Genomic DNA, 57,671 nt, shown 5'->3' with positions numbered 1-57,671 from the left:
GTTCCTGACTCACCTGCTGTCGCGGATCGCCGCCGCGGGCATCGAACACGTGATCCTCAGCACGTCCTATAAGCCCGAGGTCTTCGCCGAGGAGTTCGGCGACGGAGCCGCACTGGGTCTGCAGATCGACTACGTGACCGAGGAAGAGCCGCTGGGCACCGGCGGCGGCATCGCCAACGTCGCCGGAAAGCTGCGCCACGACACCGCGATGGTGTTCAACGGTGATGTGCTGTCCGGGGCCGATCTGACCGAGCTGCACGACTACCACCGCGAGCAGGGTGCCGAGGCGACCTTGCACCTGGTGCGCGTCGGCGACCCGCGGGCCTTCGGCTGCGTGCCCACCAGCGACGGGCGGGTCACCGCGTTCCTGGAGAAGACCGAGGATCCGCCGACCGACCAGATCAATGCCGGTTGTTACGTGTTGTCCCGGGAGGTCATCGACCGCATCCCGCGGGGGCGCCCGGTGTCGGTGGAACGCGAGGTGTTCCCGGCGCTGCTGGCCGACGGTGTAAAGGTCTGCGGCTACGTGGACACCAGTTATTGGCGCGACATGGGCACCCCGGAGGACTTCGTGCGGGGCTCGGCGGATCTGGTGCGCGGCATCGCGCCGTCACCTGCGCTGGGCGGGCAGCGCGGTGAGGCCCTGGTGCACGACGGCGCCTCGGTGGCGCCGGGCGCGGTCCTGATCGGCGGCACGGTGGTGGGGCGGGGCGCCGAGATCGGCCCGGGCGCCCGGCTGGACGGTGCGGTGATCTTTGACGGGGTGAAAGTGGAGGCCGGCAGCGTGATCGAACGCTCGATCATCGGGTTCGGCGCCCGAATCGGGCCGCGGGCGCTGATCCGCGACGGGGTGATCGGCGACGGCGCCGACATCGGGGCCCGCTGCGAGTTGCTGCGCGGGGCCCGGGTATGGCCCGGCGTGTCGATCCCGGACTGCGGGATCCGCTACTCGTCGGACGTGTGAGCCGGCTTTCCGCTGACTCTGCGCTCAGGGCGCACCGTTCTCGAACTTTTCCGCCGTAGGCGCAGAGTCAACGCCTGGATCAGGCGGCCGCGACGGCCCGCGCCACCAAATGCGCCAGCGCGTCGTCGGCGTCCGGCGGTAGCGCATCCACCGGCCACCAGCGCAGTGCCAGCGACTCGTCGCTGATCCCGATCTGCGCGCCCGCGGGCGCGTGCGCCACGAACTGAAGGTCCAGGTGCCGGGTCGGCAGACCCAGCGAGCAGGTCACCGGATGCACATGCACGGCGGCCAGCGCCGGATCGAGCCGCAGATCGGCGATGCCGGATTCCTCGGTGGCTTCGCGCAGGGCGGCGGCGACGATGTCGGCGTCGGTGTCCTCGCAGTGCCCGCCGAGCTGTAGCCAGCGGCCTACCCGCGGGTGCAGCGTCAGCAGCGCGTGCTCACCGGTGTGGTCGAGCACCAGTGTCGAGGCGGTGATGTGGCCGGGAACGCATTCACGCCGGCACGCATCGGGGCGGGCAGCCAGAAACGCCAGTACCGCATGCCGGAGCGAGTCCTGCGCGGGATCCGGTGCGGCCCAGGAGCTCAGTGCCGCGACCGCGGAGTCGTGCAGACTCATCGCCGCACCAGCAAGTCGCCGACGTCGGCAGGTGCGCGGGGTTCGGGCGGGTCGGTGGGGTAGCCGATCGCGATGGCGCCCAAGGGTTCCCAGTCGGGCGGCAGATCGAGCTCGGTGCGTACCAACTCGGGGGTGAAGATCGTCGAACCGATCCAGCAGCTGCCCACACCCCGTACCGCCAGTGCCACCAACAGCCCCTGGACGGCGGCGCCGACGGCAACCGTGAACATGGTGTGCTCGGCGGCGGTGCGGGCGGCGTCGGGGTAGTGGTGGGCGCCATCGGGCACCATCATCGGGATGACGACTTCAGGTGCTTCATAAAGGATCTGACCACGTGAGACCCGGGCGTCAATGGACTCGGGGGACTTGCCGTCACCGGTCAAGTCGGATCGCCACTGCTGCGCCATGGCATCGAGCAGCCGAGTGCGCACGCTCGGGGTCTGCAGCCAGACGAACCGGACCGGACGGGTGTGGTGTGGGGCCGGCGCGGTCAACGCCTCGGCCATGGCGTCGGTGATCAATTGCGCCGGAACGGGCTCGCCGGCGAAGCTGCGCACGGAACGGCGCAGCAGTTGCGCCTGGCCGCGTCCGACCTCGATAGCCTCGGCGGTACCGAGCCAGAACAGGTCCTCCGGGCCGGAACGCACCAGTGCGGCGGCGGTGGAACCGTTGTCGGGGCTGGTAACGCCGCGCACCACCGCCACTGGAACATCGGTGAGCTTGCCCTTGACCAGGTCGGCTGCCGCGGCGAGTTCGTCGGCGACGGCCACTTCGGTCACCACCAATTCGTTGCCATGCCGGTCGACGGACCCCGCATAGCCGTTGAGCACCGACAGGCCCGACGCCCCGATCGCGAGGTCGATCTGGCCGTGGCGCCAGGCGCGGCCCATGGTGTCGGTAATCAGCACTGCCACGCTGACCCCCAGACGCTCGGCCAGCCCGGAGCGCAACGCGGCGGCGCTGCCGTCGGGATCGACCGGCAGCAGTGCGAGTTCGTCGGAGCCGACGTTGGAGCCGTCCACACCCGCGGCGGCCTGCACCAGACCGAGGCGGTTCTCGGTGATCCAGGTGCGGCCTTTGCGGGCCAGCACGCGTACTGCCTCGGCCTCAACCAGCTGGCGGCGCAATGCATCACGTGCCTCGGCGTCGTGCGGCGCCGGCACGATGCGGCCCTCACACTTGGACACCACCTTGCTGGTGACGACCACGATGTCGCCGTCGGCCAGCCATGGGGCGGCCTCGGCCAGTGCGGTGGCCAGATCGTCGCCGGGGCGGAACTCGCCCAAGCCGGTCACCGGCAAGATCTCGATCTTGGCGGCGCTGCCGTGCTCGCCCTGCCCCTTTATGGTGACACCCCCGCTAGCTCCAGTCCGGTGCGGACCATTTCGGCCGTGGCGGCCGGATCGGTCATCAACAGCGGTGCGGCGCTTACGGTCATGCCGGCGATGTCGTCGCCATGGGCGGACTCGCCCTCATGCACCAGCCAGTAGTCCAGGATCCCGGTTCCGCTGCGGGCGCCGTAATGCTCGCCGACGGCTCGGGAGGTGGAGTCCAGGCCGATCACGCTCAGGCAGACATCGGCCATGCCGCGCAACGGCTTTCCGGCGATGATCGGGGAGTAGCCGACGATCGGTGCCGCGGTGGAGCGCAGCGCCGCGCGGACACCCGGAACGGCCAGGATGGCGCCGATGCTCACCACCGGATTGGAGGGTGCCAGCAGCACGATGTCGGCACCGGTGATGGCATCGACGACTTCCGGTGTGGCCGTGGCCTTCTCTGCACCCACGAAACCGAACCCGTGGGTGGAAACCTGCGCGCGGTAGCGCACCCACCATTCCTGGAAGTGGATCGCGCGCTGGGTGTCGTCGGCCGGGTCGGTGATGACGACGTGCGTTTCACAGCTGTCGTTGGTGACCGGCAGCAACCGCGCTCCCGGCTGCCAGCGCTCGCACAGCGCCGAAGTCACCTCTGTCAGCGGATAACCGGCGCGCAGCGACTGGGTACGGACCAGATGGGTGGCCAGGTCGCGGTCGCCGAGGCCGAACCAGTCCGGCTGCATCCCGTAGCGGGCCAACTCCTCCATGGCGTGCCAGGTTTCGTCGCGGTGACCCCAGCCGCGCTCGGGGTCGACGCCGCCGCCCAGGGTGTACATGCAGGTGTCCAGGTCGGGGCAGATGCGTACCCCGTGCATCCAGGCGTCGTCGCCGACGTTGACGACCGCGGTCAGTTCGTGCGCATCGGCCCCGGTGCCAGCTGGGGATTCGGCGAATTGGCCCAGACCCAGTAGTTTCTGGACGCCGAGCAGGAACCGGGCGCCGCCGACCCCCCCGACGAGAACGGTGACCTTCACAGCGCACGACAGTACCTTTGGCGCCGAGATGGCTGGCGTGGCGGATCGCCGTCGTCGCTTCATCGGGGACGCGGTAAGACACGCCGAGGGGCGGGTGTGGGGTAGATGACAGGGACTCGCCGGTCTCGGACACGTTGGAAATCGATCACGGGATGGTAAGGAATTTGGCCAATCGGCTTGACCGGGCTGATCAACCCGTGTCTAATCACACTAGTGTCATTTCCCGGTTGGCCAGCCGATTTCGGTGTCGCAGACCGAGATTCGATCACATGTTCGAATCAGGATGGTCAATATCTTCCGATTCGACCGACATATCAGGATCGCGCTACAGGTGAGGAGGCGGAGCATGTCCTATGAGCACCTTTGGGGCGTGATGGGGGGAGCACCGCACGCCGGTGCCGAAATGGCTACGCCGAGCGGGCTGGAGGCGCCGGAGGCGTTGGAGGCGATGCCCAGCCGGCCGCATCTGAGCCTGGTTCCCGAGCCCGAGGACTACGACGAATTCGAGCCGTTCGACCCTGCGTCGGCCACCAATGAGCAATGGCAGGACCGCGCTCTGTGCTCGCAGACCGACCCCGAGGCGTTCTTCCCGGAGAAGGGCGGCTCGACCCGAGAGGCCAAGAAGATCTGCCAGCGGTGCTCGGTTCGTAGCGAGTGCCTGGAATACGCCTTGGGGCACGACGAGCGTTTCGGTATCTGGGGTGGGCTTTCCGAGCGTGAGCGCCGCCGCCTCAAGCGCGGCATCGTCTGAGCCAGCGACTAGTCGTCGATCGTCGGGTCGATGACGCTGGGCTCGACATCTAAGTAGGTGGCGACTTGGGCCACCAGAATCTCGTGTAATAAATCACCGAGTTCTGTGCTGTCGTTTGCGCGCTGCTCGATCGGCTTGCGGAACAGCAAGATTCGGGCCCGCGTCGGATTTCCTCGAACGTCCACCCCGGCGGGAATCAACCGGGCCAGCGGAATCGGCCCGTCCGCGACCACTTCTGGCGGCCACTGCACGCTGTCGGGATCCTTGGCGGCGATCCGCGGGATCTCGTCGACCGCGACGTCAAGTGCCGTCAACCGTTGCTTCCAACGTTGTTCGATGGGCTCGTAGGCCTCCAACACCGCCATGTCGAACCGTTCCGCACGGGTGCGCCAGCCCGGCACGGTCGGTGGCAACAGCGGTCCGCGGGTTTCGCGGCCGCGCCTGCGGCGACGCGTGGCGATCACGCAGAAGATGGTAACGGTTGTGCATAGGGTGCCGGCTCATTGCGCGTGTCCGGCGCTGCGGGGGAGCGCCGCCACGATAGCCTCACGGGCGTGAACGTTCCCCGTCGTTGCTGCCGGCCAGGGTGTCCGCACTATGCGGTGGCGACGCTGACGTTCGTCTACTCGGACTCCACCGCGGTGGTCGGCCCGCTGGCGACTGCCGCTGAGCCGCATTCCTGGGACCTGTGCTTCAACCATGCAGGCCGGATCACAGCCCCGCGTGGTTGGGAACTGGTCCGCCACCCCGGCCCCTGGGTGTCTCCCGAAGAGGATGACCTGATCGCGCTTGCCGAGGCGGTTCGCGAGCGCGAATCCGGGCGAGCGGCCCCAGCCAACGGGTGGTATCCCCAGACCAATCCGGTCGACTCCGCGACCCGGGGAGCGCCCACCGCCGGACCGGGTGGCGGCGTGCTGGCACCGCCTGGTCCGCCCGGCAAGACCAATGGTCGGCGCCGTGGCCATTTGCGGGTGTTGCCAGACCCGTCGGACTGATCGCGGGTTCCGGGCTAGGCTTGAGCGTCAAGAGTCCACTGCGTCAGGAGCCCTGTCCATGTCTCGGCCCGCTGCGGCTGTCCACCGTGTGATCAAGGCGTACGACGTACGCGGCCTGGTCGGTTCGGAGATCGATGAATCCCTCGTCACCGAGGTCGGGTCCTCGTTTGCCCGGCTGATGGCCGAGGAAGGTGCCCGGCAGGTGGTGATCGGCCACGACATGCGGGACAGTTCGCCAGTGCTGTCGGCGGCGTTCGCCGAGGGCGTGGTCGCCCGCGGCCTGGACGTGGTCCGGATCGGGTTGGCATCGACCGACCAGCTCTATTTCGCCTCCGGGGCGCTGGACTGCCCGGGTGCGATGTTCACCGCCAGCCACAACCCGGCCGCCTACAACGGCATCAAGCTTTGCCGGGCGGGCGCCAAGCCGGTGGGCGCCGATACCGGCCTGGGCCGAATCCGCGATGAGCTGATCGCCGGCTTGGACTCCGACTGGGCCCCGGGCGGCGACGGCCACGGAACGCGCGGCACCCTCACCGACCGCGACGTGCTGGCCGACTATGCGACATTCCTGCACTCGCTGGTCGACATCTCCGGCCTGCGTCCGCTGCGCGTGGCCGTCGACGCCGGCAACGGAATGGCTGGCCACACCGCCCCGGCGGTGTTCGGATCGGTCGGCGCGATCACATTGCTGCCGCTGTATTTCGAGCTGGACGGCAACTTCCCCAACCACGAGGCCAACCCGCTGGATCCGGCCAACCTGGTCGATCTGCAGGCCTTCGTGCGCGAGCAGGGCGCGGATATCGGGTTGGCCTTCGACGGCGACGCCGACCGATGCTTCGTGGTCGACGAGCGCGGAGAGCCGGTTTCCCCGTCGGCGGTGACCGGCTTGGTGGCCGCCCGCGAATTGGCCCGCGAGCCCGGGGCGACGGTGATCCACAACCTGATCACCTCGCACGCCGTACCGGAACTGGTCGCCGAGCTCGGCGGCACACCGTTGCGGTCACGGGTCGGGCACTCCTACATCAAGGCGCTGATGGCCGAGACCGGGGCCATCTTCGGCGGGGAGCACTCGGCGCACTACTACTTCCGGGATTTCTGGGGTGCCGACTCGGGCATGCTGGCCGCCCTGCACGTCCTGGCCGCGCTCGGCGAACAACAGCGGCCGCTGTCGGAGCTGACCGCCGACTACCAGCGTTACGCGGCGTCGGGAGAGATCAATTTCACCGTCGCTGATGCACCGGCGTGCGTGGATGCGGTGGTCGGATCGTTCGGCGACCAGGTGTCCGTGGACCACCTGGATGGCGTGACCGTCGACCTGGGCGCGGGCAGCTGGTTCAACCTGCGCAGCTCCAACACCGAGCCGCTGCTGCGGCTCAATGTCGAGGCGCCCGACGCCGCCGCAGTGGACGCGGTGGTGGCCCAAGTGTCCGAAAAGATCGCCCAGCAAAGCCGAGCCGTCACCGCCGCGGAGAAGTCTCGTCCGTGACCGCTTTCTCCGGCTCCTTTTCCACCGTCGACCTCGATGACACCGAGGCCCTGTTGGCGGCTGACCGCGACGGCGCGTTGTGGGCCGCGTCGATGGCCGGGGCGCAGGTGCGCGCTACCGCCGCGGCGGTCGATGAGGGTGCCCTGGATGCGGTGCGCAGCGAAAGCCGTGACTACCCGCCGCGGGCGGTGATCTGGCTGGCCACTCGCGGTACCGCGGCCACGGCCGGGAGCCTGCTGGCCGCCACGCACGGCGATTCGGTGCGCGCACCGCTGGTGCTGGCCGCTGAGGCGCCGTCGTGGATCGGTTCGCTGGACGTAGTGGTGATCGCCGGTGATGACCCGGGCGACCCGGCGCTGGTCGCCGCAGCCGCAGCCGGGGTCCGTCGCGGGGCGCGGGTGGTGGTCGTCGCGCCCTATGAGGGGCCGCTGCGCGACGCGACCGCCGGTCGCGTCGCAGTGCTGGAACCGCGGATTGCCGTCGCGGCGGAGTTCGGCCTGCCGCGCTACCTGGCCGCCGGGTTGGCCATCATGGACGCCCTGGAGCTGGGCGGCGCGGGTGCGCCGAGTGACCTGGGCGCACTGGCCGACGAGCTCGACGCCGAGGCGTTGCGCAACAGTGCCGCGCGTGAGTTGTTCACCAACCCAGCGAAATTGCTGGCCGACCGCATTGTCGGCCGCGCCGTCGCGTTGGCCGGTGACTGCGCGGCGACCCTGGCGCTGGCGCGACACGGCAGCGCGGCGATGCTGCGGATCGGTCAGACCACGGTGGCGGCGACCGGTCTGGCCGACGCGGTGAGCGCCCTGCGGGCGCGGTCCGCCGGTGGCAACGATGACGCCGACATCTTCCACGACGAACAGATCGACGGCCCGGCCCTCGACCGGTTACGGGTGCTGGCCTTGACGCTGGCCGCCGAACGTACCGTGGTGGCGGCCCGAATCAACGGCTTGGGCGATGTCGACCTGGTCGCAGCCGGGGATGTACCGGTGGCGCCGGGTGCCTCGGCGGAAACCGCGAACCCGACCCAGGGGCCGCCCCCGAGCGGCCCAGGCCGGGCCGAACAACAGCTTGCGGTGTTGGCAGTGCGGTTGGAGATGGCCGCCGCCTATGTGCGACTTTTGCGGGGTTGACGGGAACAGTGGAACAACTACGCGGTGCGATACGGACCTACGCCTGGGGTTCGAGGACGGCTATCGCCGAATTCACCGGCCGGCCGGTTCCGGCGGCACATCCAGAGGCGGAGCTGTGGCTGGGCGCACACCCCGGGGATCCGGCCTGCCTGGAGACTGACACCGGCGAGGTGTCGTTGCTCCACGTCTTAGCCCAAGACCCGGAGGGCCAGTTGGGGCCGCTCGCCCAGACGCGCTTCGGTGATCGCCTGCCGTTTCTGGTCAAGGTGCTGGCCGCCGACGAGCCACTGTCGCTGCAGGCCCACCCGAGTGCCATGCAGGCGATCGAAGGCTACGAACGCGAGGAGCGGCTCGGGGTCCCGGTGTCGGCGCCGATCCGCAACTATCGCGACACCAGTCACAAACCGGAACTGCTGGTGGCGCTGCAGCCGTTCGAGGCGCTGGCCGGTTTCCGCCCGGTGGCGCGCACCATCGAGCTGCTGAGGGGGTTGGCGGTATCGGACCTGGACCCGTTCATCGACCTGCTCGGCGGCCAGTCCGGCAACGGTCAATCCGATGTGCAGTCCGACGCCGACGGCCTGCGGGCGCTGTTCACCACATGGATCACCGCACCCCAACCCGATTTGGACGTGTTGGTGCCCGCCGTGCTGGAAGGGGCCATCCAGTACCTCAGTTCTGAGGCCGGCGAATTCTCCGCCGAGGCCAAGACGGTCCTCGAACTGGGAGAGCGGTACCCGGGTGATGCCGGTGTCCTGGCCTCGCTGCTGCTCAACCGGGTCAGTCTGGCGCCGGGGGAGGCCATCTTCGTATCGGCCGGCAACCTGCACACCTACCTGCACGGCGTAGGTCTGGAGGTGATGGCCAACTCCGACAACGTGCTGCGTGGCGGACTGACGCCCAAACACGTCGACGTCCCCGAGTTGCTGCGGGTGCTGGATTTCACCCCCACCACCGAGGAGGCGCTGCGGCCGGCCACTTACACCGACGGACTCGAGGTGGTCTACCAGACCCCCGCCGAGGAATTCGCGCTGTCGCGACTGACCCTCGACGGCACCCACCTCGGCCACGAGGTCGACGCGCCGGCGCGCCACGACGGTCCGCAGATCCTGCTGTGCACCGAGGGCTCAATCACCGTGCACGCCAAGTCCAAGACGCTGACGCTGCACCGCGGCGAGTCGGCCTGGGTGCCCTGCGACGACGGGCCGATCCGGCTGCTCGCCCAAAAACCGGCCGCTCTGTTCCGGGCGACGATAGGTCTCTAGAGTGTCGTCCTCCGGTAGTACCAAGGCCATCATCGCGGCCCTGGCGGCCAACGCCGGTATCGCGGTGGCGAAGTTCACCGGCTACGTGATCACCGGTAGCGCCGCCATGCTCGCCGAGGCGGTGCACTCGGTGGTCGACACCTCCAACCAGACGCTGTTGCTGTTCGGACAGCGCGCCGCCACCAAGGCACCCGACGCGCTGCACCCTTTCGGGCATGGCCGCAGCCGCTACTTCTGGTCGTTCGTCGTGGCGCTGGTGCTGTTCAGCCTGGGCTCGATGTTTGCGCTCTACGAGGGCTACGAGAAGCTTCGCCACCCGGTCGAGTTGAGCTCGCCGCTGGTGGCGATCGCGATCCTGGTGGTAGCGATCGCGTTGGAGTCCTACAGTTTTCGGACTGCGATCGTCGAGTCGCGCCCGCTGAAGGGCCAGGGCAGCTGGTGGCGGTTCCTTCGCAACTCGCGCAATCCCGAGCTGCCGGTGGTTTTGTTGGAGGACACCGCCGCGCTGATCGGGTTGGTGCTGGCGCTGGCCGGCGTGGGACTGAGCGTGCTCACCGGAAACCCGGTGTGGGACAGCGTGAGCACCCTCGGGATCGGTGTGCTGCTCGGTGTGGTCGCCGTCTTCCTGATGGTGGAGATGCACAGCCTGCTGATCGGTGAGGGCGCCACTGCCGCCGAAGATCAGGCCATTCGCGCGGCGCTGGAGGGAACCGAGAACGTCACCCGCCTGATCCACATCCGCACCCAGTACCTGGGCCCGGACGAGATGCTGGTGGGGGCCAAGATCGCCGTGGTTCCCCGGCTGGACCTGGCCGGCGTCGCGGCCACCATCGACGCCGCCGAAGCCAATATCCGTGCGGCCGTGCCGGCGGCGCTGGTCATCTATCTCGAGCCGGACCTGGACCGGACGCCTGTGCCACACTCGGTGGACCAGAAAGGTTGATCGCTTTGTCCAAACTTTCCTTTCCACAGATGACCGCCGCCTGCCAGGCCGGTGGCGCCAGCACCCTGAGCCTGACCACCGAGCTGGCGCCCGCCGGGGGAGCCCACGCTGCAATCAGCCCGGTCCACCGCGCCGCGCGCTCAGCGTCGGCCGCTGAGACCCGATTGATCGACGGGGAACCGACGGCCACGGTGCTCATCGACGACAACCAGAGCCAGGTCCAGCGCGTCGAAGCCGCGATTCTGCAGGCCATCCGTGACCAGCATCCGCTGTTGAGCCGGGTGCCGCGGATGGAGGTTTCCTACGAGGGCGGACGGCTGGCGTACACCGATCTTGAACTGCCGCAACGTATTTTCGACGGGCACTTTCTCACCGGATCCATCGACGGCAAGCCCGCGATCGCACACCCCGCCTACCGAGTGGCCCGCGAGAGCACACCGGACAACGCTCGCGCGCTGTTGGAGTTGAGCCCCGGCAGCCTGGCCTTCGGCGCGATCGACGCGGCCCTGGGCACCGGCCAAAGCCGGTTCCGCGGAGTGCTGTCCGGCGAGATAATCGGCGTATTGGTCGACGGGGCATCGACGGATTCCCGTGCGGTGGCCGACACCGGCGTGTGCTGCACCCGGATCATCCGCACCCAGGTGCTCAGCTTCGCCGCACTACGGCAACTGCGGTTCGACTGCGGTCCGGCCGGCGATGAGGCATGCCGTGTCCTGCTGGCCGCCTATGCGCTGGCGGGGTTGGCGCGGTCCAACGCCGAACTGAGCATCCGGGCCAACTGCGACCTGGTGGAAACCGGCCCCACCACGCTCAAACTCGATGCCCGCGACGGGGAATTCGTCGCATTGACCGCGTTGTCGATCGCCGAGGCCGACAAGCTGCTGGAGCGGGCGCTGGTGGAGGCCTACCGGGAGGCCGACATCACCTGGCGCGGTCAGGTGCTGCACGTCACCGGAAATTCCGCGGCCTACACCGCCGCCCAGAACGGCGGGGCGCCGCAGGACACACCGGTCATGCATGCGCCTCGGCGATTCCGGTTGCCGCACTTCATCGAGAGTCGGCTGAGCGCGCCGAACTAAAGTCACCGAGCTTCGGCGACCGATGCCCAGAAGGATGTGAGAGCCGCCGCGCCGCGCCCCGGGTCCTGGGTCATCCACCAGTGGCCAAGCCCGTCTAGCACTTCGGTATGGGCGCCCGCTTGCTGCGCCGCGCGTCGCCGGATCTCCTCGGACCCCACGTAGGGGTCGCCGGTGGCCAACAGGGAAAGGCCCGGACGGGCACGCGCCCGCTCGAGCCCGCCGCCGGTCTGCGCCATGGCCCCGGGGCCTTCCACCGAGCGGTACAGCCGCAGGGTTGCCCGCCCCATCTCCGGGCCCTGCGCCTGCGCCATCGACCTGGCGATGTCGGTCGGCAGGGTGGCCGACCACAGCGCGGTCCGGTCTTCCACCGTGCCGCCGAGCATGTTCTCGACCAACCGCTCGCCCTTGCCTGGGGTCCGCCAGACCTGGGCCGTCTCGGGCCAGACGTAGTCCGGATCGAACACACCGATGATGTCGGTGGTCCAACTGCGTACGAGGTCGGGGCGATGCATCGCCAGGTTGACCACGTGGACCCCGCCCCAGTCGTGTCCGACGAGGTCGATCGGTTCGTCGGGGCCGCCGAGGGCCTCAAGCTCGCGTTCGAGCCAGTCGCGGTAGGCAACGTAAGTTGCCGAGAAGTGTTGCGGCAGTGGAGCGCCGAATCCAGGTGGCGACAACCGTACGACATCTCGACGGCCCAGGGCATCGACCAGCGGGTCCCAGATCGCATCAGATTCCGGGTTTCCGTGCACCAGCACTACCGACATGAGCAGATCTTGGCATGCCGCTACTGACGCGGTCCGCGAGACCGGCACTAGGACGGGCCGACCATAAAGCCGACGACAGCCGGCAACAACGGGAGGAAACGTAAAGCGCTCGACTGGGATACCCCAGCCGAGCGCTTTAGGTGTTCGCTACCGACCGCGTGACGTCCGCAGCGGCGATTTCGCGTTAGTGGTCGTGGTCGTGCGGGTGACCGATTCCGCCGTCGCCTCCAGCGCCACCGGTGATGCCGTCGCCGTCGGCGCTAGGCGTTCAGCCAGGTAGCTCTATGGCGGCGAAGTTCACCGTTGCGGTGGCGGCCAGCTGATCGTCGTCGCCTCGGTAGATGTCGACCTGGGCCACCACCGAACGCCGGCCGGTGCGCAGGATGGACGCGACGGCCCGGGCCGGCCCGACCTTGATCGGCCGCAGGTAGCGGATGAACAGATCCGTCGTGGCAATACCGTTGCCGAACTGCGTGCTACGCGCGGCGAGCTGGCCGGCCGCCACATCGGCCATGGTTGCGATCAATCCGCCCTGCAACCCGCCGGAGGTGTTGACCACCCGCTCGTCCACCGGCATCTGCAGAGTCAGGGTGCCGTCGGCCGACGGCACCTCCTCCAGACCGAGTTGGGCGAACAACTCCCGGATCGATTGCGGCGCGGTCATGACGTCGGCTCGACCGCCTCGTCCCAGGCCTGAAGCAAGGTGCACAGAATCTCTTCGGCGCGGCCCAATCCAGCCAGATGGCTCTCCCCGGGAATCGGGTAGAGCCGGGCGTCGGGAAGCAGTGCCACCGCATGTTTGCCGTGCGAGAACGGGACGATGTGGTCGGCATCGCCGTGCCACCAGTGCACGGGCACCTTGATGTCGGCGAGCCGGAAGCCCCAGGGGCGGGCGAACAGGATGGCATCGGCGATCGGTGCGGCGAGCTGCTTGCGGGAGCCGTTGAGCAGGTCATCGAGGAACATCGCCTTGAACTCCGGGCGCGACAGCATCTCGCGGTCGCCCTCGGGGGAGAGTCGCGCGTAGAGCTCCAGTGCCGGCGAGGCCACCGGCCGGATCATTCGGATCAGTCCGGCGGCCAGCACGCTGATCGGTCGCCCGGCGTGCTCGAGTACCGGCTCGGCGAGCCGGGCCAGCCGCATCAGATTGCTGTCGATGGCTTCGGGGCCCACCGCCGGGGCGACACCGCCCAGAACACCGGCCGCCACCACTCGTTTGGGCATGGCCGCCGCGCACGCCAGCGTGTAGGGGCCGCCACCGGACAGCCCGATGACCGCCATCTTGTCGATCCCGAGCGTGTCGGCGACGGTGCGCAGATCATCGGCGAACTGCGACACCGTCTCGTACTGGAACGGAGTCGAGGAACCGATCCCGGGTCGGTCCACCCCGATCAGACGGATGTTGGCTTCGGTGGCGTACAGCCGTGCCTCGACGGGAATCTGCCGGCGGGCACCGGGCGTGCCATGCAGCCAGAACATCGCCCGGCCCTGCGGCGCACCGAATTCGGCGAAACCCAGCTGACGGTCCTCGCCGACGGCGATGTTCCCCTCCATCTGAGGACGAGCGATGTCATAAGCCATGCTCGGAGTCTGGCATGAGCCTGGCAGCCAGGTCACCCCCGGTCGCGGGCTCGGTGATCGGCATCGACATCTGGGTGGGTTGCGCCCGGCCGCGCAACGTCGCCGAGCCGTAGTGCACCCAGTGCGCCCGCTCGGCGTCGTCGGCGCGTTCCAGTGCCGTTGCCGAACACAACACCCGGGCCGTGACGGCCTTGGCGCCGTCGGCCAGCCGCGCGGCCTCGTTGACGGCATCGCCGACCACGGTGTACTCGTAACGGTTTTCGCTGCCGATGTTGCCGGCGAACACCGGCCCCGCCGAGACGCCGATGCCGAAGTCCACCAGCGGCAGCCGGCGAAGCCGGGCGATCAGGGTGCGGGCCGTGGCCAGCGCCGCCGCGGCGGCCCCGTCGGACGGGACTGGAGCGCCGAACAGTGCCAGCGCCGCATCGCCCTGAAACTTGTTGATCGACCCGCGCTGTGCGTCGACGGCGTCCACCACGATGCGGAAGAAGTCGTTGAGCACCCCGGCGACCTCGTCCGGCGGGTGGGTGGCCGCCAGTTCGGTTGAGCCCACCAGGTCGATGAACAGGATCGCCGCCTCTTGTACCGAGCCGGACAGCGCGAGATCCTGCTCCACCGCCAGCCGGGCCACATCGGAGCCGACGTGGCGGCCGAACAGGTCCTGGAGCCGGTCGCGTTCGGCCAGACCGGCCACCATGCGATTGAATCCGGTTTGCAGCCGCCCGATCTCGGATTGTTCGTAGACGCCGACCGAGGTGGTCATCTCGCCGCGCTCGACCCGGGCCATCGCGTTGACGACTTCGCCGACCGGATCGGAGATCGATCGGGCAACCAGGATCATGGCGCGCACCCCGAGCAGCACCGCCACCACACACAGCACCAGCACCGGGATCTCCACCGACGAGTCCGGGTCGATGATCCAGCCCCGCTGACGGCAGACGATCAGCGCGATGATGGCCGCCGAAGGCATAGCGCAGGTGATGAACCACATGGTCACCAACCGGGCCAACACGCCGGGGGCGGTCGCGCGGACGTCGGTGCCTTGCCAGGCGGCGGCCACGATCGGCCGGAAGGTGCGCTGGGTGAACAACATGCTGGTGCTCAGCGATGCGGTGCCCCCGAACACGATGATCGCGCTGAGCAGCACGATCAGCCCCATGTTGTATGAGTGGAGCGCGGCCAGGCCAATGGCCCCGCCGATCAGCCAGGTTCCGAGCACGATCACCGATTGCCGGCGCAGGATGTTGATGGCCGAGCGGCGTTGCCCGGGATCGGGCGGTGCTCCGGCGGTGTACCAGCGCACCGACGGCGCGATGCTGGCACTTCCCGCGGCGACGACGGTCAGCGTGCCCAGCGTGACCAGCACCGCGACCAGCACCAGGTTGGGCACCGACAGCAAGGTGGTATCGGTGAGCGGGGTTTCGCCGTTGAGCGACACCACCACCGCGATCGCCTCGGCGCTGGTCAACAGGTGGGCGAAGGCCAGTCCTGTCGCGTAGTCGCGGACCCGGACGGCGGTACGCGGCCGCGCGCCTGCTGCCGAACCTGCAGTCGTCATTGCGGTCGTGCCCATCCCTGAGTGCGTTGTGCACTCAAGTTATACGGATCTGCCCGACGCGGCGCGGCATCTTTCGTGTACAAAATGCCATCAAATGTATAGACGGCATACGAACAAGGATGTAATGTCCAGACGCGACGGTGGTTGAACTCACAAGGAGGGCATGGATGAGCACCCAGACCGCGGAGGTGTGGCGGGACAAGAAGCGATACCTCTGGCTGATGGGCCTGATCGCCCCGACGGTGATGTTCACCATGCTGCCGTTCGTCTGGGCGATGAACCGGTTCGGTTGGCACCTGGCCGCACAGCTGCCGTTCTGGATCGGTCCGATTCTGGTCTACGTGTTGCTGCCGGCACTGGATCTGCGGTTCGGCGCCGACGGGCAGAACCCGCCCGACGAGGTGATGGTGCAGCTGGAGAACGACCGGTACTACCGCTACTGCACCTACGCCTACATTCCGTGCCAGTACGCCAGCCTGGTGCTGGGCGCCTATTTGTTCACCGCCACAGATCTGAGCTGGCTGGGAGTCGAGGGGTCTCTCAGCTGGTTCGCCAAGATCGGGCTGACGCTGTCGGTGGGCACCCTGGGCGGGGTCGGCATCAACACCGCGCATGAGTTGGGGCACAAGAAGGATCAGCTCGAACGCTGGCTGTCCAAGATCACCCTGGCGCAGGTCTGCTACGGGCACTTCTACATCGAGCACAACCGGGGCCACCACGTACGGGTGGCCACCCCCGAAGATCCGGCGTCGGGCCGGTTCGGCGAGACCTTCTGGGAGTTCCTGCCGCGCACCGTCTTCGGTGGGCTGCGTTCGGCCTGGCAGCTGGAAGCCGCGCGGTTGCGCCGGCTCGATAAGGGGCCCTGGCGACTGTCCAACGACGTTCTCAATGCCTGGTTGATGTCGGTGGTGCTCTGGGGGGTGTTGATCGCGGTGTTCGGCCCGGCGCTCATCCCGTTCGTGGTTGTCCAGGCCGTCTACGGCTTTTCCCTGCTGGAGTCGGTGAACTACATCGAGCACTACGGGCTGCTGCGCCAGACCCGTGCGAACGGCCGCTACGAACGCTGCACGGCCGAACACAGTTGGAACTCCGACCATCTGGTGACCAACCTGTTCCTCTACCACCTGCAGCGGCACAGTGACCACCACGCCAACCCCACCCGGCGCTACCAGACGTTGCGCAGCATGGCCGAGGCTCCGAACCTGCCCAGCGGGTACGCGTCGCTGATCGGGCTCACCTACATCCCGCCGCTGTGGCGCCGGCTGATGGACCATCGGGTGCTGGCGCACTACGACGGGGACATCACCCGGGTCAACATCGATCCGCGCCGGCGCGCCAAGATCCTGGCCCGCTATCGCGCGGCAGATGCGGCGGCAGCGTGATGGCGGCCACCGCGGCCTGGACTGCGGCGCGGAATGCGGCGCGGCCGGGGCCGAATTCGAGTTGGTAGAGGTTGCTCGGGCATGACACCCGCTAATCTCGCGGTGGTGAAACGCATCCCCTACGCCGAGGCATCCCGGGCGCTGTTGCGCGACTCGGTGCTGGATGCGATGCGGGAACTGCTGACTCGTCGAGACTGGTCGTCGATCACGCTGGCCGCAGTCGCCGAGGCGGCGGGGGTCAGCAGGCAGACCATCTACAACGAGTTCGGCTCGCGTCAGGGCTTGGCGCAGGGCTATGCCATCAGGCTGGCCGACCGCCTGGTCGATGCCGTCGAAAGCGCCATGTCCGACAACGTCGGCGACATCCACGCCGCGTTTCTGGAGGGGTTCCGGTCCTTCTTCTCCGATTCGGCCGCCGACCCGCTGGTGATCTCGCTGCTGACCGGTGCCGCCAAGCCCGACCTGCTGCAGATCATCACCACCGACAGCGGCCCGATCATCACCCGCAGCTCAGCGCGGCTCACGTCGTCGTTCATGCACAGCTGGGTCAAGGTCAGCGAAGATGACGCCGGAATCCTGGCCCGGGCCGTCGTGCGGCTGGCCATGAGCTATGTCTCGATGCCGCCGGAAGCCGACCACGATGTGGCCGCCGACCTGGCCCGACTGTTCACCCCGGCGGCCCAGACTTACGGTGTCGTCGACACCGAATGACCCGGCCGAGCAGACTTGGGCTTACGCCGGTAGCTTGTAGCGGAGCCAATTCACCGAACCTAACGGGGGCGTACTGATGAGTTTGACCGCGGACAGCCGCAACGGAATCGACTACAAGGTCGCTGACCTGTCGCTGGCCGAGTTCGGCCGCAAGGAGATCCGGCTGGCCGAGCACGAGATGCCGGGTCTGATGGCATTGCGTCACGAGTACCACGGGGTCAACCCGCTCAAGGGCGCCCGTATCACCGGTTCGCTGCACATGACCATCCAGACCGCGGTGCTCATCGAGACCCTGGTCGACCTCGGTGCCGAGGTCCGCTGGGCCTCCTGCAACATCTTCTCGACCCAGGACCACGCTGCCGCGGCGGTCGTCGTCGGGCCGCACGGCACCGTCGAGGAGCCCAAGGGCACCCCGGTCTTCGCCTGGAAGGGCGAGTCGCTGGAGGAGTACTGGTGGTGCGCTGAGCAGGCCCTGACCTGGGACGGCGAGCCGACCAACATGATCCTCGACGACGGCGGCGACGCGACCATGATGGTGCTGCGCGGCGCCCAATACGAGAAGGCCGGCGTGGTTCCGCCCGCCGAGGACGGCGACTCCCACGAGTGGAAGGTCTTCCTGGGTACGCTGCGCGACCGCTTCGAGACCGACAAGACCAAGTGGACCAAGATCGCCGAGTCGGTCAAGGGTGTCACCGAGGAGACCACCACCGGCGTGCTGCGCCTGTACCAGCTGGCCGCCGCGGGGGAGCTGGTGTTCCCGGCGATCAACGTCAATGACTCGGTCACCAAGTCCAAGTTCGACAACAAGTACGGCTGCCGGCACTCCCTGATCGACGGCATCAACCGTGGCACCGACGCACTGATCGGCGGCAAGAAGGCGCTGGTGTGCGGCTACGGCGACGTCGGCAAGGGCAGCGCGGAGTCCCTCAAGGGCCAGGGTGCGCGGGTGACCGTCACCGAGATCGACCCGATCAACGCGCTGCAGGCACTGATGGAGGGCTACGACGTCGCGACTGTCGAGCAGGCCATCGGCGATGCCGACATCGTCATCACCACGACCGGCAACAAGGACATCATCACCCTCGAGCACATGAAGGCGATGAAGAACCAGGCCATCCTGGGCAACATCGGCCACTTCGACAACGAGATCGACATGGCCGCGTTGGAGTCCTCCGGCGCGGTGCGCGACAACGTCAAGCCGCAGGTCGACGTGTGGACCTTCCCCGACACGGGCAAGTCCATCATCGTGCTGTCCGAGGGCCGGCTGCTCAACCTGGGCAACGCCACCGGGCACCCGTCGTTCGTGATGAGCAACAGCTTCTCCAACCAGGTGATCGCTCAGATCGAGCTGTGGACCAAGGGCGACGAGTACGACAACGAGGTCTACCGGCTGCCCAAGCACCTGGATGAGAAGGTGGCTCGCATCCACGTCGAGGCTCTGGGTGGCACGCTGACCAAGCTGACCAAGGACCAGGCCGAGTACATCGGCGTCGACGTCGAAGGCCCGTACAAGCCGGACCACTACCGGTACTGATCCGGCTCCATCGCCGAGCGTGAAGTTGGGTTCACCGTCGACCATCGAGCGTGAAGCCAACTTCACGCTCGCAGTGGCGGACTAGGGTCGGCGCCGTGCTGATCGCGATCGAAGGCGTTGACGGCGCCGGCAAGAACACCCTGGCCCAAGGGTTGCGCACGGCGTTCGAGAAGGCCGGTCGGTCGGTGGCCACGCTGGCGTTCCCGCGCTACGGCGTCTCGGTGACCGCCGATGTGGCCGCCGAGGCGCTGCGCGGCAATCACGGCGACCTGGCGGATTCGGTGTACGCGATGGCGATGCTGTTCGCGCTGGATCGCGCCGGGGCCAAGGACCAGATCGACGTTTTGCTCGGCGGCCACGACGTGGTGATCCTTGACCGGTATGTCGCCTCCAGTGCCGCCTACAGCGCCGCCCGGCTGTATCAGGACGCCGCCGGCGAGGTGGTGGACTGGGTGCGTCGGCTGGAATTCGAGCGGCTCGCGCTTCGGACCCCGGACTGGCAGGTGCTGCTGGATGTGCCCACCGAACTCGCCGCGCAGCGGGCCCGGCATCGCGAGGACCACGACGCGGCCCGCTCCCGGGACAGCTACGAGCGCGACGACGGTCTGCAGCGCCGCACCGGCGAGGTGTACCGCGGTTTGGCCCACGCCGGATTTGCTGGACGTTGGCGAGTAGTCGGCCCGACAGTCGACGCTGCCGCTCTGGCGGCCGATCTGACTGCCGAAATGCGCGGGTAACTCCGCGAAACGCGCGTGTGATAGCCGGGTTTTATCACGATCTGGTGACACCATGTACGCCATGAGGCAAAGGATTCTTGTCGTCGACGACGACGCGTCGCTGGCCGAGATGCTCACCATCGTGTTACGTGGGGAGGGTTTCGACACCGCGGTCGTCGGTGACGGCACCCAGGCGCTCACCGCGGTGCACGAGCTGCGGCCCGACCTGGTGCTGCTGGACCTGATGCTGCCCGGCATGAACGGCATCGACGTCTGTCGGGTGCTGCGCAAGGACTCAGGTGTGCCGATCGTGATGCTCACCGCCAAGACCGACACCGTCGATGTGGTGCTCGGGCTGGAGTCGGGCGCCGACGACTACATCATGAAGCCGTTCAAGCCCAAGGAGCTGGTGGCCCGGGTGCGGGCCCGGCTGCGCCGCAACGACGACGAGCCGGCCGAGATGCTCTCGATCGCCGACATCGACATCGACGTGCCGGCGCACAAGGTGAGCCGGGGCGGTGAGCAGATCTCCCTGACCCCGCTGGAGTTCGACCTGCTGGTGGCGCTGGCACGCAAACCGCGGCAGGTGTTTACTCGTGAGGTGCTTCTCGAACAGGTCTGGGGATACCGCCATCCGGCCGACACCCGACTGGTGAACGTGCACGTCCAGCGCTTGCGGGCCAAGGTGGAGCAAGACCCGGAGAACCCGACTGTGGTGCTGACCGTCCGAGGAGTGGGTTACAAGGCCGGACCTCCGTGATCCCCACCGGGGAGCGGCGCAAGTGATCTTCAGCTCCAAACGGCGCCCCCGGCGGTCGGGTCCACTGCTGCTCGGCGTGAACACCCTGCGCCGCGCGGTGCAGATCGCCTGGCGGCGATCACTGCAGCTACGGGTCGTGGTGCTGACGCTGGGGTTGTCGGCAGTGGTCATTCTGGCGTTGGGCTTCGTGCTGACCAGCCAGATCACCGACCGGGTCCTCGACGTCAAGGTCCGGGCGGCCACCGAGCAGATCGCGCGCGCCCGCGTCACGGCGGGCGGCATCGTCGGCGGTGAAGAGGCCCGCTCACTGACGTCGAGCCTGCAACTGGCCCGCAACACGCTGATGTCCAAGACCGACCCGGCGGCCGGCAGTGGAACCGCCGGCGCGTTCGACGCGGTGCTGGTCGTGCTCGGCGAGGGGCCGCGCGCGGCGACCACCGCCGGGCCGGTCGACCAGGTGCCTGCCACCCTGCGCGAATTCGTCAAGGCCGGCCAGGTCAGCTACCAGTACGCGACCGTGCACGTCGAAGGCTTTTCCGGGCCGGCACTGGTGATCGGTACGCCGACGACCTCGCGGATCACGAACCTGGAGCTCTACCTGATCTATCCGCTGGGCACCGAACGCAACACCATCAGCATGGTGCGCGGCACGATCGCCACCGGCGGCTTGGTGCTGTTGGTGCTGCTGGCCGGCATCGCTTTGCTGGTGTCGCGGCAGGTGGTGCTGCCGGTGCGGTCGGCTTCGCGGATCGCCGAGCGGTTCGCTGAGGGGCATCTGTCCGAACGGATGCCGGTGCGCGGTGAGGACGACATGGCGCGCCTTGCGGTGTCGTTCAACGACATGGCCGAGAGCCTCTCGCGTGAGATCACCCAGCTCGAGGAGTTCGGCAACCTGCAGCGCCGGTTCACCTCCGACGTCAGCCACGAACTGCGTACCCCGTTGACCACCGTGCGGATGGCCGCCGACCTGATCCACGACCACAGTGAAGACCTCGAGCCCTCGCTGCGGCGCTCCACCGAACTGCTGGTCAGTGAGCTGGACCGGTTCGAGTCCCTGCTCAACGACCTGTTGGAGATCTCCCGCCACGACGCCGGTGTGGCCGAGTTGTCCGTGGAGTCGGTGGACCTGCGCTCGACGGTCAACAGTGCGCTGGAGAACGTGGGTCACCTGGCCGCCGACGCCGACGTCCAACTCAAGGTGGACATGCCCGGCGATCCGGTGATCGCCGAAGTCGATCCGCGCCGGGTGGAACGAATCCTGCGCAACCTGATCGCCAACGCCATCGACCACGCCGAGCACAAGCCGGTGGTGATCCGGATGGCTGCCGATGAAGACACGTTGGCCGTCACGGTGCGCGACCACGGAGTGGGGCTGCGGCCGGGCGAGGAGAAGCTGGTGTTCAGCCGGTTCTGGCGCGCCGATCCGTCGCGGGTCCGGCGTTCCGGCGGGACGGGGCTGGGCCTGGCGATCAGCGTGGAGGACGCCCGGCTGCACCAGGGCCGGCTGGAGGCTTGGGGGGAGCCGGGCAAGGGCGCCTGCTTCCGGCTCACCCTGCCGCTGGTGCGCGGACACAAGGTCACCACCAGCCCGCTGCCGATGAAGCCGGTGAGCGCCGCCGAGCGGCGCGAGCGTCGTCAGCGGGCCCGCGAGCACGCCGAGAGGATCGGATGATGCGGCGCAACAGGATCGCGACGTGCGTACTTGCCGCGGCAGCGGTGGTCGGTGCGCTGGCGGGATGCGCCGGAGTGCCCAGCAACTCGGCGCCGCAGGCGATCGGCACTGTGGAGGCGCCGCCGCCGTCGGTGCTGCCAAAACCGACCCCGGGCATGGATCCCGATGTGCTGCTGCGGGAATTCCTCAAGGCGACCGCCGATCCGGCCAACCGGCATCGGGCGGCGCGGCAGTTTCTCACCCAAGAGGCCTCCGACTCCTGGGACGACGCCGGTAGCGCGCTGCTGATCGACAACGTGGTGTTCGTCGAGACACGCAGCGCCGGCCGGGTCGCGGTCACCATGCGCGCCGACATGCTGGGCTCGCTGTCGGACATGGGGGTGTTCGAGACCGCCGAGGGCGCCCTGCCGGCTCCGGAGCCGATCGAACTGCTCAAGACCTCCGACGGTTGGCGTATCGACCGGCTGCCCAACGGGGTGTTCCTGGATTGGCAGCAGTTCCAGGCCACCTACAAGCGCAACACGCTTTACTTCGTCGATCCGACCGGCAAGACGGTGGTGCCCGATCCCCGCTACGTGGCGGTGTCCGATCCCGACCAGTTGGCGACCGAACTGGTGTCCAAGCTGATCGCCGGCCCCCGCCCGGAGATGGCCGGGGTGCGCAACCTGTTGGCACCGCCGCTGCGGCTGCGCGGGCCGGTGACCCGCGCCGACGGTGGCAAGAGCGGGGTGGGCCGCGGCTATGGCGGCGCGAAGATCGATCTGGACAGTTTGTCGACGACTGACCCGAACACCAGGCAATTGCTTGCCGCGCAACTCATTTGGACTTTGGCCCGAGCCGACATCAAGGGCCCCTACGTGATCGACGCCGACGGTGCCGCGCTCGACGACCGGTTCCCCGACGGGTGGACGACCTCGGACGTGGCCACCACCGATCCGGGTGCCTCCGACGGCGCCGGCGCCGGGATACACGCGCTGGTGGGTGGCTCGCTGTTGGTGCTGGATGGGCAGCAGGCCAACCGGGTGCCGGGGGCGTTCGGCCGGGAGCCCGATCAGGAGTCGTGCGCGCTATCGCGCAATGGGCGCCAAGTGGCTTCGGTGGTGGTGCACCCCGGTGACCCCGAGGCCACCTTGTGGATCGGCGACCTCGGGGGCGAGGCGGTGCAGGCGGCCGAGGGGCACACCCTGTCGCGCCCGAGCTGGTCGCTGGACGAGGCCGTGTGGGTGGTGGTCGACGGCAACAACGTGCTGCGGGCCATCCAAGAAGTCGCGACGGGCCGCCCGGCCCGGATCCCGGTGGATTCCGGGGCGGTCTCCGCGCGGTTCCCCGGACCGATCAGCGAGCTGCAACTGTCCCGCGACGGCACCCGGGCGGCCATGGTGATCGGCGGACAGGTGATCCTGGCCGGCGTCGAGCAGATGCCGGGCGGCCAGTTCGTGCTGCACTATCCCCGACGGTTGGGCTTCGGGCTCGGCTCCTCGGTGGTGTCGCTGAGCTGGCGCACCGGTGACGACATCGTGGTGAGCCGCTCCGACCCCAAACACCCGGTGTCCTACGTCAATATCGACGGGGTGAATTCCGACGCGCCCAACGGCAACCTGCAGTTGCCGGTGTCGACGATCGTCGCCGACCCGTCCACGGTCTATGTGGCCGATCCGCGCGGGGTGCTCGCGCTGTCGTCTGCGGCGGCGGAAGAAGAGCAGAGTTGGTCGCCGCTTGGGCCGTTCATGGTGAGCGGCGCACTGCCGGTACTTCCGGGCTGAGCGCCGGCACCGCCGCTCGGCCCGCGCCCACCAGCGGCTGGCGCGCGCCCCGCTCTCATGGTCCGCCCGCCTCGGGAATGTAGGCAGGGCCAGAAGTCCCGAGTCCGCCGCGCAGGTGCGGGTCTTCGTGCCCTGGTCGCGCCGGTGGGACGCGGAGGATCGTGAAGGGTGCAGGTCCTTTTGGGCTCAGCGGGAATTGGGCTCGGGACCGCGAGGGAAGAAAGGGGCCGGACCGTGGATGAACAGCCTGCGGGTTACCCGGACGCCGAGGCGGTTCGGGAGACCATTCGAACCGCGTTGATGCTGGCAGCCCGAGCGCCGTCGGTGCACAACTCCCAACCCTGGCGCTGGCGGGTGGACCAGGCGCCGTCGGCGCCCCGGCTGGACCTGTACGTCGAGCCCGATCTGCAGCTCCGCAACGTCGACCCCGATGGCCGGGGCATGATCTTGAGCTGCGGCGCGGCATTGCACCACTGTGTCGTCGCGTTCGCCGCGTTGGGCCAGCAGGTCAAGGTCCATCGGTTGCCCGACCCGGCACACCCTGACCTGCTGGCCGCGATCGAGCTGGGCCCGCGTGGCGCACAACCGGATCTCTCGCAGGTCGATGTCGCGCTGGCGGCGGCGATCCCGCGGCGTCGCACCGACCGTCGTTACTTCAGCGGCTGGCCGGTGGCTGCCGCCGACATCGCGTTGATGGGCGCGCGAGCGGCCCGGGCGGGAGTGATGCTGCGCCGCGTCGACGCCATGGACCGGCTGAACGCGGTGGTGGCCCGCGCGGTGTTCGAGCACCGCACCGACTACGAGTACCTCGCCGAGCTGGCGACCTGGAGCGGGCGCTATGGGTCGGTGGCCGGCGTTCCGGCGCACAGCGTGCCGGCCTCAGATGCTGGGGCCCCGATTCCCGGTCGGTTCTTCGCCGGGCCGGCGCTGGCCCAGCCGCCCGGTGCCGTCCCGACCGAGGACCGCGCGGTGATGCTGGCGCTGGGCACCGAGACCGACGACCGGCTGGCACAGCTGCGCGCCGGGGAGGCCACCAGCGTGGTGCTGCTGACCGCGACGGCATTGGGGCTGGCCAGCTGCCCGGTCACCGAGCCGCTCGAGATCGCCGAAACCCGCGCCGCGGTGCGCCGCGACGTCTTCGGGACCAGCGGCTATCCGCAGATGCTGCTGCGGGTGGGCTGGGCGCCGATCAATGCCGATCCGCTGCCGGCGACCCCGCGGCGCTTCCTCAACGACACGGTCCGATGGCTGGTCGCCGACACCGGCGAGGCCGCACCGGGAGACGCCCGAGGGCTGGCGCTCTACGCGTGATGCGCACCGTGGTGGTTAGGACACCAGGGGAGCGGACCAGCGCAGCGCGGTCCCGCCGCCGGGAGCCGGTGTGACGCTGAAGGTTCCGCCGGCCTGCTCCGCGCGCTGACGCAGGTTGGCCAGACCGCTGCGGTTGATCACCTCGGGCATCCCGCGGCCGTTGTCGGTCACCTCGATGCTCAGGTCGTCTTCGACTTTGATCTGCACGGTCAACGCGGTGGCACCCGAATGCCGGACCGTATTGCTGACCGCCTCGGAGACCACCGCCTCGGCGTGGTCGGCCAAACCCGGCTCCACCACCGACAGCGGGCCGACGAACTGCACGGTGGTGTGCAGTCCCGATCCGGAGAATTGGGCCACCGCGTTGTCCAGTCGCTGCCGCAACGGTGTCGCTGCGGAGGCGACACCATGCAGGTCGAAGATCGTGGTGCGGATCTCGCCGATGATCGCCTGGAGGTCGTCGACCGCGTCGGAGAGCCGGCGCTGCACCGCGGCGTCCCGGCTGCGTGGAATGGTGCCCTGCAGAGACAATCCCACGGCGAACAGCCGTTGGATCACATGATCGTGCAGGTCGCGCGCGATCCGGTCCCGGTCGGTGACCACGTCGAGTTCGTGCATACGGCGCTGCGTGGTGGCCAGCTGCCAGGCCAGTGCGGCCTGATCGGCGAACGCAGCCATCATGTCGAGTTGCTCGGTGTTGAACGGGGGAGTGGTGCTGTGCCGCATCACCACGACCACTCCAGCCACCGCGTCGGCGGCGCGCAGCGGAAGTATCAGGGCGGGCCCGGCCGCACGCACACCGCTCAATGTCAGCCGGTCGACTCGGTGCGGCTCCCGCTTCGAGAAGGCCTCGCCGACCGGGGAGCCGGTCACCGGGAGGGTTCCCCCGGACAGGCAAGCCATTGTCGGCCCGATGGTTTCGACCACCAGAAGCTCGCTGACCTCGGCGTCGGCGACGCCCTCGTCCAGCGGGATGGCCACCAGCGCCGACTCGGCACCGGTGAGCTTGCTGGCCTCCTCGGCGATCAACCGGAACACCGTGGAGGGGTCGGTTCCCGACAGCAGTTCGGTCGCGATGTCGTGGGTGGATTCGATCCACGATTGCCGCGCCTTGGCCTGCGCGTACAACCGGGCGTTGGCAATCGCGATCCCGGCGGCGGCGGCCAGCGCCTGAACCAGCACCTCGTCGTCTTCGCTGAACGGCTGTCCGTTGGCCTTCTCGGTGAGGTAGAGATTGCCCACGACCTCGCCGCCCACCCCCACCGGCACGCCGAGGAACGTCCGCATCAATGGATGGTGGGGTGGAAAACCTATGGAGGCTGGATGTTTGGAGAGGTCGTCCAGTCGCAGGGTTTGAGGTTCGTCGATCAGCAGACCGACCACCCCCACCTGTTGGGGCAGCCGGCCGATCTTGACGAACGTGTCGTCGTCGATGCCCTCGTAGACGAACTGCTGCATTCGGCGGTGGCGGTCGTGTACTTCCAGCGCACCGTATTTGGCATCGACCAGATTGGTGGCGGTCTGCACGATGGTGCGCAGTGTTTCGTCGAGCTCCAAGCCCGAGGTGACAGCCAGCATCGCCGCCAGCAGTCCGTCGAGGCGGTCGCGCCCTTCCACGATCTGCTGGACGCGGTCTTGCACGCCAACCAGAAGTTCGCGCAGCTGCAAATGAGAAAGCTTGTCACGCAGGGGGTTCGGACCGTCTTCGGGTGCGTCGTCAGTCATTCCGCGCGCGCTCGAGTTTAGTGGCGAAGACCGCGGCCTGGGTGCGACGCTCCATGCCCAGCTTCGCCAGCAACCGCGACACGTAGTTCTTGACGGTCTTCTCCGCCAGGAACATCCGGTCGGCGATCTGCTTGTTGGTCAGGCCCTCGGCCAGCAGACTCAACAGCGTCCGCTCCTGTTCGGACAGGCCGGACAGCGGATCGGGTTTGGCGGCGGCACCGCGCAGCTTGGCCATCAGGGCGGCCGCAGCCCGGTTGTCGAGCAGCGATCGGCCGGCGCCGACCTCCTTGACCGCCCGCGCCAGCTCCATGCCCTTGATGTCCTTGACGATGTAGCCGCTGGCCCCGGCCAGGATCGCGTCGAGCATCGCCTCGTCAGAGGTGAAGGACGTCAGGATCAGGCACCGCAGCTCGGGCATCCGCGACAGCAGGTCACGGCAGAGTTCGATGCCGTTGCCGTCCGGCAGCCGGACATCGAGCACCGCAACGTCGGGGCACAGAGCGGGTATGCGGGCGAGGGCTTCGGCCACCGAACCGGCCTCACCGACCACGTCCAGCTCGGGGTCGGCGCCCAGCAGGTCGATCAGGCCGCGCCGTACCACTTCGTGATCGTCCACCAGAAAGACCCTGACCACATCGCGTCCTCTCACCCGAAGCCGTCGTCGCGGCGCGCACGCAGGCACTGCCCACGGTAGCGGCGACACCGGCGGATTCACAGGGCACAAAGCCCCGATCCGCGCACGGGTCGCTCATCGAGCGTGAACTACGCTTCAGGCCACTCGGCCCAGACGTAGGAGATCCCAGTGGACGCCTCTGCCCTCAACGCGTTGTTCGACCTGACCGGCCGCACCGCCATCGTGACCGGCGGTACGCGCGGCATCGGACTGTCGGTCGCGCACGGACTGGCCGCGGCCGGCGCCAACGTGGTGGTGGCCAGCCGCAAACCCGACGCCTGCGAGCAGGCCGCGGAGCAACTGCGCCAGGCCGGCGCGCAGGCCCTCGGGGTGCCCACCCACCTCGGTGACGTCGATGCGATCCAGGCGCTGGTCGACGCCACGGTCGAGCGGTTCGGCGGGGTGGACATCGTCATCAACAACGCTGCCAACGCGCTCGCGCTGCCGTTGGGCGAGATCACCCCGGAGGCGTTGACCAAGTCGTTCGCGGTCAACCTTCAAGGACCGGTCTTCCTGGTTCAGGCGGCGCTACCGCATCTTCGCAAGAGCGAGCATGCGGCCATCGTCAACGTGGTGTCGGCCGGCGCCTTCGTCTATTCGCCGGCGACGTCGATGTACTCGGCTGCCAAGGCCGCACTGGTTTCCTTCACCCGGTCCATGGCGGCCGAGCTCGCGTCCTCGCGGATCCGGGTCAACGCCATCGCCCCCGGACCGGTCAATACCGACATGGTGCGTAACAACCCGCCGGAGTTCATCGCCGCGTTGCAGGCTGCCACGCTGCAGCAGCGCATTGCCGAACCCGACGAAATGGTCGGTCCGATACTGCTTCTGGTCTCCGATGCGGGCAGCTACATCACCGGCCAGACCATCCACGCCGACGGTGGGATGGTGGCGCGGTAGAGCTTCGGCTACGTGTTCCGCTTGGCGGCGCGCAATGCCTCGGCCGCGCCGCCCAAAAACGGGGTGATGATGTCCACCGGTAGCGGGAACACCACGGTGGAGTTCTGGTCGGCCCCGAGTTCCAAAAGGGTTTGCAGGTAACGCAGTTGCAGTGATGCCGGGTTCTGCGAAAGCCGCTCGGCGGCCTGGCTGAGTTCCTCAGAAGCCTGTAGCTCGCCGCGGGCGTTGATCACCTTCGCCCGGCGCTCGCGTTCGGCCTCGGCCTCGCGGGCCATCGCCCGTTGCATCGACTCGGGGATCTCCACGTCCTTGATCTCGACCACCCGCACCTGCACGCCCCAAGGCTCGGTCTGCTTGTCGATGATCGTGCGCAGGTCGGCGTTGAGGTCGTCGCGGTGTGCCAGCAACGTGTCCAGATCGGCTCGGCCCAACAACGAACGCAGCGTGGTCTGCGCGATCTGCGAGGTGGCCACGGCGTAGTTCTCCACCTCCATGATCGCCTTGAGCGGGTCGGTGACCTGGAACATCACCACGGCGTTCACCCGGGCCGGAACGTTGTCGCGGGTGATCACCTCCTGCGGGGGGATGGTCAGGGTCACCACCCGCTGATCGACCCGAATCATTTTGTCCACCAAGGGGAACAGCACCTTCAGTCCCGGCTGGTAGAGCGGGCGGGCGTGGCCCATCCGAAAAACCACGCCGCGTTCGTACTCGCGCACCACATTCAGCGCGAAATATGCCAGCACGGCCAGTGCCACGACGGCCAATACCAGCGCGGTGATCAGTCCCTCACTCACTTGAGCTGCTGCCTCCTGCTCGACGCGTCGTCGGAAAAACTGCCCCACCGGGTGGAGTACCGGTCGATCGCGGCCTCGACCTTCAACGCCTGATCTTCGGCGACCGATCGGTGCGGGCGGTCGTCGGGTGCGTTACTCGGGGTGTTCCACAGGTGACGCAGCAGGGGAAAGCTGCCGGCTGCCACCACGGCGATCGTTGCGGTCAAGACCAGCACATCGGCGGCCGAGTGGTTCACGAAAAGCGTCGCCGCCGGCAGGATGATACCGAAGCCTGCTACCGCACAGGCGATGCCGCGGTGAAACCGACCGGTTTCCGAGTGTGGCCACGGGTCCACCGCCCGACTGATCTCTCTGCCGTGGGGCGAGGTGGTGCAGGTCTGCTTGACCGGGCAGGCGTTGCAGATCGACGGCGTGGCCCGGTACCGCATCACGCGGTTGTCCGGGTCGAACGAGGTGGGCCAGAGCCACTGATCCTGCGGGCACTTCCACGCGTCATGGTCGTCGTGGTACACGAACTTGCCGGTGCGCCACTGCGCGGCGCGTTCGGAGGTCCGCTGGGCCACCCGGTCGAAGCCCCAGGCGAAAGCCAGCAACAGCAGCGCGTAGCCGGCAACCAGCCACACCCACGTCGCCGGACCGGTCATGCTCAGCCCTTGCCTGCAGCCACGGAGTCTGCCGGGACCTCGACGTAGAGCGGGTTCTCGGGCAACTCGTCGACGGTCTCACCGGAGCGGAAGTTGCGCAGCGCAATCCAGGCGATCCACACGAAGGGCACCACGCCGGCAAGGATCAGGATCGCATCACCGGGCAGGCGCAGCCATTCCAGCAGCGCGTTGCCGGGCTGGGTGATGTAGCCCAGCGAGCGCGCCTCGAAGTAGCCGGCGTTGACCGAGTGGAACAACTGCAGCACCCCCAGCGGCAGCAGGGTGACGAACACCATCCACGCGAGGCCGATGTTCATGCCCCAGAACGAGATCCGGGCCAGTTTGTTCGGCCACTTGTCGGCCGGGATCACGTAGCGGAAGGCGAACATCGCCAGCGCCACCGCGAGCATGCCGTAGACCCCGAACATCGCGGCGTGCGCGTGGTTGGCGGTCAGTGCGGTGCCGATCTCGTAGTAGGACACCACCGGCAGGTTGATCAGGAATCCGAAGATGCCCGCGCCCAGGAAGTTCCAGAACCCGACCGCGACCAGGAACATCACCGCCCAGCGGGCCGGGAAGTTGTTCTGCTCACCGGCTTCCTGACGAGCGCCCAGCTGCAGGAAGGCCCAGGCCTCCACGGTCAGGAAGGTCAGCGGGATGACTTCGGCGGCCGAGAAGAACGCGCCCAGGGCCATGTGTTCCACCGGTGTGCCGGAGAAGTACAGGTGGTGCATGGTGCCGATCACGCCGCCGGCGGAGTACAAGATGATGTCGAGGAAGATGACCAGCAGCGCGACGCGTTCGCGCACCACTCCGAGCTGAACGAAGATGTAGGCCACCATCGCGGTGGTGAACAGCTCCAGGAAGTCCTCCACCCACAGGTGCACCATCCAGAACCGCCAGAAGTCGGCGACCGAGAAGTGCGTCTCGCTGCCGGCCAGCAGGCTGGCCGCGTAGAACGTCGGGATGGCCAGCCCGGTGAAGAAGAACATCCAGGGCAGGTTCATCTTCGAGGTGGTGGCCAACTTCGCGCGCATGCCACGCCAGATGATGACGATCCACAAGAACAGGCCGACGATCAGCAGCACCTGGAACAGTCGCGGCAGGTCCAGGAACTCCCACTGCTGGGAGAACACGGTGCCGGGCTTGATCACCCCGAAGATCGACAGCGCCTCGAAGATCAGTGAACCGAAGACCACCACGGCCAGCGCGCCGAGCAGTCCGTACACCAGGACCGACTGCTTGCCGGGCTCGCGGCGGGTGATGAAGGGCACCAGGAAGATTCCGCCGGCTAGGAACGCCGCCGCCGTCCAGAACAGTGACAGTTGCAGGTGCCAGGTTCGGGCGAGGTTGTAGGGGAGGATCTTCGCGAGGTCGATCCCGTAGAACTCCGACAGATCCGCTCGATAGTGCTCGACTGCGCCGCCGAGCAGGACTTGGGCCAAGAACAGCACCGCGACAACGGCGAAGATCCAGATCGCGGCGCGCTGCGAGCGGGTCAGCGGCACCTCGCCGGGCTGGCGGAAGTGCAGCTTGGTCATCTCGGTGCCGTGCCAGCCGATGTTCTGGCTCCAGCGACCGTAGACGGTGAACATGATGCCGATGCCGCCCAACAGCATGATCAGCGACAGCACCGACCAGACCACCACCGATCCGGTGGGGCCGTTGTCGACGCGGGGCTCCGAGGGCCAGTTGTTGGTGTAGCTGTAGTTGTGGCCGGGCCGATCGGCGGCCGCCGCCCACGCGGTCCAGGCGAAGAACGAGGTCAGATCGCGGATCTCGCCGGGGTCGGTGATCATGTGCGGCAGTAGGCCGTACTTGGTGGAGGCTTCGCCGAAGTAGGCGGCGTAGTGCTCCTCGATGTCGTTGAACGCCTGGACCTGTTTGTCGGTGAACACCAGTGTCTTGGTGTCGGCGTTGTAGCGGTTGGTCCGGAACTCGGTGACCACCTCGTCGTGCGGGTTCGTCACGCCTTGGGCCTTGAACTGATCGGTGACGTCTTCGGTGGCCAGCCGCAGGTATTCGGCGGTGTAGTCCGGGCCCAGGTAGGCGCCGTGTCCCAGCACCGAGCCGTACTGCATGAGGCCGCGGGCCTGGTAGAGCTGTTGGCCGCGGGTGATGTCGGCACCGGAGAACAGCTCCTGGCCGGATTCGGTAACGACCTTGTCCGGCATCGGCATTGACGCCGTGTACGTGCGGTAGGCCAGGATGCCCATCACCAGGAAACCGAAGATCATGACCAGGGCCACGCCCTGGGCCCAGCCCTTGCCGACCAGCGCTTCGGCACGGCCGGATTCGGTGGTGGGCGCGCCCACCTGTGTCGCATCGGTGCTCATGGACGGACGCTAACAGTATCGAGGATGAAAATTCGCGAAACTGTTAGTGCCCTCACGAATTTGGGGTCTGGCGTTAGTTTCTCTGTGGACTAAATGCCCCTTGACGCAGAGGTACGACATACCGTAGTAGCGGTCCGCTGTGCGGGCCGGAAAGGACACCGCCATGCCCCGACTCCGCGAGATCCCGCGCGCCGAAGTGACCGACGAGCAGATCCTGTTCTTCTACGACCGGCTGTTCGGTACCGACGTAGACCCCGTAGCACCGGTCGGTCCTGGCGGCCACCGCACCATCCACGGGACACCGGGGGACTGGTGGACGGTGTTCGCGCAGGCACCGCAGGTGTTCTCCCATGCCGTGCGGGGTTTCGCCCTGTATCGCAACGCCTCGCTGGACCCGTTGTTGCGCGAACTCGGCCAGGCTCGGGCCGGTTATGCGCGCGGCAGCCAGTTCGTCTTCTCCCAGCATTGCAAGCAGATGCGTTCGCTGGGCATGTCCGAGGAGAAGATCGCCGCGTTGCCGTCCTGGCAGGTCAGTGACGCCTTCTCCGGGCTCGAGCGCGCGGTCCTGGCCTACACCGATGCCCTGGTCTACGACGGCGGGCGGGTGGCCGACGAGATCTTCGCTGTGCTGCAGGCGAACCTGTCCGACCGCGAGATCATGGAGTTGACCTACATCACCTGCATGTATGACATGCACGCCACCATCTGTCGTGCGCTGCGGCTGGAGTTCGACGACCGGCCGGAGTCGATCGTGGAGGTCCAGGCACCCGAGGGGGCCGCGGTGGCCGACCTGTCGGCCGACCTGGCGGGCGATTAGGACCGGACCTGGCCCCAGTTGTCACACCCCGGGGGAAGCATCGGTTTTGTGCTTGACGCGGTGCTTCCCCTGCAATGCGGGGGCTGCGGCGCGCCCGGGACCCGATGGTGCACCGTCTGCGCCGCGCAACTGGCCGTCGGGCCGGACGAACCGCGGGTGATCGCCCCCCGGCTGGATCCGCAGGTACCGGTGTTCGCGCTGGGCCGCTACGCCGGGGCCCGCCGGCAGGCGATTGTCGCGGTCAAGGAACGCGGACGCAGCGACCTCATCGCTCCGCTGGCGGCGGCGGTGGAGGCGGCGCTGCAGCGGCTGCTGTGCTGGCAGCTGGTGGGCCTGCCGCTGACGATCATCCCGGCGCCCACCCGGCGCAGCGCCGCCCGGCGGCGCGGGGGCGATCCGATCGCGCGGATCGCCGAGGCGGTGGCGGGCGGCCATCACGGCATGGCGGTGGCGCCGGCGCTGCGGATGCGGGCACTGACCCGCGACTCGGTCGGCCTGGGCAGCGGCGCCCGGGAACGCAACATCGCCGGCCGAGTACTGCTGCGCCGGCGTGGGCTGGCGGACTTCTCCGGAGCGGGTGATGTCCTGATCGTCGACGACGTCGTGACCACCGGCGCCACCCTGGCCGAGTCGGTGCGGGTGTTGCATCGCGCCCGGGTGAGGGTTTGCGGCGCGCTTGTGATCGCTTCGGTATGAGACGGGTGTCAAATGGGTGCGCCAAACCGGTGGCAGTTATCCGGCGGCATGGCTACGGTCGTCATCAAGGGCCGGGGGACCTTGAGAGAACGTGGTCGAGACGACAGGAGAGTGTCGAGCATGGCAAATCAATTTGTGGAAACCAGCGCGGCGTCAGTCGACGTGGACGAGCGGCCCGATCAGTCGGGCGCGGAGATCGTGGTCAAGGGCCGTAACGTCGAGATTCCAGACCATTTCCGGGTTTACGTCGCGCAGAAGCTGGCCCGCGTGGAGCGGTTGGACCGCTCGATTCGCCTGTTCGACGTCGAACTCAAGCACGCCAATAATCGACGCCAGCGAAAATCCTGCCAGCAGATCGACATCACCGCGCATGGCCGCGGCCCGGTGGTCCGCGGGGAGGCCCGCGCCGACAGTTTCTATGCCGCGTTCGAGGCCGCGATCGACCGACTGGAGAGCCGGCTGCGCCGCGACAAGGGCCGCCGCAACGTCTCCTACGGCGACAAGACTCCACAGTCGGTAGCCGAGGCCACCGGTGTCACCAACTTGGACCCGGAGTTCCTCGCCGGCGCATTCAACCGGGACGGCACCGCCGAACCCGACCACCGCGAAGCGGTCGGGCACAGCGACGGGCATGAGCATGAGCCTGGCCAGGTGGTGCGCACCAAGGAACACACCGCGACGCCCATGTCGGTCGACGACGCGCTCTACGAGATGGAGCTCGTCGGCCACGATTTCTTCCTGTTCCAGGACAAGGAGACCGACCAGGCGTCGGTGGTCTACCGTCGGCACGCCTACGACTACGGCTTGATCCGTCTGGTCTGAGGCCGCCGCCTTCTGGGAGCTGCGTTGGCGGCGCGTTACCGCCCTTGGCAACGGTGTCACCTACCATGGGTGACGCTCGTAATGCCGAAGACTGAGTAGGGGACATAGCCGTGCTGTCCAAGTTGCTGCGTTTTGGTGAAGGCCGCATGGTCAAACGGCTCCGAAAGGTAGCGGACTACATCGACACCCTCTCCGGGGACGTCGAGGCGCTCACCGACGCGGAGTTGCGCGCCAAGACCGACGAGTTCCGCCAGCGGCACGCCGACGGCGAGTCCCTCGATGACCTGCTGCCCGAGGCATTCGCGGTGGCTCGTGAGGCGGCGTGGCGGGTGCTGACCCAGCGGCCGTTCCACGTGCAGCTGATGGGTGGCGCGGCGCTGCACTACGGCAACGTCGCGGAGATGAAGACCGGTGAGGGCAAGACCCTGACCTGTGTGCTCCCGGCCTACCTCAACGCGATCTCCGGCAAAGGCGTCCACGTCGTCACCGTCAACGACTACCTGGCCAAGCGCGACAGTGAGTGGATGGGCCGCGTGCACCGGTTCCTCGGCCTGGAGGTCGGGGTGATCTTGTCGCAGATGACCCCGGACGAGCGGCGCGTCGCCTACAACGCCGACGTCACCTATGGCACCAATAACGAGTTCGGCTTCGACTACCTGCGCGACAACATGGCGCATTCGCTCGAACAGCTGGTGCAGCGCCCACACAACTTCGCCATCGTCGACGAGGTCGACTCCATCCTGATCGACGAGGCCCGCACCCCGCTGATCATCTCCGGGCCGGCCGACGGCAGCTCCAACTGGTACTCCGAGTTCGCCCGGATCGTGCCGTTGATGGAGAAGGACGTCCACTACGAAGTGGACCTGCGCAAGCGCACCATCGGTGTGCACGAGCTCGGGGTGGAGTTCGTCGAGGACCAGCTCGGCATCGAGAACCTCTATGAGGCCGCCAACTCGCCGCTGGTCAGCTACCTCAACAACGCCCTGAAGGCCAAAGAGCTGTTCAACCGCGACAAGGACTACATCGTCCGCAACGGCGAGGTCTTCATCGTCGACGAGTTCACCGGCCGCGTGCTGGTGGGCCGGCGCTACAACGAGGGCATGCACCAGGCCATCGAGGCCAAGGAGCGGGTGGAGATCAAGGCCGAGAACCAGACCCTGGCCACCATCACCCTGCAGAACTACTTCCGCCTCTACGACAAGCTCGCCGGCATGACCGGCACCGCCGAGACCGAGGCTGCCGAGCTGCACGAGATCTACAAGCTGGGTGTGGTGCCGATCCCGACCAACAAGCCGATGGCGCGCCTGGATCAGATCGACCTCATCTACAAGACCGAGGAGGCCAAGTTCCTCGCGGTCGTCGACGATGTCGCCGAGCGCTACGAGATCGGCCAGCCGGTGCTGATCGGCACCACCAGCGTGGAGCGCTCGGAGTACCTGTCCAAGCAGCTGACCAAGCGTCGCGTCCCGCACAACGTGCTCAACGCCAAGCAGCATGAGCGCGAGGCGCACATCATCGCCGAGGCGGGCCGGCGTGGCGCGGTCACGGTGGCCACCAACATGGCCGGCCGCGGCACCGACATCGTGCTCGGCGGCAACGTCGACTTCCTGGCCGACCAGCGGCTGCGTAACCAAGGTCTGGACCCGGTGGAGACCCCGGATGAGTACGAGGCCGCCTGGGACGAAGCGCTCAACGCGATCAAGGCGGAGGCGGCCGCCGAGGCCGAGGAAGTGATCGAGGCCGGCGGCCTGTACGTGCTGGGTACCGAGCGCCACGAGTCGCGCCGTATCGACAATCAGCTGCGCGGCCGCTCAGGCCGCCAAGGTGACCCGGGCGAATCGCGGTTCTACCTGTCGCTGGGTGACGAGTTGATGCGACGGTTCAACGGTGCGGCGCTGGAGTCGCTGCTGACCCGGTTGAACCTGCCGGACGACGTGCCGATCGAGGCCAAAATGGTCACCCGGGCGATCAAGAGCGCCCAGACCCAGGTCGAGCAGCAGAACTTCGAGATCCGCAAGAACGTCCTCAAGTACGACGAGGTGATGAACCAGCAGCGCAAGGTGATCTACGCCGAGCGCCGCCGCATCCTCGACGGGGAGAACCTGGCCGAGCAGGCCCACGACATGCTCGTCGACGTGATCACCGCCTACGTCGACGGTGCCACCGCCGAGGGCTACGCGGAGGACTGGGATCTCGAGCAGCTGTGGACGGCGCTGAAGACCCTGTACCCGGTGGGGATCGACTATCACGAACTGCTGCACGCCGACGACATTGGCGAGGCCGATGATCTGACTCGCGAAGAGCTGCTGGCGGCGCTGCTTGCCGACGCCGAGAACTCCTACGCGGCGCGCGAGGCCCAGGTCGACGAGACTGCTGGGGCCGGCGCCATGCGAGAACTGGAACGCGGTGTGCTGCTGAGCGTTCTCGACCGCAAATGGCGCGAGCACCTCTACGAGATGGACTACCTCAAGGAGGGCATCGGCCTGCGGGCGATGGCGCAGCGTGACCCACTGGTCGAATACCAGCGAGAAGGCTTCGACATGTTCCGCGGCATGCTCGACGGGCTCAAGGAGGAGTCGGTCGGCTTCCTGTTCAACGTCGCCGTCGAGGCCGTCCCGAAGCAGACGGTGGCGCCGGTGGACGCCCCCGAGGGTTTGGCAGAGTTCGGGTTGCGCGCCAAGGGAATCGACGGCGCCAACGGTGCTGACGGCGCCGACGGTACGGCGGGGCTGACCTATTCGGGTCCCGACGAGGACGGCTCCGCGCAGGTGCGCGGGAGTCGCGACCTGCAACCGGCCGGAGCTAACAACCCCCAGTCTCGCCGGGAGCGCCGCGAGGCGGCCCGCCGCGAAGGCCGGGGGCCCCGGTTGCCCAAGGTGCCCCGCAAGAGCTGAGGTTTGCGGGCTCAGCCGATGTGCAGTGCGACGATCTGCCAGGCTGGACCGTTTCCGGTCCGCGGGATGGACTCGACGCGGCAGGCCAGCGCATGCGTGCGCCGTCCGCGCCGGTAGGTGCCGAAAACCTCCACCGCGCTGGCCGGTTCGCCCGAGCCCGCCGGTTGCACGCGCACCCGTTGCAGGATGGCCGGCTCAATCCGGCCCGCCTGCGTGGCCAGGCGGGCCGACACCACTGAGTCGGCCAATCCGGTGGCAAGCAGCGGATGCAGATGCGTCGACGGCCGGCGCCCGTCGACCACCTCCAGGACTCGGCGCAGCGCCGCGTCGGCGAACACTGCGGCCGACTGCAGCGCGGCCGGCAACACGGTGCGTGTGGGTCGGTCGGGCCGTGTTCGCGAGGGATGCCAGTGGCGGGGGCGGGCCGACGGCGGGGATGCGGGAGAGTGCGCGGGCCGACACGGCATGGTCGGGCGGGCAGGCGGTTCGTAGTCGAGCATCGGCGCTACGGCCGAGCGCGGCAGTGGGGTCGGATCGGTGGGCACGGCAGCTCTCCAAGGTCGGTCCGGGGTGGCGGGCCTGCTGGAGAGTGGCAGGACGTGTGCGGCGATCATCGCACAATCGCGGCTGCTGCGTATCCGCGTGCGCCGCTGCCCAGCGGCGGGCTACCGTGAGCGGCAGTGTTTTTCTCCGATCCGGGACTGGTGCGGTGCCCGGCCGGATCGAGCCAGAAAGGAGGACGGGCCACCATGGTGAACCGGCTATCGGCGTCGGAAGCCTCTTTCTATCGGCTGGAGAACACGACGACGCCGATGTACGTGCAGTCGCTGTTTATTCTGCGCAACCCGCGGGGTGGCTTGAGCTACGACAAACTGCTGGAGACCGTCGAGCAACGGCTGCCGCAGATCCCGCGCTATCGGCAGAAGATTCGCGAAGTCACCATGAGTCTGGCCCGCCCGGTGTGGGTGGACGACCACGAGTTCGACATCACGTACCACGTAAGGCATCTCGCGGTGCCGTCTCCCGGCAGTGATCGACAGCTGCACGAGCTGATCGCCCGATTGGGTCAACAACCGCTGGATCGCGCCCGTCCGCTGTGGGCGACCTATCTGATCGAGGGGTTGGCCGACAACCGGATCGCCATCTACATCAAGTCGCACCAAGCGCTGGTTCACGGCATGGCGGCCCCGGCGATGGGGCACGTCTTGGTCGACCGGACCCAGCGCCCACCGCCGTTCGATGAGGACATCTGGGTGCCACGCGACGAGCCCGGCGCCGTCGAGTTGGTGCTCGGTGCGGTCGGGGACTGGGTGGCGGCTCCGCGGACCCAACTGCAGGCGGTCGGGTCGACGGTCAGCAGCCCGCTGACCTGGGCGGGCCGCAAGGCATTCGATGCGGCCCGCGCCATCGCACGCGGTGCGGCCCCGCAGAGCCCGCTCAACACCCAGGTCTCGCAGAACCGCTTGTTCACGGTGGCTCGCGGTTCGCTGGAGGATTATCGAACGGTACGGGCCCGTTACGGCTGCGCCATCAACGACGTGGTGCTCGCCGTGGTCACCGGGGCGTTGCGGAACTGGCTGCTGGCCCGCGGCGAGCCGGTCGGGTCGACGCGCACGGTACGGGCGCTGGCACCGTTGTCGGTGTACCCCGACCACGAATTCGACTCTGCGGGCCAACCGATCGGTGCGGTCACGCCGTTCCTGGTCGACCTTCCTGTCGGAGAACCGAATCCGGTAGTTCGACTCTCCCAGATTGCCTATGCCACCGAATCGCATCCCACCTCGACCGGGCTGGTGGACGCCCGCACCATCTTGACCGTGGCGGGCTTCGCCCCGCCGACCCTGCACGCGATGGGCGTTCGGGTCGCGACCGCGTTCGCCGGGTTCTCCGGCCGGGTGTTCAACCTGCTGATCACCAATGCGCCGGGCGCGCAGCGACAGCTCTACGTCTGCGGCGCGAAGCTGCTCGAGACCTACAGCGTGCCCCCGTTGTTGCCGAACAAGGCGTTGACGATCGGGGTGACGTCCTACAACGGCACGCTCTATTTCGGGGTGAATGCCGACCGCAAGGCGATGAGTGACGTAGGAATGGTCTCGGCACTACTGGATGAGGCGCTGGCCGAACTGCTGGAGGCAGCACAGTGAGCGAGGACGAATTCGAAGCCGCTAAGCGGCGGCTCGCCGATGACGTATACGAAAAGGAATTGCTGCGTCTGCAAAGCGAATTCGTCAAACTTCAGGAATGGGTCCGCGATACCGGCACTCGGGTGGTGGTGCTCTTCGAGGGCCGTGATGCCGCAGGCAAGGGCGGCGTCATCAAGCGCATCACCGAGTACCTGAGCCCGCGCACCGTGCGGATCGCGGCACTTCCGGCCCCCACCGAGCGCCAACGAGGGGAGTGGTACTTCCAGCGCTACGTCGCGCACTTGCCGGCGCGCGGTGAGATCACACTCTTCGACCGGTCCTGGTACAACCGGGCCGGGGTGGAGAAGGTCATGGGATTTTGTACGCCCGAGGAGCACGCGCAATTCCTGAAGCAGGCCCCGGTCTTCGAGCAGCTATTGATCGACGACGGAATCCTGTTGCGCAAGTACTGGTTCTCGGTCTCGCAGGCAGAGCAGCTGCGCCGGTTCCGTAAGCGGCGCAACGATCCGCTGCGGCAGTGGAAATTGTCGCCGATGGATCTTGAGGCGCTGCACCGCTGGGAGGACTACTCCCGGGCCCGCGACGAGATGATGGCCCGCACCGATACGGCGTCCAGCCCCTGGTATGTGGTCGAGTCGGAGGTGAAGACCCACGCGCGGCTGAACATGATGTCGCACCTGCTGGAGTCCATTCCGTATCGCGAGGTAGAGCACCAGCGGGTGGACTTGCCGAAGAAGCCCATCGTCACCGGCTTTTACGAGCGACCCGACCGCAGCCTCTATCGCTATGTGGACGACTACGCCGCCACACTGCTGGGCGACGCGTGACCCGTCCACCGCGAGCGGGAGGTGCCCCCAGCGCCCGGCTTCGCCGCGCTCGCGATCGCGGCTAAGGTCTGGTCACATGCGGGTATACATCCCGGCGACGCTGGCCATGCTGGCCCAACTGGTTGCCGACGGTTCATTGCGTCCGGTCAGCGGGACTGCGTTCGCGGTGACCCCGGCGCTGCGGGAGGCCTACGCCCACGGCGACGACGACGAACTGGCCGAGGTCGCGCTGGGGGAGGCCGCGCTGGCCTCGCTGCGGTTGCTCGGTGGTGCGGACGCCGATTCGGCCGGCGAGAAGCTGCCCACGCGACGGGCGGTGCTGGTTGCCGAGGTCGAGGGGGCTACGGTCCGCCCCGATCTGGATGCAGCGGTGGTGCGGCTGGCAGGGCCGGTCGCGATCACCGACGTGGTCGCGGCGTATGTGGACAACGCTGCCGCCGAGACGGCTGTGCTCGCGGCAATGGCGGCGATCGACGACGCCGACCTCGGCGACGAGGACGCCGAGCTGACCGTCGGCGACGCCCAGGACCACGACCTGGCCTGGTATGCCACCCAGGAGCTGCCGTTCCTGCTCGACCTGCTCTGATGCCGCCCGGGCGAGGTTACGGTACCGTAGGTTCATCAACCTCCGGTAGCGGACAGGGAAGTTTTCGTGAGCAAGAAGCATTCGGCGATCGTCGCCCACATTGGTGACACCAAGCGGCCGACCGCCGTGGGCGCCGACCGTCACCCGGTCTGGAATGCGGTGCGCCGCATCGCAACACAGATCACCACACCGCTTTTGCCAGACGACTATCTGCGATTGGCCAACCCCTTGTGGTCGGCTCGAGAACTGCGTGGACGGGTGGTGGAGGTCCGGCGCGAGACCGGGGACTCGGCAACGCTGGTCATCAGGCCCGGCTGGGGGTTCCAATTCGACTACCGGGCCGGCCAGTACATCGGCATCGGGTTGCTGGTCGACGGTCGATGGCGTTGGCGTTCTTACTCGCTGACCTCGCCGCCGGTGACCGGGTCTCGCACCATCTCCATCACCGTCAAGGCGATGCCGGAAGGTTTTCTGTCCAGTCACCTGGTGGACGGCGTCGCTCCGGGGACCGTGGTCCGGCTGGCCGCCCCACAGGGGGAGTTCGTATTGCCCGACCCGGCGCCGGCCACGGTGCTGTTCGTCACCGCCGGATCCGGGATCACGCCGGTCATGGCGATGTTGCGCGCGCTGGCTCGCCGCGACGCCATTGCCGACGTCGTCCACCTGCATTCGGCGCCCACGGCAGCCGACACGCTGTTCGCCGATGAGTTGGCCGCCTTGGCGCGTGACCATCCCGGTTACCGGCTGCTGCTTCGCACCACTCGCGACCAGGGCCGGCTGGAGCTGCGGGGACCCGAAGCCCTCGACGCCGAGGTGCCCGACTGGCGTGAGCGCCAGACCTGGGCGTGCGGGCCGGCGGCGATGCTCGGCGATGCCGAACGCGTCTGGGCCGCTGCGGGGATCGCCGACCACTTGCATGTCGAGCGGTTCGCGGTAGCGCGTACCGCGACGGCCGAGGGTGGGGGCATGGTCACCTTCGCGGCCAGCGGAAAGAGCGTTGCGGCGGATGCGGCAACGACGCTGCTCGAGGCGGGTGAGAGCGCTGGGGTTTTGATGCCGTTCGGGTGTCGGATGGGCATCTGCCAGTCATGCGTGGTGACGCTGGTGGCGGGACAGGCGCGTGATCTGCGCAGCGGTGCCGACCATGAGCCGGGGACCCGTGTGCAGACCTGTGTCAGCACGGCCGCCGGCGATTGCGAGCTCGACGTCTGATGATTACCCGCTGGTAACCTACGGAGTCGTAGGTTACGATAGCGTAGGTGCAGACGGTAATGCGTTTCCGAAAGGCGGTCTGATGGCGGTAACCGACGTCGAGGTGTTTGCGCACCTCAGCGACGCCGACGTGGCGAACCTCGCCGCGGAACTGGACGCCATCCGCAGAGACGTCGAGGCGAGTCGAGGCGAACGCGACGCCCGCTACATCCACCGCACCATCGCCGCCCAGCGGGCGCTCGAGGTGACCGGCCGGGTGCTGCTGGCGGCCGGTAACCGGCGCTGGGCGCGCTGGGCCGGTACCGCCACCCTGGGCGTGGCCAAGATCGTCGAGAACATGGAGATCGGCCACAACGTCATGCACGGGCAGTGGGACTGGATGAACGATCCAGAGATCCACTCCTCCGGCTGGGAGTGGGACATGGCCGGTGTCTCCAAGCACTGGCGCTTCACCCACAACTTCGCCCACCACAAGTACACCAACATCCTCGGGATGGACGACGATGTGGGTTACGGCGTAATCCGGGTGACTCGCGACACTCGCTGGCAGCGCTTCAACCTGCTCAACCTGTTCTACAACGCCATGTTGGCGATCGGGTTCGAGTGGGGAGTCGCATTGCAGCACTTGGAGATCGGCAAGATCTTCAAAGGCCGCGACAGTCGCCAGGCGACCCTGGTCCGGCTGCGGGAGTTCGGCGACAAAGCCGGCCGGCAGGTGTTCAAGGACTACGTCGCGTTTCCGGCCCTGACCTCGCTGTCGCCCGGCGCGACGTTCGCCTCAACGGTGAAGGCCAACGCGATCGCCAATGTGATCCGCAACGTGTGGGCCAATGCGATCATCTTCTGCGGTCACTTCCCCGACGGCGCAGAGAAGTTCACCAAGACCGACATGGTCGGCGAGTCCAAGGGGCAGTGGTATCTGCGGCAGCTGCTGGGCAGCGCCAACATCGATGCCCGGCAGCCGATGCGGTTCATGAGCGGGAGCCTTTCGCACCAGATCGAACACCATCTGTTCCCGGACCTTCCGAGCAACCGCTACCCCGAGATCGCGGTGCGGGTCCGTGCGGTATGCGAGAAGTACGACCTGCCGTACACCTCTGGGCCGTTTCTGGTGCAGTACGCCAAGACGTGGCGCACCATCGCCAAACTGTCGCTGCCGGACCGCTTCCTGCGCGACACCGCCGACGATGCGCCCGAGACCCGCAGCGAGAGGATGTTCGCCGAGCTGGGGCCGGAGTTCTCTCAGACCGACCCGGTGACGGGCCGTCGTCGTGGGCTTAAGACCGCTATCTCGGCGGTTCGCGGCTGGCGTCGTGACAAGCGGATGGACCAGGCTGCCTGATTCGCCCGCGCATGGCTGGGTCGCGGCGGACAGCGGCTAGCGCTTTTTTAGGGCTTGGCTCAATTCAGCATCGCGTATGCCGCGCCAGAGCGGATCATGGCGCGGCATACGCGAGGGAAACAGACCGATCGGACCGGGGCTTGCCTGGTCAGCCGCCAGACGGCGGCCGGCCGACCATCATCGGCCGGAACCCGTAGCGGGGGGTGCCGAAGGCGCCGAACCCACCGCGGCCGCCACCACCGGCACCCGCCATCGGCATCCCACCTAGGGCGCTGTGTCCAGCTTGGCCGGCGGCGGCCCCGGTGGAGCTGGCGTAGCTGGCCAGTTGGACCGGGGCGGAGTGGACGGCGGCCGCCGGTAGGGCTGCTGCCCAGGTCGGCGGCACCGAAAGCGGGCCGACCAGCGAGGCATGGCCGATGGTTCCGGCGGCGCCGACGACTCCGGCACCGAGACTCTTGGCCGCGCCTTCAGCTGCCTTGGCGGCGCCTTCGGCGACCTTTTCGACAGCTTTGGTTGCCGGGACCAGGGAATGCGAAAGACCGTCCATGTCCTTGAACGCGGTGGTGAAAAGTCGCATGGGCGACACCATCCGGATGAACATGTCGAACGGGCTGGACGCACTCAGCGTCGGCGATCCGGTCAGGCCCCGCATCAGATCGCCGAGCATGCCGTTGAACGTGATGGTCGATCCGTCCCAGGTGATTGGATTGAGCAGATCTTCGATCAAGTTGGATGCGGCTGGGCCCGCGAGGCTGCCGAGCTGACCCGGCAGCGTAGTGGTCAGGGCGGTCAGGGTGTCGGCGTCGGTCGCAGTCGCCGTTCCGACGGCAACGGCAACGGCCGCCTCCTGGGCTGCCACCCCAGCCGGGTTGACGGTGGGGGCCGGGGCCGTGAACGGCGTCAACCGCGATGCGGCCGCCGATTGTCCGGCATAGCCGTACATGGTCGTGGCGTCCTGCACCCACATCTCCCCGTAGGCGGCTTCGGTAGCCGCGATCGCCGGCGTGTTCTGTCCCAGGACATTCGTCGCCAGCAACGACATCAGCGTCTCGCGGTTGGCCTCGACCACCGCCGGCGGAACCGTCGCGGCGAAAGCCGCATCGTGAGCGGCGGCTGCAGCACCCGCCTGGGCGGCGACCTGCTCAGCCTGCGCCGCGGCCCGGTTGAGCCACTCCAGGTGCGGTTCGAACGCCTTTGCCATCGCCGCCGCCGCCGGTCCGTGCCAGTCCGCGGTCAGGTCGGCCAGCACAGTCGCGTAGCTGGCGGTCGTGGTGTAGATATCGGCGCCGAGGGTCTCCCAGGCGCGGGTGGCGGCCCACAGTGGCCCCGAGCCGGCGCCGGAGTACATCAGGGCAGAGTTGATCTCAGGCGGCAATGTGCCGAAGTCCATGGCGTCGACCTAGCTCTAGGAGACCGCGGCCGCGTTTGCGGCCTCAGTGGCGTCGTAAGAACGCGCGCTGATGTTCAACACCATCTCCAGCATCTGCCGCATGGCGGCGGCTTGGGCGCTGACCTGCTGGTAGAGCTCGGCGTGCGCGGCGAAATTGGTGGCGGTCAGAAGCGACACCGGGTCGGCGCCCGCCGGGGTGATCTGGGTGGTGGGGGCAGCCGCCGCTGCGTTTCCGGCTTCCATGTCCGAGCTGATGGCCTGCAGCTCTCGGGCGCTCGCGGCCAATACCTCCGGCTGTGTAACAACGGTCGACATGTCTATCTCCTCTTCGCCTGCAATCACGTACAGGGACTTGGCAGGAACCTTCCAGGACATTGCCAGGTTAAGCAGCGAGCCGCGGATCGGAGAAGCCGCGAAACTCTTTGTTCACCCGTACGGGGCCAATGTTCATCGGCCGGCCCGAAGACGTTGATTCGATGACGCTTGGCGTTCACCTTGGGTCCACGCCGTTCACCATGTGACGGCGGTCAATGGATGAGATCTCAGCGACCGCCGACAGCGGTCGGAGTCGGCCTGGCCTGTTGGGTGATCGCGTGCTCAGTGGTCGCGAGTGTGAATCTCACGACGCGACTCACCGCAGAGGCGTCGTGAGATTCACACTCGGCCTTGGGGAGACGGGCGTCAGCCCTCGCGCAGCACCGTGAGCAGGCGGCGTGCTGCTTCGACACGGCGCTGTGCCGCGCCGGTCAGATTGTCCAGTGCGCATTCGGGATCGGCCGGCGGTCCCAGGTGGCCGCAGCCGCGTGGACACTCATCGATGGTCTCGGCGAGGTCGGAGAATGCCAGCAACACGTCGTCGGGTGCGATGTGGGCCAGGCCGAACGAGCGGATTCCCGGGGTGTCGATCACCCAGCCCGATCCCTCCAGTCGCAGTGCCACCGACTGAGTGGACGTGTGACGCCCCCGGCCGATGTCGGTGACCCGTCCGACGGCCCGATCAGCCTCCGGGACAAGGCGATTCACCAGAGTCGATTTGCCGACGCCGGAGTGCCCCAATAGCACCGTCACCTGGGATTCCAGCAGGGGGGCGACGGCGTCGAGCGGGTCGTCGCGGCCCGCGGTGACCACCGTGAGGTCCAGATCGGCGAACTGATCGGCGAAGGGCGCCGGATCCGCCAGGTCCGTTTTGGTCAGGCACAGAATCGGCGCCAGCCCTCCGGCGTAGGCGGCGATCAGCGTGCGATCGACCAGACCGGTGCGCGGCGGGGGATCGGCCAGCGCGACCACGATCAGCAGCTGGTCGGCGTTGGCGACCACCACCCGCTCGGTGGGGTCGGTGTCATCGGCGGTGCGCCGCAACACGGTTCGTCGCGGCCTGCGCCGTACGATGCGGGCCAGCGTGTCGGGCCGGCCGGACAGGTCGCCAACCACGTCGACGCGGTCACCGACCACGATCGGGGTGCGCCCCAGCTCGCGGGCGCGCATCGCGGTGACCTGAATGTCGACCGGGCCGTCTGGGCCGTCGGGGCCGTCGAGGACACAGCCCCAGCGGCCGCGGTCGACGCTGACCACCATGGCGGATTGGGCATCGGCGTGCCCGGGGCGGATCTTGGTACGCGGCCGCGAGCCGCGGCCGGAGCGGACTTTGACGTCGGATTCGTCGTAGTCCTCCGGTTTCAAGCGCCGGCCCCCGCGTCGGCCAACATGTCGGCCCACATCCGGGGGAATGCCGGCAGGGTCTTGGCGGTGGTCTCGATGTCCTCGACCTCGACGCCGGGGACCCGTAGGCCGATGATCGCACCGGCGGTAGCCATTCGATGGTCGGCGTAGGAGTGCCAGATTCCGCCGTGTAGTGGGGTCGCGGTGATCAGCAGGCCGTCGGCGGTCTCGACGCTGTCGCCGCCCAGCCGGTTGATCTCGGTCGTCAGCGCCGCCAGCCGGTCGGTCTCGTGCCCGCGCAGATGCGCAATGCCGCTCAGCCGCGATACCGAACCCGGGGCCGCTAGGGCAGCCAGTGCCGCCACCGTCGGGGTGAGCTCGCCGACGGCGCGCAGATCCACGTCGAAGCCGCCGTAGCTGCCCGGGCCCTGAATCTCCAGGTGCGCATCGCCGTGGCTCAGCCTGGCGCCGGTTGCACCGAAGACCTCGATGATGGCGTCGCTGGGCTGTACACCCACGGCCGGCCAGCCGGCGATGCGCACGCGACCTCCGGTGACCACGGCGGCCGCCAGAAACGGGGTGGCATTGGACAGGTCCGGTTCGATCTCCCAGTTGCGGGAAGCCGGCGTCGCCGGTGTGACCCGCCAGCGGTTCGGGGTGGCGTCCTCGACGTGTATCCCGGCTTGGCGCAGCATCGCCACCGTCATCGCGATGTGCGGGGCAGACGGCAGGGTCGCCCCGGTGTGCACCACGGTCAGTCCGTCGTCGAACGCCGCGGCCGCCAGCAGCAGGCCGGAGACGAACTGCGACGACGCGGAGGCGTCGATCGCGACGGTGCCGCCGGCGACTGATCCGGTGCCGTGGATCCCGAACGGCAGCCCGTCGCCATCGACCGCGATGCCCAGGCTGCGCATCGCATCCAGCAGTGGCGCGATCGGCCGGGTCCGGGCCTGCTCGTCCCCGTCGAACGTGACGGTGACGGTGCCCAATGCGGCCAGCGGCGGCACGAACCGCAGTACGGTGCCGGCGAGCCCACAGTTCAGTCGGATGTTCGGCTCGGGGTCGATCTTGCCGCTGACCGTCACGTGGTGGGCTACGGCTTCGACCCGCAGGCCCAGGGCCCGCAGCGCGTCGAGCATCAGGTCGGTGTCGCGACTGCGCAGGGCGCCGGAGAGGGTGGAGACACCACCACCTCGTCCGGCGGCCAGTGCGGCCAGTACCAGTGCCCGATTGGTCTGCGACTTCGAGCCGGGCACGGTCACCGTCGCGTCGATGGGTGCGGTGGGCATCGGTGCCGGCCAAGTCGTCACGGTTTCATCCTGCCAGCGCATGGCTCCAACGCTGGTATCGGCGCTCGGTAGGGCTTTTTGCCGGCTGGCTGCCTGGTATCACCCAACTGTTTACCCACCATCATTAGTGTCGGCGGCATGGCTCTGGCGTCGGGCTCGATTTTTGCTGAGTACACCATCTTGAAACTGTTGGGTGCTGGCGGGATGGGCAAGGTTTACCTTGCCCAGCACCCCCGGCTGCCCCGACGCGAAGCGCTGAAGATTCTGCGCCGGTCGCTGAGCGCCGACGACGACTACGAGGAGCGGTTTCGGCGGGAAGCTGAAGCCGCCGCAGTGCTGGTGCACCCGAACATCGTGCGCGTGCACGACCGCGGCGAATACCGCGGCCGGCTGTGGCTGTCGATGGACTACATCGAGGGTGAGACGCTCGGCGAGCTCATCACCCGCAAGTTCCCGGCCGGGATGCCGGCTCAGATCGCCATTCCGATCGTGGCCAGCATCGCCGATGCGCTGGATTACGCCCACGGGCAAGGTGTGGTGCACCGCGACGTCAAGCCGAGCAACATCTTGGTGACCGAGGACGGCGACGAGGTGCTGACCGCAGTGCTGGCCGACTTCGGCATCGCCCGGCAACTGAGCGGCCCCACCGGGCTGACCGCCAGCAATCTGGCCATCGGCACCATTGCCTACGCCGCACCCGAACAACTGATGGGTGCCGAAGGTCTGGAATGCGCTGACCAGTACGCCTTGGCCGCAACCACTTTTCAGATGCTGACCGGAGCACCGCCCTATCAGCACGAGAACCCAGTGACGGTGATCAGTCATCACTTGAACACGCCTCCTCCGTTGCTCAGTGACCGGCGTCCCGAGCTGCAACAGTTCGACGACGTGCTCGCCGCGGCGCTGGCCAAAGACCCTGCCGAGCGATTCCGGGACTGCTCGGACTTCGTCGCAGCCCTGGCCGAGCAGCTTGACGACCCGGACTCCGATGGGGAGTCCGACTCCGCCAGGACAGTCGTGCGGGGCGTCGCGCGTGCGCTGCCGGCACCTCCGCCGAGCCGGTTGTCGAAGCTGGCACGGCCCGCGGTCCTGGTGCCCCTGGGGCTTGCGGTGGTGGGATCGGTGGCGGCCATCGTCCCGCGCCTGCTGGCCGAGGAGCCGGCCGACCCCGCGGCGATAGCCGCCGGTGGTGCACCTGCGGCGGCCGTGGCGCCGCCACCCAAGGCGCCGGCGTTCGAGGGGACCTACCGTGTCGATGCCAACCGGGCTGGGGAGAAGTACAACGGCGTCCCCAACCCCGAGCCGCCCAACGTGAGCACCTGGTGGGCCGTCAAATCGTCCTGTGATGCCTCGGCGTGCACGGCGTCGGCGACGATGCTGGACGCCAAGGACCATCGCAAGACGGTGAAGACGCCGTCGGGCGGCAATGAATTGGCCCTTGAATTCACCGGCGATACCTGGCGGTCGCAGCCGCAGACCGTGCACACGCCGTGCATCGGTGTCGACGGGCGACAGGACAGTCAGACCACCACTCAGGTGCTCACGCTGGAGCCGACCATTCCGGGCGTGCTGCATGGTGCGATGGTTGCCACTGTGGAAAGCAATGAGTGCGGCCAGCGCGGAGCCCAGATCTGGGTTCCGGTGGTAGCCAGCCGATTCGGCGACGTTCCCGCGGGGATCAACCCGTCCGTCGAGATGGCGAAACCGGCCAAGCCGGCCTGATCATCGCCTGGGCGCCGCACCCCGCGTAGCGATCCGTGCGGGGCCGGGTTGGACGCTCCTTGGCGGCTCTGAGCGGCCCGGCATTGCGTCACTAAAGAATTAGAGTGCGCACTATTGCACGGCCTATTGTTATGTTACTTTCGAGTAATTCAAGGTTGCTCGACAGCTTTCGTATGGCCGAGCAGCGGTTGCCGAGTCCGCCTCGTCGGGCTGCCCGAAGGAGAACCAGTGAATCACGTACGCGGCCGGTTGGGCACCGTTGCCGTCGCTGTCGTGGGGGCGGGTTTGATCGCACCCACCGCTGCGGCTGCGCCGTCAACTGCACTGCAGATTCCCGGATTACGCCTGGCCGCCAATGACACCGCACTGCCGCTCGGCGGTGGCACGGCGTTCATCATCGGCGGCAGCGGCCTGGCCACGCCCGGCCCGTCGTACGTGGACGCCGCCATGTCGCTGTACCTGGAGCCGCTCGGCTTCACCGGCACGACGCAGGTTGTCACGACACCAGAACAGCTCTATCCGTTCTTGGGTCCCTTCGGCGGGACGCTGGATGAGTCAGTGGCGCAAGGGCAGCAGAACCTCTACGACGCGATCATGGCTCAATACCAGAACGGAGACCTGAGCGCCGAGAATCCCGCGGTGGTGTTCGGCTGGTCGCAGGGCGCAGTCATCGAGTCGCTGCTGCAATACCAGCTCGCCAGTGCGGGCGTGCCCAGTGACTACGTGCATTTCGTGATGATCGGCAATGTCAGTTCGCCGAACGGCGGCATGTTGGAACGCTTCAATCTGCCGGACGATGCGCAGCCCACTCTTCCGAGCCTAGGTCTCACCTTCAGTGGAGCCGCACCCTCTGACCTGTACCCGGTAGAGGTCTACAACCGTGAATACGACGGCTTCGCCGACTTCCCCCAATACCCGATCAACTTCTTGTCGGTTCTCAACGCGATCTTCGGAATTGCCTTCCAGCACACCACTTATCTGGGGCTGACGCCCGATCAGATCAGTGACGCGATCCTGCTGCCGAATGCATCGCCGGATTCGCTGACCAACTACTACATGATCCCGACCGAGGGCCTGCCGCTGCTGTATCCGCTGCTGTTCTTCGGAAGCGGCGGTCAGGCGCTCTACGATCTGTTCGAGCCGGTCACGCGCATCCTGGTGAACCTGGGCTACGGCAACATCGAGCACGGCTGGAGTCAAGGCCCCGCCGATGTGCCAACTCCGTTGGGATTCCTGCCGGATTCAGCGACGCTGTCGGCGCTCATGCAGGAGTTGCCGCAGGCGCTGAGCAACGCCTGGCAGCAAGGCGTCTCCGACTTCTTCGACGAGATCTTCCACCCGACCAACACCCCGCCCGGCTTCATGGCCGAGATGGAAGGCTTCATCAACGCGATCTCCGACACTGGTATGGCGGACTTCGGGTCGACGTTCCCCACGCTGAATGACCTTTTCGGTACCTTCCCGCCGCACACCGGCATTCCATTCCTGGACGTGGGCACCGCACTGTTGTTCAACTTGCCCCAGATCAACTACGACATCTTCGCCTCGGAGTTGGCCGACGGCGACCTCCTCAACGCCATCGGCCTTCCGCTCGCCGTTGACCTGGGAATACTGCCGCTCGCCGTGCTGGGCGCGTTGATCTGACCCGCCCAGCGCCTATCCGGCGCTGGGCGGCCGGTTCATCACCCGGTGGCGGTAGCCGTATCGGGGAACGAACCGGAAGCCGGTGGGCCCGCCGTTTGCGGCGGCACTGGCCCCGGGCAGTCCTGCCATGCCGGCCAGGCCTGCCATTCCGCCGCGCGGCATCGCGCCGGACTCCGCAGCGGCCACCCGGCTGGAAACCAGTGTCGCGGCAGCCTGATTGGCCGACGTCGGAGCCATCGGCCAGCTCTGCGGCACCGACAACGCCCCGACCTGAATGCCCCGGCCCAGCGCGACCGACGGCGACGCGGAGCCGAACCCCGGCGTGTAGGAGGCTGCGGTGCCCGCTTTCGCGACGTCGGCCACCTTCGTCAGCTCGGTGAACAACGCCCTGACGTCGCCGACCGCCTGACCCGATACCTCGTGACCGTTGAGGCCCTGGCCGACCATGTCGATGAGCCGGAACGGTCCCATGGCCGAGTTGGAGTAGCGGGTGAGTGTCGTCAACGGAGTAACCAGCTGTTGCAGGAACGCGGTCCACGGCGACACGGCGGCGGGGGGTGTGGCGCCGGTACCCGGGACCACGGGCGCCCCGGTGGCCGCGCCCGCCTGAGTGAGCGACTGCAAGGAGGTCAGCCCCTGCGACGTTGCCTGGGAGGTAGCCTGCGACGCCGCGGAGTTGCCGACGGCCTGGGTGGTCGCGGTGGCTTGCCCCGCCTGTGCGGCCGGATTGGTGGTCTGCGGCGGCGAGGTGAACTCCGACAGCTGCGAAGCCGCCAGGGAACCACCCGCGTAGGCATACATCGCGGCGGCGTCCTGGGCCCACATCGCCGCGTAGTGCGCTTCGGTCGCCGCGATGGCCGGGGTGTTCTGGCCGAAGAAGTTGGTGGCGACCAACATCATCAGCTGGGCCCGGTTGGCGAACACCATCTGCGGCGGCACGGTCATCGCGAACGCGGCTTCAAAGGCGGCCGCCGCGGCCTTCGCCTGAATGGCCGCCTGTTCGGCTTGCGCGGCCGTCGCCCTGAACCAGGTGGTGAAAGGCAGTGCCGCCGCGGCCATGGCGGTCGCCGACGGTCCCCGCCACGGACCGCTGGTCAGGTCCGCGATGGTCATGTCCACCGCGGCCGCGGTCACGCTCAATTCTTGGGCCAAGACATCCCAGGCCCCCGCTGCTGCCAACATAGGACCGGAGCCGACTCCCGCATACATCCGCGTGGAATTGACCTCCGGAGGCAGCGCCCCGTAGTCGATCACCAAGTCCCCTCGGGTGCTATCCGCCGAAGGGACGGCGTGGCATGACGGTCAACGCGGTGCCGTAGCGCGGACCTCCGAAACCGCGGAAGCCGGCGCCGGCCGCTCCCGCGGCCGGGATGCCGGGCATGCCAGGCATCCCCGTCGGCGGTGCGATCGGGGCGCCGCCGAGAATGCCACCCGCGGACGGCAGTGCCGCCGCGGCAGCGGGACCCACCGGCACCCAGGAGCCGCCGGAAACCGGGCCCAGCGTGGACGCCGCCGCGAGCGGCGGAGCCCAGGCCGCCGGGACCGAGAGGCCGCCGACTGCACCGGCGGCACCGGAGGCCGCGCTCGCCGCACCGGAGGCCGCGCTGGCGGCACCGGAGGCCGCGCCGGCGGCTCCCGACGATGCTGCCTTCGCGCCGTCGGCAAACAGCTTCTGCAGGCCGAGCACACCGCTGACACCACGCCACACCGCACAGACGTTGTTCGACTGCAGGTTCGAGCTGGTCACCAGTTGGGTCATCAGCTGGTTGCTCAGGTTGTAGTTCGGGTCGTTGAGGATGTCATCGGCGCCATAAGTGGTGCTTTCGGCCGATTTCGCCAGGCTCTGCATGGCGCCCGAAGCCTGGGTGGCTGTGGCATTGCCAGCCGCCGAGGCGACCGCATTGGCGTTCGCGGCGTCACCGCTCGGGTTGGTCGGGTTGGGTGGCGCGGTGAACTCGTTGAGCTGGGTCGCGGCGCTGGACTGGGTGTGATAGCCGACCATGGCCATCGTGTCCTGGGCCCACATCTCATTGTGCTCGGTCTCGGTGGCCGCGATCGACGGGGTGTTCTGCCCGAGGATGTTGGTGGCGACCAACTGCTGCAGGAGTTCGCGATTCGCGGTGACCGCAACCGGCGGCACCGTCTGGGCGTGTGCCGCCTCGTAAGCGGCTGCGGCGGAACGACCCTGAGCGGCAGCCTGCTCGGCCTGCGCTGCCGTGAGCTCCATCCAGTTGATGTAGGGCGCCGCGGCGGTCGCCATCGACGCCGACGCCGTACCGAGCCATTCCTCGGAGGTCAGCTGGCTGATGACCGCCCGGTACTCGGCCGCAGCAGATTTCAGTTCAGCGGCCAGCGCACTCCACGCCGACGCTGCCACCACCATGGGTTCCGAGCCGGGCCCGGAGTAGATCATGGTGGAGGTCACCTCAGGCGGCAACGACAAGTAGTTCATCGCGGTGACCTAACCGGCCGCTGCTGCGTTGGCAGCCTCGGTGGCGGCGTACGCGTTGGCTCCGCTGCTCAGGGCGTTCACGAACATCTCGTGGACGGCCACGGCCTGCGCGCTCACGGTTTGGTAGGCCTGGGCGTGGGCGGCGAACTGGGCAGCGGTCAGCGCGGATACCTCGTCGGCGGCGGCCGGCACCACGCTGGTGGTGGGTGCCGCGGCCGCGGCACTGTGCGCGGCCATCGACGAACCGATGGTTCGCAGGTTGGCGACGGCGGCCAGCAACGCTTCGGGCTGCGTTGTGACGAACGACATGAAGGCTCCTCGTAGAAGACTTATTCAGTTCCGCGATCGCTACATTGCGGATCGCGTACGCCCTTGAGCGCAGACCCGACGCTATGCGATCTGACGCCCGACACACAGCCGTGAAGGGGACTTTTCGGAGACTGTCAGCAGTTGTTCATTGACAGTTGGAAAAGGCACCCGAAACATTCACCGAGCAGCCCTCTGGCGTTGGTTTGCCTTTACCTTTTGTTCACTTTGTCGACGCGGCGTCAGCTAACAGATGCAGGGTGGATTCACGCCCCGGCGCGCTGGCAGGAGCGCTTCCTCGCCGGGCGGAGGCGACCGGATTGAGCATCAACTCGTCCACCCCGAACCGGTCGGCCAGTTCCCGCAGTTGGGTGAGCGCTTCGGCCGGTGTACCGACCACGGCGCGCTCGAGTTCGCCCTGCGCGACGCGGTGCTGTTGCGGCGTGAGCGCCGCCTGCTCGGCGTCTTCGACCAGTTCCAGGCGTCCCGCCGGTTGCCCGGTCGCGGTCCTGGCCTGTAGCCGTAGGTACGGAAGGATCAAAGCCGTTGCCTCATCACGTGTTTCGGCAACCACAGTGTTGACGGTCAGGAACGCGGTCGGCTGGGCGGCAAGCTCGCTCGGGACGAACTGTGATCGGTAGCACGCCAGTGCCTCATCGGTGTGCTCGCCGAACAGGTGATGGCCGAATACGTAGGGGAGTCCCTTGGTTGCGGCGATTCGGGCGGACTGCATCGAGGAGCCCAGCACGAACACCCGCGGCCTGGTCAGCGCGTGCGGCGTCGACCGCAGGACATACGTGCGTTCTGCCAGTTGCACGGACACGCCCGCGGTGCCCAGCAGGGCGATCACGTCGGCGAGATTGTCGGGGAATTCATCGATATCGCGATCACCGCGGCCGGTCGCCCCGCGCAACACCGCTGATGCCACCGGATCGGCGCCGGCGGCGCGTCCGATGCCCAGGTCGATGCGGCCAGGATGGGCGGCCTCCAGCAGGGCGAACTGCTCGGCCACTGCCAGCGGCGCGTGATTGGGCAGCATGACCCCGCCCGAGCCCACGCGAATACGCGAGGTCGCAGCGGCGATCATCGCGGTCAGTACCGCCGGGCTGGTCGCCGCTACCGAGGGAATGTTGTGGTGCTCGGCGACCCAGTAGCGGGCGTAATCGAGGCTCTCGGCGAGTTGCGCGAGTCGCATGGTTGCCGCCAGCGCGTCTGAGGTGGACTGGTCGGTGCGGACCGGCGTGAGATCGAGGACGGAGAGGCGCACAGCGGCGATCTTGCCATCACTAGGGCGACTGTCGCCGTTCGTACACCGCGCGTTCTGATTTCGTTAACCCGGCTCGCGCACAGTTATGGGCGATGAACAGCGATACTGTGCCCCCGGAGCCGTGGGAGATCGGCCGTCCACAGCCGGTGGTGCAGCAACTGGTGGCTTGCGGGGCGCTGCGCGGAAAGGTCCTCGACCCCGGAACCGGCTCGGGTCACCACGCCATTCACTATGCGGCCCATGGCTATTCGACGACTGGACTGGATCATTCCCCGGCCGCCATCGCGGTCGCGCAACGCAACGCCGCTCAAGCCGGTGTGACCGTGGACTTCCAAGTGGCCGACGCGGTCGAACTGGTCGGGTTCGACGGCCGGTTCGACACGGTGGTCGACAGCGCGTTCTACCACCTGTTCCAGGACGACGAAGAAACCCAGTTGCGCTACGCGCGCAACCTGCACCGGGCGACCACGCCCCAAGCCAGGCTGTTCATGTTCGAAGCCGGACGCCATAACGTCAACGGTTGGCAGTTGGACGGGTTGTCGCCCGAGCGCTTCGGTCCGCTGCTCGAGTCCGCCGGGTGGCGTGTCGACCACGTCGGGACCACGACCTATCAGGGCACCTTCGCACCGAACGCCTTTACCGACATGATCGCGGTGATGGAGGCGATGGGCCGCGAGGACCTGCTGGCAGGAGTCCGCGCCCTGGCCGAGCGCTTCGCGTACCTGCAACCGCTGCTCGAAGACAACCTGGTGCACATGCCGTTCTGGGCGGTCACCGCCAGCCGGATCGATTAGCTGTCACCATGAAGGTATGTGCGGGCGTTTCGCGGTAACCACCGATCCGGCGTTGCTGGCCACGCGCATCGATGCGATCAACGAGATTCCGGCCAGCGCCGACGTTGGCCCGAACTACAACGTGGCGCCTACCGACCCAATCGCGACTCTGGTCAGCCGGCACGGCGAGCCAAATAAACCCGGCGACCAACCGACGCGGCGGCTACGGCTGATGCGCTGGGGACTGGTGCCGCCGTGGACGAAGGCCGGTCCCGACGGTGCGCCGGCGCCCGGCGGCCCGGTGATGATCAACGCTCGTGCCGACAAGGTCACCACCTCACCGGGGTACTCCGCGTCCGCGGAACGGCGGCGCTGCCTGGTGCCGATGGACGGCTACTACGAATGGCGCGCGGCGGGGGCTCAGAGCGGCCGCAAGACACCGTTCTACATCCACGGCGACGGCGCGATGCTGTTTGCGGCCGGCCTGTGGTCGGTCTGGCGACCTAACCGGCTCTCCGATGCGGTACTCAGCGTCGCGATCATCACCACCGCGGCCGTCGGTGAACTCGCCGACATTCATGACCGGATGCCTTTGCTGTTGCCCGAAAATCATTGGGACTCCTGGCTGGATCCGGACGCTGCTATCGACACCACGCTGCTGTCGCGCCCCCCGGACATGGCCGGGATTGCGGTGCGTGAGGTCTCGACGCTGGTCAACAGCGTGCGAAACAACTCACCCGAGCTGATCGCGCCGGCCGAGCCGCAACCCGAGCAGGGCTACCTGCTCTAGCCTCCGACCAGACTGCGCTTCTGGGTCGCGTACTCCTCGTCGGTGAGTATCCCCGCATTGCGCAGCTCGGCCAGCTCGCGCAGTTCGATGTCGGCGCCCATCAACAGCCCGAAAGCTGAGGGCGTGGGCAACTCCGGCAGCTCGTCGTGCGGCGGCGGTACCGGCGGCGGGGCGACGGTAGCGGCCGTCGGGATGCGCAGGCCCCGGGTGGCTCCCGCCCCGGCCCTTCCGGCTACGCCGGCTGCGGCCATCCCCACCGCGGGGATCACCGTCTCGCCGGCGGCCACGGCCGGGACGGCGGACGTCGCGGCGACCGTACCGACGGACGCCAGCGACATGCCGATCTGCGGAGCGACCACCGCCGGTGCGGCCGACGCCCAGGCCAGCGGAACCGACAGGCCGCTGATCGAGGTCGCCGAGGCCAGGTTGGCCGAGATCGGCAGCGCGCCGGCCATCGCAGCCCGCAGCAACTCCTGGCCCACCTCGGCGGCGCCCATCGCGTCGAACAGGAATGTGCCGAGCGCGTCGACACCGAACGTGCCCATCGAGTCGACAACCAGCTCGACGCCGGCGATGCCGACCTCCATCGCGGGTTCGCTGATCAACATCGCGTCGGCGCCGATGGCCTCG

At 67.9% G+C, this 57,671-nt stretch carries 53 protein-coding genes (2 of these 53 running past the window's edge); 30 read left to right on the top strand and 23 right to left on the bottom strand.

Annotated features, from left to right (window positions below):
* On the top strand, positions 1–964 hold the 3' portion of the coding sequence (locus ACKY0W_RS15885; RefSeq protein WP_406758115.1) for a sugar phosphate nucleotidyltransferase. Its footprint begins 110 nt before the window's first position; only the last 964 of its 1,074 coding nucleotides appear in the window; the start codon falls outside the window, past its left edge; it ends in the stop codon at positions 962–964.
* Positions 965–1,043: 79 nt separating this feature from the next.
* On the opposite strand, the gene ACKY0W_RS15880 is transcribed toward ACKY0W_RS15885, so the two are convergent.
* Genes ACKY0W_RS15880 through cofD form a run of 3 tightly spaced genes read right to left on the bottom strand, consistent with a single transcriptional unit; the run spans position 1,044 to position 3,933 of the window.
* Complete coding sequence (locus ACKY0W_RS15880; RefSeq protein WP_409434845.1) at positions 1,044–1,583, bottom strand: NUDIX hydrolase; 540 nt, start codon at positions 1,581–1,583, stop codon at positions 1,044–1,046.
* Positions 1,580–2,929, bottom strand: coding sequence for a coenzyme F420-0:L-glutamate ligase (locus ACKY0W_RS15875; protein WP_409437811.1), 1,350 nt, complete (start codon positions 2,927–2,929; stop codon positions 1,580–1,582). The genes ACKY0W_RS15880 and ACKY0W_RS15875 overlap by 4 nt, the downstream gene beginning before the upstream one ends.
* On the bottom strand, positions 2,926–3,933 hold the full coding sequence (cofD, locus tag ACKY0W_RS15870; protein ID WP_409434844.1) for a 2-phospho-L-lactate transferase: 1,008 nt from the start codon (positions 3,931–3,933) through the stop codon (positions 2,926–2,928). Before cofD ends, ACKY0W_RS15875 begins: the two co-directional genes overlap by 4 nt.
* A 346-nt stretch (positions 3,934–4,279) precedes the next feature.
* Between cofD and ACKY0W_RS15865 the strand changes: the two genes are divergently transcribed.
* Complete coding sequence (locus ACKY0W_RS15865) at positions 4,280–4,684, top strand: WhiB family transcriptional regulator (RefSeq protein WP_409434843.1); 405 nt, start codon at positions 4,280–4,282, stop codon at positions 4,682–4,684.
* 8 nt (positions 4,685–4,692) lie between these two features.
* Here the strand turns inward: ACKY0W_RS15865 and ACKY0W_RS15860 are convergent, their stop codons facing one another.
* Positions 4,693–5,145 carry a metallopeptidase family protein gene (locus ACKY0W_RS15860; protein ID WP_409437810.1) on the bottom strand — a complete coding sequence of 151 codons (453 nt, stop codon included), beginning with the start codon at positions 5,143–5,145 and terminating at the stop codon, positions 4,693–4,695.
* A 93-nt stretch (positions 5,146–5,238) separates the two neighbouring features.
* Between ACKY0W_RS15860 and ACKY0W_RS15855 the strand changes: the two genes are divergently transcribed.
* From ACKY0W_RS15855 to ACKY0W_RS15830, 6 genes are read left to right on the top strand one after another with little or no spacing between them, the layout of a single operon-like run.
* The gene (locus tag ACKY0W_RS15855; RefSeq protein ID WP_406782377.1) at positions 5,239–5,679 is read left to right on the top strand and encodes a DUF3499 domain-containing protein; all 441 of its coding nucleotides are present in this window, start codon (positions 5,239–5,241) and stop codon (positions 5,677–5,679) included.
* A 58-nt stretch (positions 5,680–5,737) separates the two neighbouring features.
* A complete protein-coding gene (locus ACKY0W_RS15850) occupies positions 5,738–7,165 on the top strand; it encodes a phosphomannomutase/phosphoglucomutase (protein ID WP_409434842.1) in 1,428 nt (475 codons plus the stop codon).
* Positions 7,162–8,295 carry a TobH protein gene (locus ACKY0W_RS15845; RefSeq protein ID WP_409434841.1) on the top strand — a complete coding sequence of 378 codons (1,134 nt, stop codon included), beginning with the start codon at positions 7,162–7,164 and terminating at the stop codon, positions 8,293–8,295. Before ACKY0W_RS15850 ends, ACKY0W_RS15845 begins: the two co-directional genes overlap by 4 nt.
* Before the next feature lie 8 nt (positions 8,296–8,303).
* Positions 8,304–9,557 (top strand): mannose-6-phosphate isomerase, class I, encoded by a 1,254-nt coding sequence (manA, locus tag ACKY0W_RS15840; RefSeq protein WP_409437809.1) that lies wholly within the window; start codon positions 8,304–8,306, stop codon positions 9,555–9,557.
* Between the two features lies 1 nt (position 9,558).
* Positions 9,559–10,500 carry a cation diffusion facilitator family transporter gene (locus ACKY0W_RS15835; RefSeq protein WP_409434840.1) on the top strand — a complete coding sequence of 314 codons (942 nt, stop codon included), beginning with the start codon at positions 9,559–9,561 and terminating at the stop codon, positions 10,498–10,500.
* A 5-nt stretch (positions 10,501–10,505) separates the two neighbouring features.
* Positions 10,506–11,579 carry a type I-U CRISPR-associated protein Cas7 gene (locus ACKY0W_RS15830; protein ID WP_409434839.1) on the top strand — a complete coding sequence of 358 codons (1,074 nt, stop codon included), beginning with the start codon at positions 10,506–10,508 and terminating at the stop codon, positions 11,577–11,579.
* Positions 11,580–11,581: 2 nt separating this feature from the next.
* Here the strand turns inward: ACKY0W_RS15830 and ACKY0W_RS15825 are convergent, their stop codons facing one another.
* From ACKY0W_RS15825 to ACKY0W_RS15810, 4 genes are all read right to left on the bottom strand, one after another.
* Positions 11,582–12,346 (bottom strand): alpha/beta fold hydrolase, encoded by a 765-nt coding sequence (locus tag ACKY0W_RS15825; RefSeq protein ID WP_409434838.1) that lies wholly within the window; start codon positions 12,344–12,346, stop codon positions 11,582–11,584.
* Positions 12,347–12,614: 268 nt separating this feature from the next.
* Positions 12,615–13,010, bottom strand: a complete 396-nt coding sequence (locus ACKY0W_RS15820; protein ID WP_406758125.1) for a PaaI family thioesterase — start codon at positions 13,008–13,010, stop codon at positions 12,615–12,617.
* Positions 13,007–13,927 (bottom strand): alpha/beta fold hydrolase, encoded by a 921-nt coding sequence (locus tag ACKY0W_RS15815; RefSeq protein ID WP_409434837.1) that lies wholly within the window; start codon positions 13,925–13,927, stop codon positions 13,007–13,009. Before ACKY0W_RS15815 ends, ACKY0W_RS15820 begins: the two co-directional genes overlap by 4 nt.
* The gene (locus ACKY0W_RS15810) at positions 13,917–15,485 is read right to left on the bottom strand and encodes an adenylate/guanylate cyclase domain-containing protein (protein WP_409434836.1); all 1,569 of its coding nucleotides are present in this window, start codon (positions 15,483–15,485) and stop codon (positions 13,917–13,919) included. The genes ACKY0W_RS15815 and ACKY0W_RS15810 overlap by 11 nt, the downstream gene beginning before the upstream one ends.
* Positions 15,486–15,652: 167 nt before the next feature.
* Here ACKY0W_RS15810 and ACKY0W_RS15805 point away from each other — a divergent pair, with 167 nt between their 5' ends.
* The 8 genes from ACKY0W_RS15805 to ACKY0W_RS15770 all read left to right on the top strand — a co-directional run bounded on the left by ACKY0W_RS15805 (position 15,653) and on the right by ACKY0W_RS15770 (position 25,334).
* Complete coding sequence (locus ACKY0W_RS15805; protein WP_409434835.1) at positions 15,653–16,867, top strand: alkane 1-monooxygenase; 1,215 nt, start codon at positions 15,653–15,655, stop codon at positions 16,865–16,867.
* Positions 16,868–16,948: 81 nt separating this feature from the next.
* Positions 16,949–17,578 carry a TetR/AcrR family transcriptional regulator gene (locus ACKY0W_RS15800; RefSeq protein WP_409434834.1) on the top strand — a complete coding sequence of 210 codons (630 nt, stop codon included), beginning with the start codon at positions 16,949–16,951 and terminating at the stop codon, positions 17,576–17,578.
* A gap of 76 nt (positions 17,579–17,654) precedes the next feature.
* A complete protein-coding gene (gene ahcY, locus ACKY0W_RS15795) occupies positions 17,655–19,112 on the top strand; it encodes an adenosylhomocysteinase (RefSeq protein WP_409434833.1) in 1,458 nt (485 codons plus the stop codon).
* Positions 19,113–19,207: 95 nt separating this feature from the next.
* A complete protein-coding gene (locus tag ACKY0W_RS15790) occupies positions 19,208–19,849 on the top strand; it encodes a dTMP kinase (RefSeq protein WP_409434832.1) in 642 nt (213 codons plus the stop codon).
* Positions 19,850–19,901: 52 nt separating this feature from the next.
* On the top strand, positions 19,902–20,588 hold the full coding sequence (mtrA, locus tag ACKY0W_RS15785; RefSeq protein ID WP_013829915.1) for a two-component system response regulator MtrA: 687 nt from the start codon (positions 19,902–19,904) through the stop codon (positions 20,586–20,588).
* Between the two features lie 22 nt (positions 20,589–20,610).
* A complete protein-coding gene (gene mtrB, locus ACKY0W_RS15780; protein ID WP_409434831.1) occupies positions 20,611–22,260 on the top strand; it encodes an MtrAB system histidine kinase MtrB in 1,650 nt (549 codons plus the stop codon).
* Positions 22,257–24,023 carry an MtrAB system accessory lipoprotein LpqB gene (gene lpqB, locus ACKY0W_RS15775; RefSeq protein WP_409434830.1) on the top strand — a complete coding sequence of 589 codons (1,767 nt, stop codon included), beginning with the start codon at positions 22,257–22,259 and terminating at the stop codon, positions 24,021–24,023. The genes mtrB and lpqB overlap by 4 nt, the downstream gene beginning before the upstream one ends.
* A 300-nt stretch (positions 24,024–24,323) precedes the next feature.
* A complete protein-coding gene (locus ACKY0W_RS15770; protein ID WP_409437808.1) occupies positions 24,324–25,334 on the top strand; it encodes an Acg family FMN-binding oxidoreductase in 1,011 nt (336 codons plus the stop codon).
* A gap of 15 nt (positions 25,335–25,349) precedes the next feature.
* On the opposite strand, the gene ACKY0W_RS15765 is transcribed toward ACKY0W_RS15770, so the two are convergent.
* Both ACKY0W_RS15765 and dosR read right to left on the bottom strand, forming a co-directional pair.
* Positions 25,350–27,059 (bottom strand): GAF domain-containing sensor histidine kinase, encoded by a 1,710-nt coding sequence (locus ACKY0W_RS15765; RefSeq protein WP_409434829.1) that lies wholly within the window; start codon positions 27,057–27,059, stop codon positions 25,350–25,352.
* Positions 27,052–27,693 (bottom strand): hypoxia response regulator transcription factor DosR/DevR, encoded by a 642-nt coding sequence (gene dosR, locus ACKY0W_RS15760; RefSeq protein ID WP_406758135.1) that lies wholly within the window; start codon positions 27,691–27,693, stop codon positions 27,052–27,054. Before dosR ends, ACKY0W_RS15765 begins: the two co-directional genes overlap by 8 nt.
* A gap of 168 nt (positions 27,694–27,861) precedes the next feature.
* Between dosR and ACKY0W_RS15755 the strand changes: the two genes are divergently transcribed.
* Positions 27,862–28,632 (top strand): SDR family NAD(P)-dependent oxidoreductase, encoded by a 771-nt coding sequence (locus ACKY0W_RS15755; RefSeq protein WP_409434828.1) that lies wholly within the window; start codon positions 27,862–27,864, stop codon positions 28,630–28,632.
* 8 nt (positions 28,633–28,640) lie between these two features.
* Here ACKY0W_RS15755 and ACKY0W_RS15750 read toward each other — a convergent pair whose 3' ends face one another.
* The 3 genes from ACKY0W_RS15750 to ACKY0W_RS15740 are packed head-to-tail and all read right to left on the bottom strand — an operon-like array spanning position 28,641 to position 32,409.
* Positions 28,641–29,429, bottom strand: coding sequence for a slipin family protein (locus ACKY0W_RS15750; protein ID WP_406758137.1), 789 nt, complete (start codon positions 29,427–29,429; stop codon positions 28,641–28,643).
* Complete coding sequence (locus ACKY0W_RS15745; RefSeq protein WP_409434827.1) at positions 29,426–30,073, bottom strand: hypothetical protein; 648 nt, start codon at positions 30,071–30,073, stop codon at positions 29,426–29,428. Before ACKY0W_RS15745 ends, ACKY0W_RS15750 begins: the two co-directional genes overlap by 4 nt.
* Positions 30,074–30,075: 2 nt before the next feature.
* Positions 30,076–32,409 (bottom strand): nitric-oxide reductase large subunit, encoded by a 2,334-nt coding sequence (locus tag ACKY0W_RS15740; RefSeq protein WP_409434826.1) that lies wholly within the window; start codon positions 32,407–32,409, stop codon positions 30,076–30,078.
* A gap of 163 nt (positions 32,410–32,572) precedes the next feature.
* Here ACKY0W_RS15740 and ACKY0W_RS15735 point away from each other — a divergent pair, with 163 nt between their 5' ends.
* From ACKY0W_RS15735 to secA, 4 genes are all read left to right on the top strand, one after another.
* Positions 32,573–33,226, top strand: a complete 654-nt coding sequence (locus ACKY0W_RS15735; protein WP_409434825.1) for a carboxymuconolactone decarboxylase family protein — start codon at positions 32,573–32,575, stop codon at positions 33,224–33,226.
* A gap of 48 nt (positions 33,227–33,274) precedes the next feature.
* Complete coding sequence (locus ACKY0W_RS15730) at positions 33,275–33,922, top strand: ComF family protein (RefSeq protein WP_409434824.1); 648 nt, start codon at positions 33,275–33,277, stop codon at positions 33,920–33,922.
* Positions 33,923–34,042: 120 nt separating this feature from the next.
* Positions 34,043–34,744 (top strand): ribosome hibernation-promoting factor, HPF/YfiA family, encoded by a 702-nt coding sequence (gene hpf / locus ACKY0W_RS15725; protein WP_406758142.1) that lies wholly within the window; start codon positions 34,043–34,045, stop codon positions 34,742–34,744.
* Between the two features lie 110 nt (positions 34,745–34,854).
* Complete coding sequence (gene secA, locus ACKY0W_RS15720) at positions 34,855–37,638, top strand: preprotein translocase subunit SecA (RefSeq protein ID WP_409434823.1); 2,784 nt, start codon at positions 34,855–34,857, stop codon at positions 37,636–37,638.
* A gap of 11 nt (positions 37,639–37,649) precedes the next feature.
* On the opposite strand, the gene ACKY0W_RS15715 is transcribed toward secA, so the two are convergent.
* On the bottom strand, positions 37,650–38,183 hold the full coding sequence (locus tag ACKY0W_RS15715; RefSeq protein WP_409434822.1) for an Rv3235 family protein: 534 nt from the start codon (positions 38,181–38,183) through the stop codon (positions 37,650–37,652).
* Positions 38,184–38,387: 204 nt separating this feature from the next.
* Between ACKY0W_RS15715 and ACKY0W_RS15710 the strand changes: the two genes are divergently transcribed.
* The 5 genes from ACKY0W_RS15710 to ACKY0W_RS15690 all read left to right on the top strand — a co-directional run bounded on the left by ACKY0W_RS15710 (position 38,388) and on the right by ACKY0W_RS15690 (position 43,749).
* Complete coding sequence (locus tag ACKY0W_RS15710) at positions 38,388–39,782, top strand: WS/DGAT/MGAT family O-acyltransferase (protein ID WP_409434821.1); 1,395 nt, start codon at positions 38,388–38,390, stop codon at positions 39,780–39,782.
* Positions 39,779–40,609 carry a polyphosphate kinase 2 gene (ppk2, locus tag ACKY0W_RS15705; protein WP_409434820.1) on the top strand — a complete coding sequence of 277 codons (831 nt, stop codon included), beginning with the start codon at positions 39,779–39,781 and terminating at the stop codon, positions 40,607–40,609. The genes ACKY0W_RS15710 and ppk2 overlap by 4 nt, the downstream gene beginning before the upstream one ends.
* Before the next feature lie 76 nt (positions 40,610–40,685).
* Positions 40,686–41,195 (top strand): DUF6912 family protein, encoded by a 510-nt coding sequence (locus ACKY0W_RS15700; protein WP_409434819.1) that lies wholly within the window; start codon positions 40,686–40,688, stop codon positions 41,193–41,195.
* A gap of 66 nt (positions 41,196–41,261) precedes the next feature.
* The gene (locus tag ACKY0W_RS15695; RefSeq protein WP_409434818.1) at positions 41,262–42,407 is read left to right on the top strand and encodes a ferredoxin reductase; all 1,146 of its coding nucleotides are present in this window, start codon (positions 41,262–41,264) and stop codon (positions 42,405–42,407) included.
* An 82-nt stretch (positions 42,408–42,489) separates the two neighbouring features.
* The gene (locus tag ACKY0W_RS15690) at positions 42,490–43,749 is read left to right on the top strand and encodes a fatty acid desaturase family protein (RefSeq protein ID WP_409434817.1); all 1,260 of its coding nucleotides are present in this window, start codon (positions 42,490–42,492) and stop codon (positions 43,747–43,749) included.
* A gap of 148 nt (positions 43,750–43,897) precedes the next feature.
* On the opposite strand, the gene ACKY0W_RS15685 is transcribed toward ACKY0W_RS15690, so the two are convergent.
* The 4 genes from ACKY0W_RS15685 to aroA form a co-directional block, all read right to left on the bottom strand.
* Positions 43,898–45,139 (bottom strand): PPE family protein, encoded by a 1,242-nt coding sequence (locus ACKY0W_RS15685; RefSeq protein WP_409434816.1) that lies wholly within the window; start codon positions 45,137–45,139, stop codon positions 43,898–43,900.
* A 15-nt stretch (positions 45,140–45,154) separates the two neighbouring features.
* Positions 45,155–45,454 carry a PE family protein gene (locus tag ACKY0W_RS15680; protein ID WP_406758151.1) on the bottom strand — a complete coding sequence of 100 codons (300 nt, stop codon included), beginning with the start codon at positions 45,452–45,454 and terminating at the stop codon, positions 45,155–45,157.
* A gap of 366 nt (positions 45,455–45,820) precedes the next feature.
* Positions 45,821–46,819, bottom strand: a complete 999-nt coding sequence (rsgA, locus tag ACKY0W_RS15675; RefSeq protein WP_409434815.1) for a ribosome small subunit-dependent GTPase A — start codon at positions 46,817–46,819, stop codon at positions 45,821–45,823.
* Complete coding sequence (aroA, locus tag ACKY0W_RS15670) at positions 46,816–48,108, bottom strand: 3-phosphoshikimate 1-carboxyvinyltransferase (protein WP_409434814.1); 1,293 nt, start codon at positions 48,106–48,108, stop codon at positions 46,816–46,818. Before aroA ends, rsgA begins: the two co-directional genes overlap by 4 nt.
* A gap of 117 nt (positions 48,109–48,225) precedes the next feature.
* On the opposite strand from aroA, the gene ACKY0W_RS15665 reads away from it, so the two are divergent.
* On the top strand, positions 48,226–49,809 hold the full coding sequence (locus ACKY0W_RS15665; protein WP_409434813.1) for a serine/threonine-protein kinase: 1,584 nt from the start codon (positions 48,226–48,228) through the stop codon (positions 49,807–49,809).
* A 228-nt stretch (positions 49,810–50,037) separates the two neighbouring features.
* Positions 50,038–51,453, top strand: coding sequence for a PE-PPE domain-containing protein (locus ACKY0W_RS15660; protein WP_409434812.1), 1,416 nt, complete (start codon positions 50,038–50,040; stop codon positions 51,451–51,453).
* Between the two features lie 12 nt (positions 51,454–51,465).
* Here the strand turns inward: ACKY0W_RS15660 and ACKY0W_RS15655 are convergent, their stop codons facing one another.
* From ACKY0W_RS15655 to ACKY0W_RS15640, 4 genes are all read right to left on the bottom strand, one after another.
* The gene (locus tag ACKY0W_RS15655) at positions 51,466–52,704 is read right to left on the bottom strand and encodes a PPE family protein (protein ID WP_409437807.1); all 1,239 of its coding nucleotides are present in this window, start codon (positions 52,702–52,704) and stop codon (positions 51,466–51,468) included.
* A 19-nt stretch (positions 52,705–52,723) separates the two neighbouring features.
* Positions 52,724–53,905, bottom strand: coding sequence for a PPE family protein (locus tag ACKY0W_RS15650; protein ID WP_409434811.1), 1,182 nt, complete (start codon positions 53,903–53,905; stop codon positions 52,724–52,726).
* Between the two features lie 9 nt (positions 53,906–53,914).
* Positions 53,915–54,214, bottom strand: a complete 300-nt coding sequence (locus ACKY0W_RS15645) for a PE family protein (protein WP_406758157.1) — start codon at positions 54,212–54,214, stop codon at positions 53,915–53,917.
* 220 nt (positions 54,215–54,434) lie between these two features.
* A complete protein-coding gene (locus tag ACKY0W_RS15640; protein WP_409434810.1) occupies positions 54,435–55,478 on the bottom strand; it encodes an LLM class flavin-dependent oxidoreductase in 1,044 nt (347 codons plus the stop codon).
* 92 nt (positions 55,479–55,570) lie between these two features.
* On the opposite strand from ACKY0W_RS15640, the gene ACKY0W_RS15635 reads away from it, so the two are divergent.
* Positions 55,571–56,272, top strand: a complete 702-nt coding sequence (locus ACKY0W_RS15635) for a class I SAM-dependent methyltransferase (RefSeq protein WP_409434809.1) — start codon at positions 55,571–55,573, stop codon at positions 56,270–56,272.
* A 16-nt stretch (positions 56,273–56,288) separates the two neighbouring features.
* On the top strand, positions 56,289–57,041 hold the full coding sequence (locus tag ACKY0W_RS15630) for an SOS response-associated peptidase (protein WP_409434808.1): 753 nt from the start codon (positions 56,289–56,291) through the stop codon (positions 57,039–57,041).
* Here ACKY0W_RS15630 and ACKY0W_RS15625 read toward each other — a convergent pair.
* Positions 57,038–57,671: the 3' portion of a PPE family protein, SVP subgroup gene (locus tag ACKY0W_RS15625; protein WP_409434807.1), read on the bottom strand. Its footprint extends 644 nt past the window's final position; the window shows 634 of its 1,278 coding nt (coding positions 645–1,278); the start codon falls outside the window, past its right edge; the stop codon is at positions 57,038–57,040. The two genes, ACKY0W_RS15630 and ACKY0W_RS15625, sit on opposite strands and share 4 nt — an antisense overlap.

Source organism: Mycobacterium sp. SMC-14 (assembly GCF_046250075.1).
Taxonomy (GTDB): Bacteria; Actinomycetota; Actinomycetes; order Mycobacteriales; family Mycobacteriaceae; genus Mycobacterium.
Note: the sequence above shows the minus strand (reverse complement) of the source record. Positions and strands in the feature narration are given on the sequence as shown.

Coding starts and splice junctions, on each gene's coding strand:
- ACKY0W_RS15850 (WP_409434842.1), top strand. CDS start 5,738: ATGTCTCGGCCCGCTGCGGCTGTCCACCGTGTGATCAAGGCGTACGAC.
- ACKY0W_RS15700 (WP_409434819.1), top strand. CDS start 40,686: ATGCGGGTATACATCCCGGCGACGCTGGCCATGCTGGCCCAACTGGTT.
- ACKY0W_RS15710 (WP_409434821.1), top strand. CDS start 38,388: ATGGTGAACCGGCTATCGGCGTCGGAAGCCTCTTTCTATCGGCTGGAG.
- ACKY0W_RS15645 (WP_406758157.1), bottom strand. CDS start 54,214: ATGTCGTTCGTCACAACGCAGCCCGAAGCGTTGCTGGCCGCCGTCGCC.
- ACKY0W_RS15690 (WP_409434817.1), top strand. CDS start 42,490: ATGGCGGTAACCGACGTCGAGGTGTTTGCGCACCTCAGCGACGCCGAC.
- ACKY0W_RS15650 (WP_409434811.1), bottom strand. CDS start 53,905: ATGAACTACTTGTCGTTGCCGCCTGAGGTGACCTCCACCATGATCTAC.
- ahcY (WP_409434833.1), top strand. CDS start 17,655: ATGAGTTTGACCGCGGACAGCCGCAACGGAATCGACTACAAGGTCGCT.
- ACKY0W_RS15680 (WP_406758151.1), bottom strand. CDS start 45,454: ATGTCGACCGTTGTTACACAGCCGGAGGTATTGGCCGCGAGCGCCCGA.
- mtrA (WP_013829915.1), top strand. CDS start 19,902: ATGTACGCCATGAGGCAAAGGATTCTTGTCGTCGACGACGACGCGTCG.
- ACKY0W_RS15765 (WP_409434829.1), bottom strand. CDS start 27,059: ATGACTGACGACGCACCCGAAGACGGTCCGAACCCCCTGCGTGACAAG.
- ACKY0W_RS15665 (WP_409434813.1), top strand. CDS start 48,226: ATGGCTCTGGCGTCGGGCTCGATTTTTGCTGAGTACACCATCTTGAAA.
- ACKY0W_RS15735 (WP_409434825.1), top strand. CDS start 32,573: ATGCCCCGACTCCGCGAGATCCCGCGCGCCGAAGTGACCGACGAGCAG.
- ACKY0W_RS15635 (WP_409434809.1), top strand. CDS start 55,571: ATGAACAGCGATACTGTGCCCCCGGAGCCGTGGGAGATCGGCCGTCCA.
- ACKY0W_RS15880 (WP_409434845.1), bottom strand. CDS start 1,583: ATGAGTCTGCACGACTCCGCGGTCGCGGCACTGAGCTCCTGGGCCGCA.
- ACKY0W_RS15770 (WP_409437808.1), top strand. CDS start 24,324: ATGCTGGCAGCCCGAGCGCCGTCGGTGCACAACTCCCAACCCTGGCGC.
- ACKY0W_RS15740 (WP_409434826.1), bottom strand. CDS start 32,409: ATGAGCACCGATGCGACACAGGTGGGCGCGCCCACCACCGAATCCGGC.
- hpf (WP_406758142.1), top strand. CDS start 34,043: ATGGCAAATCAATTTGTGGAAACCAGCGCGGCGTCAGTCGACGTGGAC.
- ACKY0W_RS15630 (WP_409434808.1), top strand. CDS start 56,289: ATGTGCGGGCGTTTCGCGGTAACCACCGATCCGGCGTTGCTGGCCACG.
- ACKY0W_RS15825 (WP_409434838.1), bottom strand. CDS start 12,346: ATGTCGGTAGTGCTGGTGCACGGAAACCCGGAATCTGATGCGATCTGG.
- ACKY0W_RS15745 (WP_409434827.1), bottom strand. CDS start 30,073: ATGACCGGTCCGGCGACGTGGGTGTGGCTGGTTGCCGGCTACGCGCTG.
- lpqB (WP_409434830.1), top strand. CDS start 22,257: ATGATGCGGCGCAACAGGATCGCGACGTGCGTACTTGCCGCGGCAGCG.
- ACKY0W_RS15820 (WP_406758125.1), bottom strand. CDS start 13,010: ATGACCGCGCCGCAATCGATCCGGGAGTTGTTCGCCCAACTCGGTCTG.
- ACKY0W_RS15805 (WP_409434835.1), top strand. CDS start 15,653: ATGAGCACCCAGACCGCGGAGGTGTGGCGGGACAAGAAGCGATACCTC.
- ACKY0W_RS15685 (WP_409434816.1), bottom strand. CDS start 45,139: ATGGACTTCGGCACATTGCCGCCTGAGATCAACTCTGCCCTGATGTAC.
- ACKY0W_RS15800 (WP_409434834.1), top strand. CDS start 16,949: ATGACACCCGCTAATCTCGCGGTGGTGAAACGCATCCCCTACGCCGAG.
- ACKY0W_RS15810 (WP_409434836.1), bottom strand. CDS start 15,485: ATGACGACTGCAGGTTCGGCAGCAGGCGCGCGGCCGCGTACCGCCGTC.
- ACKY0W_RS15865 (WP_409434843.1), top strand. CDS start 4,280: ATGTCCTATGAGCACCTTTGGGGCGTGATGGGGGGAGCACCGCACGCC.
- ACKY0W_RS15815 (WP_409434837.1), bottom strand. CDS start 13,927: ATGGCTTATGACATCGCTCGTCCTCAGATGGAGGGGAACATCGCCGTC.